At 44.0% G+C, this 57,671-nt stretch carries 48 protein-coding genes (2 of these 48 only partly in view); 40 read left to right on the top strand and 8 right to left on the bottom strand.

Going from position 1 to position 57,671, the window contains the following annotated elements; all coding sequences use genetic code 11:
- The 25 genes from pepB to ureG all read left to right on the top strand — a co-directional run.
- Window positions 1-859 carry the 3' portion of an aminopeptidase PepB gene (gene pepB / locus SJY39_RS27230; protein ID WP_016767136.1) on the top strand. The gene continues 437 nt to the left of window position 1, outside the view, so 859 of the gene's 1,296 nt are visible here — the last part of the coding sequence; its start codon lies off the left edge, out of view; the stop codon is at window positions 857-859.
- A 106-nt stretch (window positions 860-965) separates the two neighbouring features.
- Window positions 966-1,400, top strand: a complete 435-nt coding sequence (ndk, locus tag SJY39_RS27225) for a nucleoside-diphosphate kinase (protein WP_010440533.1) — start codon at window positions 966-968, stop codon at window positions 1,398-1,400.
- A 392-nt stretch (window positions 1,401-1,792) separates the two neighbouring features.
- The gene (locus SJY39_RS27220; protein ID WP_010440536.1) at window positions 1,793-2,935 is read left to right on the top strand and encodes a bifunctional tRNA (adenosine(37)-C2)-methyltransferase TrmG/ribosomal RNA large subunit methyltransferase RlmN; all 1,143 of its coding nucleotides are present in this window, start codon (window positions 1,793-1,795) and stop codon (window positions 2,933-2,935) included.
- 441 nt (window positions 2,936-3,376) lie between these two features.
- Complete coding sequence (gene rodZ / locus SJY39_RS27215; protein WP_010440538.1) at window positions 3,377-4,312, top strand: cytoskeleton protein RodZ; 936 nt, start codon at window positions 3,377-3,379, stop codon at window positions 4,310-4,312.
- A gap of 7 nt (window positions 4,313-4,319) precedes the next feature.
- Window positions 4,320-5,441 carry a flavodoxin-dependent (E)-4-hydroxy-3-methylbut-2-enyl-diphosphate synthase gene (ispG, locus tag SJY39_RS27210; RefSeq protein ID WP_009848294.1) on the top strand — a complete coding sequence of 374 codons (1,122 nt, stop codon included), beginning with the start codon at window positions 4,320-4,322 and terminating at the stop codon, window positions 5,439-5,441.
- Between the two features lie 70 nt (window positions 5,442-5,511).
- On the top strand, window positions 5,512-6,780 hold the full coding sequence (gene hisS / locus SJY39_RS27205) for a histidine--tRNA ligase (RefSeq protein ID WP_016784836.1): 1,269 nt from the start codon (window positions 5,512-5,514) through the stop codon (window positions 6,778-6,780).
- 79 nt (window positions 6,781-6,859) lie between these two features.
- Window positions 6,860-7,474, top strand: coding sequence for a YfgM family protein (locus SJY39_RS27200; RefSeq protein WP_010440549.1), 615 nt, complete (start codon window positions 6,860-6,862; stop codon window positions 7,472-7,474).
- Window positions 7,475-7,484: 10 nt separating this feature from the next.
- Window positions 7,485-8,645 (top strand): outer membrane protein assembly factor BamB, encoded by a 1,161-nt coding sequence (gene bamB, locus SJY39_RS27195; protein WP_010440552.1) that lies wholly within the window; start codon window positions 7,485-7,487, stop codon window positions 8,643-8,645.
- Between the two features lie 158 nt (window positions 8,646-8,803).
- Entirely contained in the window at window positions 8,804-10,285 is a 1,482-nt protein-coding gene (gene der, locus SJY39_RS27190) for a ribosome biogenesis GTPase Der (RefSeq protein WP_010440555.1), read from the top strand.
- A 133-nt stretch (window positions 10,286-10,418) separates the two neighbouring features.
- A complete protein-coding gene (locus SJY39_RS27185; protein ID WP_016796695.1) occupies window positions 10,419-11,321 on the top strand; it encodes a metal-dependent hydrolase in 903 nt (300 codons plus the stop codon).
- A 289-nt stretch (window positions 11,322-11,610) separates the two neighbouring features.
- The gene (locus SJY39_RS27180) at window positions 11,611-12,615 is read left to right on the top strand and encodes a sensor domain-containing diguanylate cyclase (protein WP_010440561.1); all 1,005 of its coding nucleotides are present in this window, start codon (window positions 11,611-11,613) and stop codon (window positions 12,613-12,615) included.
- A gap of 40 nt (window positions 12,616-12,655) precedes the next feature.
- Window positions 12,656-12,883, top strand: a complete 228-nt coding sequence (locus tag SJY39_RS27175; RefSeq protein ID WP_010440564.1) for a zinc ribbon domain-containing protein — start codon at window positions 12,656-12,658, stop codon at window positions 12,881-12,883.
- A gap of 295 nt (window positions 12,884-13,178) precedes the next feature.
- Window positions 13,179-14,465, top strand: a complete 1,287-nt coding sequence (urtA, locus tag SJY39_RS27170; RefSeq protein ID WP_010440568.1) for an urea ABC transporter substrate-binding protein — start codon at window positions 13,179-13,181, stop codon at window positions 14,463-14,465.
- A 235-nt stretch (window positions 14,466-14,700) separates the two neighbouring features.
- A complete protein-coding gene (urtB, locus tag SJY39_RS27165; RefSeq protein WP_016789118.1) occupies window positions 14,701-16,329 on the top strand; it encodes an urea ABC transporter permease subunit UrtB in 1,629 nt (542 codons plus the stop codon).
- Window positions 16,330-16,339: 10 nt separating this feature from the next.
- A complete protein-coding gene (urtC, locus tag SJY39_RS27160; protein ID WP_016767140.1) occupies window positions 16,340-17,521 on the top strand; it encodes an urea ABC transporter permease subunit UrtC in 1,182 nt (393 codons plus the stop codon).
- Window positions 17,518-18,360: an urea ABC transporter ATP-binding protein UrtD gene (gene urtD / locus SJY39_RS27155; RefSeq protein ID WP_016767142.1), complete on the top strand. Its 843-nt coding sequence runs from the start codon at window positions 17,518-17,520 to the stop codon at window positions 18,358-18,360. Before urtC ends, urtD begins: the two co-directional genes overlap by 4 nt.
- A gap of 1 nt (window position 18,361) precedes the next feature.
- A complete protein-coding gene (gene urtE / locus SJY39_RS27150) occupies window positions 18,362-19,057 on the top strand; it encodes an urea ABC transporter ATP-binding subunit UrtE (RefSeq protein WP_010440573.1) in 696 nt (231 codons plus the stop codon).
- Window positions 19,054-20,001: an urease accessory protein UreD gene (locus SJY39_RS27145; protein ID WP_010440575.1), complete on the top strand. Its 948-nt coding sequence runs from the start codon at window positions 19,054-19,056 to the stop codon at window positions 19,999-20,001. The genes urtE and SJY39_RS27145 overlap by 4 nt, the downstream gene beginning before the upstream one ends.
- Window positions 20,002-20,134: 133 nt before the next feature.
- Complete coding sequence (gene ureA / locus SJY39_RS27140; protein ID WP_004735119.1) at window positions 20,135-20,437, top strand: urease subunit gamma; 303 nt, start codon at window positions 20,135-20,137, stop codon at window positions 20,435-20,437.
- A gap of 11 nt (window positions 20,438-20,448) precedes the next feature.
- Complete coding sequence (locus SJY39_RS27135) at window positions 20,449-20,784, top strand: urease subunit beta (protein WP_010440579.1); 336 nt, start codon at window positions 20,449-20,451, stop codon at window positions 20,782-20,784.
- Between the two features lie 41 nt (window positions 20,785-20,825).
- Window positions 20,826-22,529, top strand: a complete 1,704-nt coding sequence (ureC, locus tag SJY39_RS27130; RefSeq protein WP_010440581.1) for an urease subunit alpha — start codon at window positions 20,826-20,828, stop codon at window positions 22,527-22,529.
- Window positions 22,530-22,644: 115 nt separating this feature from the next.
- A complete protein-coding gene (ureE, locus tag SJY39_RS27125; RefSeq protein WP_016767144.1) occupies window positions 22,645-23,097 on the top strand; it encodes an urease accessory protein UreE in 453 nt (150 codons plus the stop codon).
- A 73-nt stretch (window positions 23,098-23,170) separates the two neighbouring features.
- Window positions 23,171-23,767: a HupE/UreJ family protein gene (locus tag SJY39_RS27120; RefSeq protein WP_016788413.1), complete on the top strand. Its 597-nt coding sequence runs from the start codon at window positions 23,171-23,173 to the stop codon at window positions 23,765-23,767.
- Between the two features lie 41 nt (window positions 23,768-23,808).
- Entirely contained in the window at window positions 23,809-24,489 is a 681-nt protein-coding gene (locus SJY39_RS27115) for an urease accessory protein UreF (protein WP_016767146.1), read from the top strand.
- Window positions 24,490-24,535: 46 nt separating this feature from the next.
- Window positions 24,536-25,177: an urease accessory protein UreG gene (gene ureG / locus SJY39_RS27110; protein ID WP_004735125.1), complete on the top strand. Its 642-nt coding sequence runs from the start codon at window positions 24,536-24,538 to the stop codon at window positions 25,175-25,177.
- Between the two features lie 121 nt (window positions 25,178-25,298).
- On the opposite strand, the gene xseA is transcribed toward ureG, so the two are convergent.
- A complete protein-coding gene (gene xseA, locus SJY39_RS27105; protein ID WP_016784822.1) occupies window positions 25,299-26,645 on the bottom strand; it encodes an exodeoxyribonuclease VII large subunit in 1,347 nt (448 codons plus the stop codon).
- 269 nt (window positions 26,646-26,914) lie between these two features.
- On the opposite strand from xseA, the gene guaB reads away from it, so the two are divergent.
- From guaB to SJY39_RS27080, 5 genes are all read left to right on the top strand, one after another.
- A complete protein-coding gene (gene guaB / locus SJY39_RS27100) occupies window positions 26,915-28,378 on the top strand; it encodes an IMP dehydrogenase (protein WP_010440594.1) in 1,464 nt (487 codons plus the stop codon).
- A 378-nt stretch (window positions 28,379-28,756) separates the two neighbouring features.
- Entirely contained in the window at window positions 28,757-30,310 is a 1,554-nt protein-coding gene (gene guaA, locus SJY39_RS27095) for a glutamine-hydrolyzing GMP synthase (RefSeq protein ID WP_010440596.1), read from the top strand.
- A 288-nt stretch (window positions 30,311-30,598) separates the two neighbouring features.
- A complete protein-coding gene (locus tag SJY39_RS27090; protein WP_016767147.1) occupies window positions 30,599-32,281 on the top strand; it encodes a chitinase in 1,683 nt (560 codons plus the stop codon).
- 326 nt (window positions 32,282-32,607) lie between these two features.
- Entirely contained in the window at window positions 32,608-34,158 is a 1,551-nt protein-coding gene (locus tag SJY39_RS27085) for a Na+/H+ antiporter NhaC family protein (protein ID WP_010440609.1), read from the top strand.
- Window positions 34,159-34,737: 579 nt separating this feature from the next.
- On the top strand, window positions 34,738-35,331 hold the full coding sequence (locus tag SJY39_RS27080) for an acetate uptake transporter (RefSeq protein WP_010440610.1): 594 nt from the start codon (window positions 34,738-34,740) through the stop codon (window positions 35,329-35,331).
- A 159-nt stretch (window positions 35,332-35,490) separates the two neighbouring features.
- On the opposite strand, the gene SJY39_RS27075 is transcribed toward SJY39_RS27080, so the two are convergent.
- The 4 genes from SJY39_RS27075 to SJY39_RS27060 form a co-directional block, all read right to left on the bottom strand.
- The gene (locus tag SJY39_RS27075; RefSeq protein WP_016767148.1) at window positions 35,491-37,038 is read right to left on the bottom strand and encodes a sodium:alanine symporter family protein; all 1,548 of its coding nucleotides are present in this window, start codon (window positions 37,036-37,038) and stop codon (window positions 35,491-35,493) included.
- Window positions 37,039-37,508: 470 nt separating this feature from the next.
- A complete protein-coding gene (locus tag SJY39_RS27070; protein ID WP_372264251.1) occupies window positions 37,509-38,879 on the bottom strand; it encodes an MBL fold metallo-hydrolase in 1,371 nt (456 codons plus the stop codon).
- Between the two features lie 178 nt (window positions 38,880-39,057).
- Window positions 39,058-39,825 (bottom strand): 1-acylglycerol-3-phosphate O-acyltransferase, encoded by a 768-nt coding sequence (locus tag SJY39_RS27065; RefSeq protein ID WP_372264252.1) that lies wholly within the window; start codon window positions 39,823-39,825, stop codon window positions 39,058-39,060.
- A 197-nt stretch (window positions 39,826-40,022) separates the two neighbouring features.
- Complete coding sequence (locus SJY39_RS27060) at window positions 40,023-40,961, bottom strand: hypothetical protein (protein ID WP_372264253.1); 939 nt, start codon at window positions 40,959-40,961, stop codon at window positions 40,023-40,025.
- A gap of 264 nt (window positions 40,962-41,225) precedes the next feature.
- Between SJY39_RS27060 and SJY39_RS27055 the strand changes: the two genes are divergently transcribed.
- The 7 genes from SJY39_RS27055 to SJY39_RS27025 all read left to right on the top strand — a co-directional run bounded on the left by SJY39_RS27055 (window position 41,226) and on the right by SJY39_RS27025 (window position 52,239).
- Window positions 41,226-41,801: a class I SAM-dependent methyltransferase gene (locus SJY39_RS27055; RefSeq protein WP_372264254.1), complete on the top strand. Its 576-nt coding sequence runs from the start codon at window positions 41,226-41,228 to the stop codon at window positions 41,799-41,801.
- 7 nt (window positions 41,802-41,808) lie between these two features.
- A complete protein-coding gene (locus SJY39_RS27050; protein ID WP_372264255.1) occupies window positions 41,809-44,703 on the top strand; it encodes a DEAD/DEAH box helicase family protein in 2,895 nt (964 codons plus the stop codon).
- A 232-nt stretch (window positions 44,704-44,935) separates the two neighbouring features.
- Window positions 44,936-45,664, top strand: coding sequence for a DUF429 domain-containing protein (locus SJY39_RS27045; RefSeq protein ID WP_372264260.1), 729 nt, complete (start codon window positions 44,936-44,938; stop codon window positions 45,662-45,664).
- Between the two features lie 82 nt (window positions 45,665-45,746).
- The gene (locus tag SJY39_RS27040; RefSeq protein WP_372264256.1) at window positions 45,747-46,556 is read left to right on the top strand and encodes a M15 family metallopeptidase; all 810 of its coding nucleotides are present in this window, start codon (window positions 45,747-45,749) and stop codon (window positions 46,554-46,556) included.
- Window positions 46,557-46,861: 305 nt separating this feature from the next.
- Entirely contained in the window at window positions 46,862-48,742 is a 1,881-nt protein-coding gene (locus tag SJY39_RS27035) for a RimK/LysX family protein (RefSeq protein ID WP_016793731.1), read from the top strand.
- Window positions 48,743-49,393: 651 nt separating this feature from the next.
- Window positions 49,394-50,395, top strand: coding sequence for a helix-turn-helix transcriptional regulator (locus SJY39_RS27030; protein ID WP_372275492.1), 1,002 nt, complete (start codon window positions 49,394-49,396; stop codon window positions 50,393-50,395).
- A gap of 362 nt (window positions 50,396-50,757) precedes the next feature.
- Entirely contained in the window at window positions 50,758-52,239 is a 1,482-nt protein-coding gene (locus SJY39_RS27025) for a hypothetical protein (protein WP_372275491.1), read from the top strand.
- A gap of 78 nt (window positions 52,240-52,317) precedes the next feature.
- Here SJY39_RS27025 and SJY39_RS27020 read toward each other — a convergent pair whose 3' ends face one another.
- The 3 genes from SJY39_RS27020 to SJY39_RS27010 all read right to left on the bottom strand — a co-directional run bounded on the left by SJY39_RS27020 (window position 52,318) and on the right by SJY39_RS27010 (window position 55,830).
- Window positions 52,318-53,055 (bottom strand): DUF2290 domain-containing protein, encoded by a 738-nt coding sequence (locus SJY39_RS27020; protein ID WP_372275490.1) that lies wholly within the window; start codon window positions 53,053-53,055, stop codon window positions 52,318-52,320.
- Window positions 53,056-55,194 (bottom strand): DEAD/DEAH box helicase, encoded by a 2,139-nt coding sequence (locus SJY39_RS27015; protein ID WP_372275488.1) that lies wholly within the window; start codon window positions 55,192-55,194, stop codon window positions 53,056-53,058.
- A 447-nt stretch (window positions 55,195-55,641) separates the two neighbouring features.
- Window positions 55,642-55,830: an AlpA family transcriptional regulator gene (locus SJY39_RS27010; RefSeq protein ID WP_372275486.1), complete on the bottom strand. Its 189-nt coding sequence runs from the start codon at window positions 55,828-55,830 to the stop codon at window positions 55,642-55,644.
- A 468-nt stretch (window positions 55,831-56,298) separates the two neighbouring features.
- Here SJY39_RS27010 and radC point away from each other — a divergent pair, with 468 nt between their 5' ends.
- The 3 genes in view from radC to SJY39_RS26995 are tightly spaced (at most 22 nt apart) and all read left to right on the top strand, a layout consistent with a single transcriptional unit that may run on beyond the window.
- Window positions 56,299-56,766 (top strand): DNA repair protein RadC, encoded by a 468-nt coding sequence (gene radC, locus SJY39_RS27005; RefSeq protein ID WP_372275484.1) that lies wholly within the window; start codon window positions 56,299-56,301, stop codon window positions 56,764-56,766.
- Window positions 56,763-57,215 carry a DUF2787 domain-containing protein gene (locus SJY39_RS27000; RefSeq protein ID WP_372275482.1) on the top strand — a complete coding sequence of 151 codons (453 nt, stop codon included), beginning with the start codon at window positions 56,763-56,765 and terminating at the stop codon, window positions 57,213-57,215. Before radC ends, SJY39_RS27000 begins: the two co-directional genes overlap by 4 nt.
- A gap of 22 nt (window positions 57,216-57,237) precedes the next feature.
- Window positions 57,238-57,671, top strand: partial view of a DUF2787 family protein gene (locus SJY39_RS26995; RefSeq protein ID WP_098413489.1) — the 5' portion only. 10 nt of this gene lie beyond the right edge of the window; 434 of the gene's 444 nt are visible here — the first part of the coding sequence; the start codon lies at window positions 57,238-57,240; the stop codon falls past the right edge of the window.

Below are 57,671 nucleotides of genomic sequence, written 5' to 3'. Positions count from 1 at the left end.
AATCGTTAAAGATAAAGATCTACTAACTGAAGGTTGGGAAGGCATCTACGCAGTAGGGCGTGGCTCTGAGCGTACATCAGCAATGCTTCAATTGGATTTCAACCCAACAGGCGACGAAAATGCACCTGTATTTGCTTGTCTAGTCGGTAAAGGTATCACTTTCGACTCAGGCGGTTACAGCATCAAGCCAGGTCAATTCATGACAGCAATGAAGGCTGATATGGGCGGCGCTGCAACCATCACTGGTGGCCTTGGTCTTGCAATTGAACGTGGCTTGAACAAGCGTATTAAGCTTATTCTATGTTGTGCAGAGAACATGATCTCTGGTCGTGCATTGAAGCTTGGCGACATCATTACCTACAAAAATGGTAAGACGGTTGAGATCATGAATACTGACGCTGAAGGTCGCTTGGTTCTTGCTGATGGTTTGATGTACGCAAGTGCACAAAATCCAGAATTGATCATTGATTGCGCAACGCTAACTGGCGCAGCGAAAAATGCACTAGGTAACGACTACCATGCACTATTAAGCTTCGATGATGAACTGTCTCACCAAGCGCTAACGGCTGCGAACCAAGAGAAAGAAGGCCTATGGCCACTGCCTCTTGCTGATTTCCACCGTGGTATGCTGCCTTCAAACTTTGCTGATCTTTCAAACATCAGTTCAGGAGATTACACGCCGGGTGCAAGTACCGCTGCTGCATTCCTTTCTTACTTTGTAGACGACTACAAAAAAGGTTGGATTCACCTGGATTGCTCAGGTACTTACCGTAAATCTGCAAGTGATAAATGGTCGGCTGGTGCAACGGGTATGGGTGTTCGTACGCTCGCTCGCCTTCTTATCGATCAAGCAAAATAATAATAAGAATGTGCGGTATTTCGATGCCGCTCATTCAGAAACTAAGATCGAATGATCTCAGTAATTTCAGTATTTAATAACAAAAAAATGAAGTGAAGGAATCCCTATGGCTCTAGAAAGAACGTTCTCAATTGTTAAGCCAGATGCAGTTAAGCGTAACCTTGTTGGTGAAATCTACCACCGCATCGAAAAGGCAGGCCTAGAAATTATTGCTGCTAAAATGGTTCGTCTTACTGAAGAACAAGCAAGTGGCTTCTACGCAGAACACGAAGGCAAAGAATTCTTCCCGGCTCTTAAAGAGTTTATGACTTCTGGTCCTATCATGGTTCAAGTACTTGAAGGCGAAAACGCGATTGCTCGTTACCGCGAATTGATGGGCAAAACAAACCCAGAAGAAGCAGCATGCGGCACTATCCGTGCTGACTACGCTATCAGCATGCGTTACAACTCAGTACATGGCAGTGACAGCCCTGAGTCAGCAGCTCGTGAAATCGAATTCTTCTTCCCAGAATCTGAAATTTGCCCGCGCCCAGCTGAATAAGCAGACAACAGCAAATCATTCTAAAGGCTTCACTTCGGTGAGGCCTTTTTTGTATCTGGTTGATTGTGGGAAAAGAGGTGCAGTTAAAAGAGAGATTCCAGATACCTCGTTCCTCGGTTCTGGAATGACGGGTACTGGTGCTTCTTGATCTCGATGAGGTAAGTGTAAAGATGTCAGGGTTAGTCACGTCATTCCCGAGAGCGACGAAGGAGCTTAATCGGTAATCTTTTCTTCAAATTGGTTAATCTCAGGCCGATAAATTAAATTGTTCAAATTTTAATCATTTAAGTTTGAATGTCTTAGTAAACACAGGGTTTTACAGTGCTTGTTGAAGTTGCGTAAAGCCTGTACAATTCGCGCCCTTAATTATTGTTCCGTCACTGAGAGGCATCATGACCACAGCTAAAGTCAATCTACTCGATTTTGATCGTAAAGGTCTTCGTAAATTTTTCACAGAAGAACTGAATGAGAAAGCGTTTAGAGCAGAGCAAGTGATGAAGTGGATTTATCACTTCGGTGTCGATGACTTCGAACAAATGAACAACATTAACAAAAAGTTACGTGAGAAACTTCAACGTCGTTGTGAGATTGTTGCACCTGTTGTTTCTGAAGCTCAGCACTCTACAGATGGCACAATTAAATGGGCTATGAGCGTTGGCGACCAAGACGTTGAAACCGTATACATCCCAGATGGTGACCGTGCGACGCTATGTGTATCTTCACAAGTTGGTTGTGCACTTGAGTGTAAATTCTGTTCAACAGCTCAACAAGGCTTTAATCGTAACCTAAAAGTTTCAGAGATTGTTGGTCAAATTTGGCGTGCATCTCGTGAGATCGGTCTAGAGAAAGAAACAGGTCGTCGCCCAATTACTAACGTTGTAATGATGGGTATGGGTGAACCTCTATTGAACATGAAGAATCTAATTCCATCATTAGAAATCATGCTTGATGATCTTGGCTTCGCACTGTCTAAGCGTCGTGTAACGGTATCAACTTCTGGTGTTGTATCTGGCCTTGACCAAATGACTGATAACATCGACGTAGCACTTGCGATTTCTCTACATGCACCAAACGATGCACTACGTAGCCAAATCATGCCGATCAACGACCGTTGGGATATCCAAGACTTCCTAGCGTCTGTTCGTCGTTACATTGCTTCTTCAAATGCTAACCGCGGTAAAGTAACCGTTGAGTACGTTCTATTGGATCATGTGAATGACGATATGGACCATGCTCGTGAACTTGCTGAGCTAATGAAAGATACGCCATGTAAGATTAACTTGATTCCATTTAACCCTTACCCAGGGTCACCTTATAAGAAGCCAAGTAATTCTCGTATTGATCGCTTCCAAAAAACGCTGATGGAATACAACTACACAGTAACGGTTCGTAAAACTCGTGGTGATGACATTGATGCCGCATGTGGCCAATTGGTGGGGGATGTTATTGACAGAACCAAGCGTACCAAAATGCTGAAAGCCGCCTCAGAAGCTAACCTCATTGCAGGTGGTGTGATTGAAGTAAAAGCGGTTTAAACGCGATTGGAATTTAAACAAGCCAGAAGTCTAACTTCTGGCTTGTTGCTTTTTGGGAGAGTTAATTTCCAATTTTTAGATTTTTTTCCCATGCTTTCTTACATTTTTCGTCAAATTTTGGACAAAACCATGAGCTGACGGTAAATTTTGTTTAAAGTGTTTTTGCCTTGTAATGGCATTAGCTTATGATTAACTAATCTTAAATTAATTTTAAGTGCTCGCTTGTTACTGATCATCAATATGTCTATTTAGGTTGGCTACTTGATAAACTAGCTTCCTGAGAGCGTCGTTCATAACGGTATGACCGATGTTTGTCTTTAAGGGTTGATGATTTAAGTAACAGGAAAAATTCCACATAAAGTGGGTTGCTAGATTGAGCTTAAACGACAATAAAAACATGCTCTCATCAACCTGCGATAATACTTTAGAAGTTCACTCTCTATGAACACAGAACACGACACAAAAACACCTGAAATAGTTGCACCGACTTTAGAAGCAGGAACACTGCTTAAAAATAAACGTGAATCTCTTGGTTTAACACAAAAGCAGATCTCTGATCGCTTGAAGCTTCGCGTTACTTTGATTCAACAAATCGAAGAAAACCAGTTCGAATCTGACCAAGTGGCAACGTTTATGCGTGGCTACATTCGCTCATATGCGAAGTACGTTAATCTTGATGAGAAAGTGGTTTTAAATGCGCTTCATCATTCTGGTGACGCTCAACATCAAGAACAAGAAATGCTGAGCTTTTCTCGTAAGACCAAAACCGAAAAGCACAATAGCCGTATTATGTTCCTAACTTGGAGTATTTTCGCGGTGATTGTAGGCATGTCTTCATTGTGGTGGTGGCAGAACCAACAGCAAGACACCTTGTCTCAATCTCTGGTTAATACCGAAAGCTCAGAAGAGCTAATGGTCGATGAGTCGCTAGACCCTGAATTAACGTCATTAGAAGTGATTGAAGCTGAACAAAACACAGAGACATCTTTTGTTACTGAAAACTCTGATGATCTGACTTCTACAAATACAGCTGAAACTTCAGAAACTATTGAACCAGTTGAACAGATGGAAGAAGCACAACAAGCTGCAGACGTCGCTTCTGTTACGGCAGAATTAGAAACGGTAGCTCCAGAATCTGTGGTTAACGAGCTAGTGATGCAGTTTTCTGCTGATTGCTGGATCCAAGTGAAAGATGCTTCGGGTAAAACGTTGTCTACTGGCATCAAAAAAGCAGGCCAGACCTTAAATCTTTCTGGAGCTGCACCATATAAAGTGATTCTGGGTGCGCCTGAAGGCGTATCGATGACATTTGCAAGTGAACCTGTCGACCTTTCTGGGTATACTTCAGGCAAAGTAGCTAGAATAACCTTACCTTAGAGTTAATATGCAACACGAATCTCCTATTATTCGTCGCAAATCAACCCGTATTTATGTGGGTGATGTGCCGATCGGTGATGGTGCACCAATTGCTGTGCAATCCATGACCAACACAAGAACAACTGATGTAGCCGCGACCGTTGCTCAAATTCGAGCTTTGGAAAAAGTGGGTGCTGATATCGTTCGCGTATCTGTTCCTACTATGGATGCCGCTGAAGCGTTTAAGTTAATCAAGCAGCAAGTATCTGTTCCTTTGGTTGCTGATATTCATTTCGACTACCGTATCGCCCTTAAAGTGGCTGAATATGGCGTTGACTGTTTGCGTATCAACCCTGGTAACATCGGTAATGAAAGTCGTATCCGCTCCGTTGTTGATTGTGCTCGCGATATGAATATTCCGATTCGTATTGGTGTTAACGGCGGCTCTCTTGAAAAAGAGATCCAAGAGAAATACACAGAACCGACAGCCGAAGCGCTTGTTGAATCCGCAATGCGTCACGTCGATATCCTAGACCGTTTGAACTTTGATCAATTTAAAGTCAGCGTTAAGGCTTCTGATGTCTTCCTCGCCGTCGGCTCTTACCGTTTGCTGGCTAAGCAGATTGACCAACCACTTCACCTTGGTATCACCGAAGCGGGCGGTGCTCGTGCTGGCTCTGTGAAGTCAGCTGTGGGTCTAGGTATGCTTCTTTCTGAAGGTATCGGTGACACGCTGCGTATCTCGCTAGCGGCTGATCCTGTTGAAGAGATCAAAGTTGGCTTTGATATTCTTAAATCTTTGCGCATTCGCTCGCGTGGCATCAACTTCATTGCGTGCCCGAGCTGTTCTCGTCAAGAGTTCGATGTTATTAACACCGTTAACGCCCTTGAAGAGCGCTTAGAAGACGTTATTACCCCAATGGACGTATCAATCATCGGTTGTGTGGTTAACGGCCCTGGTGAAGCTGAAGTGTCTCACTTAGGTTTAGCCGGTAGTGCACGTAAAAGTGCCTTCTACGAAGACGGTAAGCGTCAGAAAGAGCGCTTCGACAACGATGATCTTGTCGACAAACTTGAAGCTAAGATTCGTGCAAAGGCGTCAGTGCTTGATAAAGCAAATCGCATTGATGTAGAAAACTTAGAAGATTAATACAACGCGATGGGGTGTGACTGTCTATTCGCACTAACACCTGGTCGTGAGAAATTACGGAATAAATACTGTGGCTAAAAATATCCAAGCAATTCGAGGCATGAACGACTGCCTTCCAACTCAATCACCACTGTGGCAGAAAGTAGAAAGCGCAGTTAAAAACGTGGTGAGTGCATACGGTTACAACGAAGTACGTATGCCTATCGTTGAAGAAACAAACCTATTTAGCCGTGCCGTTGGTGAAGAGACAGACGTTGTTTCTAAAGAGATGTACACCTTTGACGACCGCAATGGCGATAGCCTAACGCTGCGTCCAGAAGGCACAGCTGGTTGTGTACGTTCATGTATTCAAAATAGCCTTATCAACCGTGATGAACAGCGCCTATGGTACATGGGCCCGATGTTCCGCCACGAGCGTCCTCAAAAAGGTCGTTACCGTCAATTCCACCAATGTGGTGTTGAAGTGTTTGGCTTAGACGGTCCAGACGTTGACGCAGAACTTATCATGATGACAGCTCGTCTATGGCGTGAGCTAGGTATCGATAAGCACGTTCGCCTAGAGCTAAACTCAATCGGTTCTCAAGAAGATCGCGTAAGCTACCGCACTGCGTTAGTGGCTTTCCTTGAGCAACACATTGATGTGCTAGATGATGATTGTAAACGTCGTATGCACACTAACCCTCTACGTGTACTTGATACTAAGAACCCTGATGTTCAAGCTATCTTAGGTGACGCACCTCGACTATCTGAATATCTAGGTGAAGAATCGAAGCAACATTTTGCTGGTTTGTGTGAACTTCTTGACGCTGTTGGTATCGAATACCAAGTTAATGAGCGTCTAGTACGCGGCCTAGATTACTACAACCGTACCGTATTTGAGTGGATCACAGACAGCCTTGGTGCTCAAGGTACAGTATGTGGCGGCGGCCGTTACGATGGTCTTGTTGAGCAACTGGGCGGAAAAGCAACCAATGCAGTTGGCTTCGCAATGGGTCTAGAGCGTCTGGTTCTGATGATGGAAACGCTAGAACTAACAGAAGTTCGCCGTAGCGTTGATGTTTACATGGTTGCGGCTGGCGAAGGCACTATGATCGCAGGCATGCAACTAGCGAATCAATTACGCGACACTGTAGAAGGCGTGCGTGTGATGAACCACTTTGGTGGTGGTAACTTCAAGAAGCAATTCAAACGTGCTGACAAAGTAGGTGCCGTTGTGGCGCTAGTGCTTGGTGAGAACGAAGTTGCTGATAATACCGTTGTACTAAAAGATTTGGTTGGCGGCGAGCAAGAAACCGTGTCTCAAGCGGAAGTTGCAGAGAAAGTTGCTGCGCTAATCTAATTAGCCATTGAGCAAACGCTCATAATGAATATTAACGTCAGCACTATGCTGGCGTTTAAAGAATTAAAGAGGACAGGAAGTGGAACTTTACGATAGCGAAGAGCAACAGGTTGAAGCCATTAAAGATTGGTGGAAAGAGAACGGTAAAGCCGTAATCTTTGGTGCGGTTATTGGTTTAGGTGGTCTATTTGGTTGGCGCTATTACCAAGATTCAGTCCTTGAAGCGCGTGAAGCTGCTTCAGAAAGCTACACCTCTGTCATTTCAGCTCTTGATGCTAAGGGCGTTGATGCTCAATCTGACATTCAAGCTTTCATCGACGCAAATAAAGACGCTGAGTATTCCGTTCTTGCTGCTATGCAACTAGCAAAAGCACAAGTACAAGCGGGCGAACTTGCAGCGGCACTTGAACAGCTTGAGTGGGCAAAATCGGCAACTAAGGATGCGGCTCTAGCGCCACTTCTTACTTACCGTGTTGCACGTATCAAAGCTGAGCAAGGTGAATTTGACGCAGCATTGACTGATCTTGAAGCGATGACTGACGAATCCTGGAAAGGCCGTGTTGCTGAACTACGTGGTGACATTTCACTTCGTAAAGGCGATACAGACGCAGCATACAGTGCTTACACAGAAGCACAGCAAGCTGTTGATGCTAGCCAAACGCTTCAAATCAAACTTGACGACCTAGCTAAATAAGGCGCTTTGAATGAAGAAGATGTTTCCCAAAGCGGCGTTGTGTGCGATTGCTCTTGGCCTGTTAGCAGGCTGTGCGGGTGAAGAAGACACAGTCATTATGGCTCCAGTACCAACAGTAAATAGCGAGTTCACTCCTAAACAGGAATGGTCTACGTCAGTTGGTGATGGTGTTGGTCACTACTTTTCAAAACTATCGCCAGAACTGGCGTACGACAAAGTATTTGTTGCAAGCCGCGAAGGTTTGGTTAAAGCGCTTGATCCTGAAACGGGTAAAGAGCTCTGGAAAGTCGATCTAGAGAAAGACGTACTGGCTCGTTTATCGGGTGGCTTAACTGCGGCTTACGGCAAAGTATTTGTTGGTTCTGAGAATGGCGAAATGATCGCGTTGGACGAATCGACGGGTGAAGAGCTATGGCGTGTTTCAGTGAATGGCGAGGTGCTTGCATCCCCAGCGACTGAAAACAATATGGTACTGGTTCATACTAGTCGCGGCATGATGATTGCTCTAGACCAAGAGACCGGTGAGCAAAAGTGGACAATCAGCACTGAAGTTCCAAGCCTAACACTCCGTGGTGACAGTACGCCTGTTGCTGTTTCTGGTGGTGTTTTCTGGGGTACGGCAAATGGTCGTCTAGCTGCCGCTATTGTTGACCGTGGCCAGCTTATTTGGCAACAGCCAGTAGGTACGCCAAAAGGCGCAACGGAAATTGATCGCTTAGTGGATGTTGATGCATCTCCAGTTGTTCTTGGTGGTACTTTGTATACCGTTGGTATCAATGGTCAATTGATTGCTATCGATCTTCGAGCTGGCAAGCCAATTTGGAAACGTAACTATTCGTCAGCGATTGATCTCGCGAGTGATGGCAGTCGTTTGTTTGTGGTTACCGATAAAGACCATGTGGTTGCAGTTGATGCTCGTAGTGGTACTGAACTTTGGAGCACTCCATTGTTAGAAAACCGCTTACTGACAGCACCTGCTATTATTAATGGATATGTTGTCGTGGGTGACACCGAAGGTTATCTGCACTGGTTAGATCGTTCATCTGGTGAGTTTGTTGCTCAACAGTTAGTCGATGATAGCGGCTTTGCGGTTGCACCAATTGAATTGCCTGAAGGCTACTTAGTGACGACTCGCAATGGCGATGTAAAGAAACTAACGATTAGCCAATAAAAGCGTGATACAATTCACAGTCGGCTCCTGGTTGGTAACAGCCAGGAGCCGTTTTGTTGTTAAAAATTAATAAACCGTGTGGTTATAGGTAAGAGTTTAAACTTGCGAACAAGTGCTTACCTATAACTACATTTAGAGAAGAAATTGTAGAGGTTGTTATGGTACCTGTTGTTGCTCTAGTAGGGCGTCCGAACGTAGGTAAATCTACGTTATTTAACCGATTGACTCGAACTCGTGATGCATTGGTTGCGGATTTTCCTGGCTTAACGCGTGACCGTAAATACGGTCATGCTCATTTTAGCGAGCATGACTTTATTGTTATTGACACTGGTGGTATCGACGGTACCGAAGAAGGTGTTGAAACTAAAATGGCTGAACAGTCGCTAGCGGCGATTGATGAAGCTGATGTCGTTCTATTTATGGTAGATGGCCGTGCTGGTCTAACACCTTCAGACGTAGCGATTGCTAAGCACCTTCGTCAACTAGAAAAGCCTTCAATGCTAGTAGTAAACAAGGTTGATGGTATTGACCCTGATGCGGCAAGTGCTGACTTCTGGCAACTAGGTGTAGAAGACATGTATCAGATCGCTGCTGCGCACGGTCGTGGTGTAACAGCGTTGATTGATCTTGCTCTTAACCCATTTGCGGAAGCGCTTAAAGCTGAGAATGGCGAAGTAAGCGATTTGACTGAGTTTGAAGACGAAGAAGAAGAGCAAGTTGATTTCACTGAAGAAGAAGCGGAAGAAGAATTCAAGCGCCTTCAAGATCAACCGATCAAGCTAGCGATCATTGGCCGTCCTAACGTAGGTAAATCAACATTAACTAACCGTATTCTTGGTGAAGAACGTGTTGTTGTTTACGATATGCCGGGCACAACCCGCGACTCTATCTACATTCCAATGCAGCGTGATGAGCGTGAATACGTTCTAATTGATACTGCGGGTGTTCGTCGTCGTAAAAATATCAACGAAACGGTTGAGAAGTTCTCAGTGGTTAAAACACTGAAAGCGATTGAAGATGCAAACGTTGTATTGCTGCTTATCGATGCTCGCGAAAACATCTCCGATCAAGATCTAAGCTTGTTAGGCTTTGCATTGAACGCGGGTCGTTCAATTGTTATTGCAGTAAACAAATGGGATGGCCTAGATAACGACGTTAAAGATCGCGTTAAGAAAGAATTAGACCGTCGTTTAGGTTTCGTTGATTTCGCACGTATTCACTTTATTTCTGCACTTCATGGTACAGGCGTTGGTCACTTGTTTGAGTCTGTTCAAGAGGCTTACAAGTCAGCAACGACTCGTGTTGGTACTTCTGTGCTAACTCGTATCATGAAAATGGCAACCGATGATCACCAACCGCCTATGGTTCGTGGGCGTCGTGTGAAACTGAAATACGCGCACGCTGGTGGCTACAACCCACCTATTATCGTTATCCACGGTAACCAAGTTCGCAACTTGCCAGATTCATACAAGCGATTCTTGATGAACTACTATCGTCGTTCACTAGAGATTATGGGTACACCTATTCGCATTCAATTCCAGAACAGCGAGAACCCATTTGAAGCGAAAACAAACAAGCTGACAATCTCTCAAGAACGTAAACGTAAGCGCATGATGAGCATGGTTAAAGGTCGTAAGTAAACCTTTCCAATAGATTTGATACCCGAGCCTGTCTCGGGTATTTTTTTAAGCAAAATTCACGTTAATCCACAACGACACATTTTTGTTTCGCTGTGGCTTAACGAATCAGACTCGATTTCAAAAGAAGAACAATATGACCACTAGCGATTTGATTACACAAGCTGAAGCAATCCCACCAACCATTACTCAATTTTGTCATCAAGCGTGGCAACTTACGGCGAAAGCGTTGTATGTAGAAAGCGACAGCAGTAAAACTTACCTGATCACTGATGTGACGCCTTTTCATCCTGTGAGTCATATTTGGCCCGATCACCCAGCAGACCAAGGCTTCGTCAATGTTGGTGACGAGCAATATCCTGTGGAAGACTGCCTTGTTGGTGCAATAGAACAATCTACTGGAAAACTTCACATCGCAGCCGATATTCCTGTTAAGCGTGATACGGAAGGCTGGGCGTTTGTGGTTGTCCACCAGCTACCTGTATTAGTTTCTATGATTAATGTTAACGATGAAGTGCTGTTGTCGGTTGATAAAGAGTACCAAGCCAGTTTGAGCCGAGGTCACAGTGCTGGCCACATTGCTTTCTTAGCGTTGAATAAAGTATTGGCTGAGAGCTACTGGCGGAAAGATGCCGACAGAAAAGATCCGCTCGGCAGTTACGACTTTAATAGCTACGCACAAGTGACTAGCTTTGTGACTCCTGAGTTGTGTACTGATAAGTATCGTTTGGGCAAAACCCTGAAGAAGCGTGGTTTGAACGTAGCAGATATGCTAACCAATCTTGATGGTATCGAAGCTGACATCAATCAGATGATTAAAGGTTGGCTCGCAGATTCGACGCCAGTGGCAATGAGATTGGAAGGCGAGGTATTAACAGACTCTCGCTATTGGGAATGGCAATTGGATAGCGATACTTTAGTGTCGATTCCGTGTGGTGGTACTCACATAGATAATACTTCAGAGCTTGGGGCGTTATCGGTTAAGTTAACTCAGCTAGATGAGCAACATATTGAAATGCTAACGCATGTAATTCGATGATTTCGGTTACAGATCGAAATTACTTATTCTGTTTAACCTGTTTTTATATGTAATTATCAAAATAAATAACCATTTAAAATTGAAATGCAGCACATGTAACTTATGCTTTCGGTGTGTGGTGATATAAATATTCTTTTTGGGGTAGATCGCTGATCAAAATAGATAAAGCAAAAGATCAACCTATGATCTTCGATTGTGTGTTGTGGTTATTTAGTGTGTTATTATTAACCAACAGCAAGCTTGCATAAGAACAGGCTGCACCCGACTACACAATTGAAAGCTTTAGTGAATGGAACAACAATTTTTATTAGAAGGCCACCGAGCAGTGAATCGTTTGCTTCGAAAGCTTGCACTTGGAATGGATCGTAAGGATTTAAACCATAAGATCATTCAGCTTACAGAGCAGCTTTTTGGGCAACGTATGGCCTCAATATTACTGCTTAACTCAAAGTCGAACACTTTACACATCGAATGCGCGCCTAACTTGCCCGATTTTTATAATCAGCAGATAGAAGGTATTGGAATTGGCGTTGGTATTGGTTCTTGTGGAGAGGCTGCTGCGCTTAAGAAAGCTGTTATGGTCTCTGATATTAATACTCACTCAAATTGGGCGCCTTTCTTAACCTTGACCAATCAAGCCAACTTACACGCTTGTTGGTCGGTGCCCATCATCTCTTCGCATGGCCACGTGCTAGGTACATTTGCTATTTACAGCCGATGCATTTCAGAACCTCATGAATTTGAACTCGAGATCTTGGAGCTGCTTGCTTCTTTGTATTCAGTAGCGCTAGAGAAATACGAGCTAGAGAATCAACTCAACTTTTTTGCCAGTCATGATTCGCTGACGCATTGCTTGAACCGCCGAGCACTGTTAAGTGAAGCTAAGAAGGTTTTAGTTAAACGATGTTTTGCGGACAAAGTGATGGCCTGCCTGTTTGTTGATGTTGATAAATTCAAGTCAATCAACGATACGTATGGCCATAGCTTTGGCGATGATGTTCTGTTAGCCGTTGCAAAAGTTCTCGATGAAGCGACTACGGCATGTGCCAAGGTAGGTCGTTACGGCGGTGACGAGTTTGTAGTGTTTTCTTGCTTTGATACCGAACAAAAAGTGTCAGACTTTTATCACAGCTTAGAAAAAGCGTTGGATAAAGCTCTCTATATTAATGGCGTTCAGTTTTCAGTCAGTGTTGGGATTGCTTGTGAAAAGTCGCCTAAAGGGCTCGATCAGTTGATTGCGTCAGCTGACAAAAGCATGTATCAAATCAAGCAAGCCAAGGCGAAGAAAGAGTAGATTACTTATTAGTACTGAAAGTAAAAAGTTAGGATTTCCTATGAGTGAAAATATCTGCCCTAAATGCCAGTCAGAACTTAGCTGGGATGGTAAATACCACTGTGAAAGCTGCCAAGATCACTTTACAAAAGTGGGCTTTTGTCCTGAGTGCAGCAGCCAATTAGAGAAGCTTCAAGCTTGTGGGGCTGCGAGCTATTTCTGCAATGGTGATTGTAACGAGCTTAAATCTAAGTCGAGAGTGAAATTCGAGTTTCAACAAGCCGAATAGTCTTACCTCTCAATGGCAAGACGATAATCTGAGGTGTTTTTTGTAGGTCTAGTATGAAAATATTGGGCCTTTTTTGTATTTAGCGAATATGCGTGTGTCATCTTGGTTCAATCTTATCGTCACTGCACCAGCATGAAACATAGTAACCTTGTCGCTATGCACTGCATTGGTGTTAACTTAGTTAAAGTACTATTAAATACAAAGGCTTAAAACTTTGTTGGTTATGTTTTAAGTTTGGCACTCTTCTTGTAACTCTGTAATTGAATAACAAAAATACAATTATGGAGTAACAATCATGAACAAGGTGTTCAATTTATCGCTAGCTGCACTGTGTACAACACTTTCATTTTCTTCTGCAACAGTGCTTGCGGCTGACGATACCATTAAAGTCGGCGTTCTACATTCATTGTCAGGCACTATGGCGATCAGTGAAACAACGCTAAAAGATACCGTTCTTATGCTCATCGACGAGCAAAACAAAAAAGGTGGCTTACTTGGTAAGAAGCTTGAGCCTGTAGTTGTTGACCCTGCGTCAAACTGGCCGTTGTTTGCTGAGAAAGCACGTGAGCTTATCGAGAAAGAAAAAGTGGATGTGGTATTTGGTGGTTGGACATCGGTATCACGTAAATCCATGCTGCCAGTTTTTGAAGAGCTAAACAGCATCCTTTTCTACCCAGTACAGTATGAAGGCGAAGAGTCCTCTAAAAACGTTTTCTACACCGGCGCTGCGCCAAACCAACAAGCGATTCCTGCCGTTGATTACTTAATGGATGAACTTGAAGTGGAACGTTGGGTGCTTGCAGGTACCGATTACGTTTATCCACGTACCACCAATAAGATCTTAGAGGCCTACCTAAAAAGTAAAGGTGTCGCAGAAGAAGACATCATGATCAACTACACACCGTTTGGTCATTCTGATTGGCAATCTATTGTTTCAGATATCAAGAAGTTTGGTGAAGCTGGTAAGAAAACCGCCGTTGTATCTACTGTGAATGGCGATGCAAACGTACCTTTCTATAAAGAGCTTGGTGCTCAAGGTGTTTCATCTGAAGACATTCCAGTGATTGCATTCTCGGTTGGCGAAGAAGAGCTATCGGGCATGGATACTGAACCTCTAGTGGGTCACTTAGCGGCATGGAACTATTTCATGAGCGTCGATACCGAAGTCAATGAAGAGTTCGTTGAAACATGGCAGTCATTCATTAAGAGTGACAAACGTGTAACGAATGACCCGATGGAAGCACACTATATTGGTTTCAATATGTGGGCTCAAGCTGTGACTAATGCGGGCACAACCGATGCTGAAGCGGTGCAAGATGCATTGATTGGTGTGTCTGTTCCAAACCTATCTGGTGGCTACTCAACCATGCTACCAAACCACCACATAACTAAACCTGTATTGATTGGTGAGATTCAAGATGATGGCCAGTTTGACATCGTTTGGGAAACCACAGGCCTTGTTGCAGGTGATGCTTGGTCTAACTACTTACCTGAATCAGCAAAACTATTCTCTAGTTGGTCTAAGCCATTCTCATGTGGTGCGTTCAACGTTGAAACTAAAAAGTGTTCTGGTGGTAACTAGAGTTATTCGCTCTTAGCTGATAACTAGTTACTGGTTATCAGCTTTCGTTACTGGGTGTTAGCTATTACCGGTAACTACTAGCTATGAATATTGAGCCTTCTCTTTAGGGAAGAGTGCTTCTGCATGGAGGCGCAACGAAAGAGAAGGCTCAAATTAGTTTCAAGTCACAACAACTATCCAAACATCCACCAAGTAAAAAATAACAATATCTAACTTGTTGGTTAAGGAAGCAGGGATGAAGAACGTATTAAACGTATTTAAGGCGCTGTTGCTCATGGCTATCAGTGCTCAGTTGGCTTTTGCTGGAATAACGGATGAAGCTAGCTTTACCAAGGCGCTAGTTGGTAAAAAAACATCGGATAAAGAGCTAGCCATCGATTGGATCATTGAGACACAAACGGAAGACGTGTCGAAGGCTATTTTAGATGGATGGTTAAACGGCAATCTCTATTACTTCAATGATAAAAAAAACGAACATTATAAACAGCTCTATCTCATTCAAAACACCAAAACAGCCACTTCAGCTCAGTCTGTATGGGATGAATCAACTCTCAATATCGACAATGCTAAGCTGTTTAAAAAGGTGCGCGTAAACAACAAACTTCGCGGGATCTTACGGGGTGAAATTGCCTCTATTGGATTAAATAGCAGTAACCCAGATGTGCGTTATCAAGCGGTTCTCGATCTACTGGGAACTAAGGATGCCACTATCATCGATCGTTTATCCGAACTTAGAGAAAATGAGACCGATGGTAAAGTCGCTGAACTAATGGATTTGTCATTAGCTATTTTTACCTCGCTTGATAACAGTGCAACAACTGAAGCTCGAGTAACATCGATTGAACGAGTGGGCGACTTTAAGCATTCAGTCGTTCTAAAAACACTGAACCAACTACTTAACGGTGAGCAAGAACCAAGCATTTTGGCTGCAACAGAGCGTGCGATGGACGATTATCAACAAAGCCAAGCTCTGTACTCAGGTGTTGAAACCGTATTCTTTGGCTTGAGTTTAGGTTCGGTATTGGTACTAGCGGGCATTGGCTTAGCGATCACCTTTGGTGTGATGGGCGTTATCAACATGGCTCATGGTGAGCTGATCATGATTGGCGCTTACACCACCTATGTATTGCAACTTCTGATGCCGAATCATATTGGTTTAGCGCTAATACTTTCTATTCCTGCAGCATTCATCGTTTCGGGCTTAGTGGGTATTGCGATTGAGCGAAGCGTGATTCGTCACCTTTATGGGCGTCCATTAGAGACCTTGCTCGCCACCTTTGGTATCAGCTTAATCTTGCAGCAAGCCGTTCGCTCTATTTTCTCTCCGCTGAACCGATCAGTGAGTACACCTGAATGGATGTCTGGTGCGCTTCAATTGAATCCTATGCTATCGCTGACTTATAACCGTCTTTACATCATCTTGTTCTGTGGCTTGGTGTTTATGGGGTTATTGATGGTTCTGAAAAAGACACCGTTAGGCCTTCAGGTTCGTGCCGTTTCTCAAAACCGTGGTATGGCTCGTGCGATGGGGATTCGATCGGAACGTGTTGATGCGATGACCTTCGGTTTAGGCTCTGGCGTCGCAGGTGTTGCGGGTGTAGCGCTTTCTCAACTGACTAACGTTGGCCCAAATATGGGGCAGGCGTACATCATTGATTCTTTCATGGTGGTGGTGTTTGGCGGGGTTGGCAACTTATGGGGCACACTAGTCGCAGGGCTCAGCCTTGGCTTATTTAATAAGATTTTAGAACCATGGGCTGGTGCGGTTCTCGCCAAGATCCTAGTACTGGTTTTCATCATTCTGTTTATTCAAAAACGTCCACGCGGACTATTCCCGCAACGTGGCCGTGCGGCTGAAGGTTAAGGACAACATCATGCAGTCTAAATCATTTGTACTTTCGGCGATGCGTGGTGACAAAGGTGGTCAACTGACCATCCTTGCCATTCTTGCGGCCGTCATTCTTATTCCGCTGGCTAACACCATGTTGCCAAGTGGACACCCGCTTCATGTTGAGACTTTTACAATCTCATTAATGGGCAAATACCTGAGTTACGCAATGTTGGCGTTGGCGCTCGATCTTGTGTGGGGCTACCTCGGAATCTTGAGTCTAGGCCATGGCGCTTTCTTTGCGCTTGGTGGCTATGCGATGGGCATGTACTTAATGCGCCAGATTGGTGACCGTGGGGTATATGGCGACCCAATCCTACCTGACTTCATGGTGTTTCTTGATTGGTCGGCGTTGCCATGGTTCTGGCAGGGCTTTGATCAGTTCTGGTTCGCCTGCCTAATGGTGGTGTTGGTACCGGGCGCATTGGCTTATTTGTTCGGTTATTTAGCTTTCCGTTCTCGAGTGTCAGGGGTGTATCTTTCTATCATGACTCAAGCGTTAACTTACGCATTGATGCTGGCGTTTTTCCGCAACGAAATGGGCTTTGGTGGTAACAATGGATTGACGGACTTTAAAGACATCATCGGTCTGAGCTTGCAAAGTGATGCAGTCAAGATAGGTCTGTTTGTTGCGACTGGTATTGCGCTAATCCTCAGCTACATCGCGTGTCGCATGGTGGTGACCAGTCGATTAGGGCGAGTGGCTTTAGCGATTCGTGATACTGAATCTCGCACTCGATTCATGGGTTACGACGTCGATGGTATCAAGCTGTGGGTCTTCGTTCTATCTGCGGTTATCGCGGGTATTGCTGGTGCTTTATATGTGCCTCAAGTCGGTATCATCAACCCGGGAGAGTTTGCTCCGCTTAACTCGATTGAGATAGTGGTTTGGGTTGCCTTGGGTGGTCGTGCCACTCTGTTTGGTGCCATCGTTGGTGCCCTGATCATCAACTACGCCAAGAGTTGGTTTACGGTTGAATTCCCAGAGGTGTGGTTATTCGCCCTAGGTGGTCTATTTGTACTTTCAACCATGTACTTCCCACAAGGTGTGATTGGCTTTGTTAGCGAGAAATGGCAACAACTGCGTAAGGCGTCGGGTTCACGAGGCAAGGGACAAGGAAAATCAGATAAGGATGATCAGTCAGAAAACAAGGAGGTGATCGTATGACCACATTTAGTAACGTTAAGGAATCGGTTCAAGCCTTCACTCGCCGAGACGAAGTCTTTGATTACCTCAAGCCTGATGTTCATCCTGCCATCGATACCCGTCATAACGTGTTGTTGTACGTGGAAGGCGTTAACAAAAACTTCGATGGTTTCCAAGCGATCAACGACCTCAATCTTTATATCAAAGAAGGCGAACTGCGCTGCATCATCGGTCCTAATGGCGCGGGTAAAACCACTATGATGGATATCATTACGGGTAAAACAAAGCCAGATACTGGTGATGTGTGGTTAGGCTCGAACATTAACTTATTGAAGATGAATGAAGCAGAAATTGCCAATGCTGGAGTTGGGCGTAAGTTTCAAAAACCGACCGTGATTGAATGTCTAACCGTTTGGCAAAACCTTGAATTAGCCATGGCGGGCGACCGCTCTGTTTGGTCTACTTTCACTGCGGTGATGTCTGGTGAGCAGAAGGACAAGCTCACCTCGGTACTTGAACTTATTCACCTAAAAGACGAAGCCGCCAACTTGGCTGGCAATCTCTCTCACGGACAAAAGCAGTGGTTAGAGATCGGCATGTTATTGATGCAGAACCCCAAGCTGTTGCTGGTGGATGAGCCCGTTGCAGGTATGACTCACCAAGAGATGGATCGTACATCGGAGTTACTTAACTCACTGGCAGGCAAACACTCCGTAGTCGTGGTTGAACACGATATGGATTTCGTTCGTTCAATCGCTAGCCATGTCACCGTACTTCATCAAGGTCACGTGTTGGCCGAAGGCACCATGGATCAAGTGCAAGCTCACCCTGAAGTTAAACAAGTTTATCTCGGAGAATAGGATGCTAGAGGTTAAATCAGTTAATCAATATTACGGTGAGAGCCACACATTGTGGGATTTAGACATGCAGATCCCAGAAGGCAAATGCACGGTATTGATGGGACGCAATGGCGTTGGTAAAACGACTCTTCTGCAATGCATCATGGGGCTAGTTAAAGTCAAAAGTGGTGACATTTCGTTATCGGGTGAATCGCTTTTGAAAACCGATGCCGAAGATCGTGCTCGCCAAGGAATCGGTTATGTGCCGCAGGGACGTCAGATCTTTCCGATGCTTACTGTGCAAGAAAATCTAGAAGTCGGTTTACCGATTCGCGACAAGGGTGACCGTAAGATCCCAGAGTTTATCTTCGATATCTTCCCTGTATTAAAAGAGATGCTGCATCGACGTGGTGGCGACTTATCTGGTGGTCAGCAACAACAGCTCGCGATTGGTCGTGCGTTGGTGGTTAACCCTAAGCTATTGATCTTGGATGAACCGACAGAAGGTATTCAGCCCAATATCGTGCAAGAGATTGGCGACATCATTCGTATGCTTAACGAGAAGATGGGACTCACGGTTCTGCTTGTAGAGCAAAAGCTACCATTTGCGAGAAAGGTTGGTGATCGCTTCTGCATTCTTGACCGTGGACGTCAGGTCGCGGAAGGAGAAATGAAAGGGCTCAATGAATCCTTGATCAAGGAGTACCTGACCGTATGAGTGCTTTATTTTCTTTGAGCGAAGAAAGGGACGCTTCTCTAACCGAGGCTTTGTCTCTGAATGAAACCATTGAACAAGATATTCGAGACGGCTGGCAGGCGAGCTTAAACCTCAACTTTGTCGACCGTGGTGATAAAACCGTTTTAAAGAATCGTCAGCAGTCTGGTCCGCTTGCGGTGCAACGCCCCTTGTATCCTGATGGGGAAACGTGTCACACCTACTTACTCCATCCCCCCGGCGGAGTAGTAGGTGGTGACACTCTCAACATTGAAGCGACCATAGAAAGTGGCGCTCATGCGCTAATTACCACCCCCGGTGCCACTAAGTTTTATCGTTCTAATAATAAGTACGCCAAGCAGAAGCAGACCTTGCGAGTGAAGAAAGATGCGCGCTTGGAATGGATGCCGCAAGAGAACATTTTTTTCCCTAATGCACACGTACGTTTAGACACTGAAATTCGGCTAGAAAAGGGCGCACAGTTTTGGGGTTGGGAGATGCACTGTTTTGGGCGACCTGCACAGAATGAGGGATTTGAGCATGGTCACCTTGTAGGGAAAACAGAAATCTATCTTGATAATCAAAGGCTTCTCACTGAAGGTTTTAATTTTCATGGTGGCGATAAGTTAATGATAAATATGGGGTTACTTGATTTCTCAATGATGGGAACCTTTTATCTTACGTCAAATGAGAAGCAAGATTTAGAGTTGGTACAGAGCTTGCTCTTATCTATTACACAGCAAGCTTCACAGCAATCAGTCACATCGAAAGTGCCGAATGAGCCCACATTAATAATGGGTGCGACGCAAATAGAGGGATTGATTGTGGTGCGAGCCTTGGGTAATTGGAGTGAAGACATCCTCCAAGCCTTTGGTCAGATATGGCAAGCAACTCGCTCTCATTTGTGTGGTACGACTCCTGATTTACCAAGGATTTGGGCGACTTAGCGATTAGCCCTTTTTGTACCGAGGGCGACTTCCGGCCCTCGGTACATTTTTTAAAGCTTGCTATGTTTGAATCCCACTTACTGCTCATGCGTTTTTGAGCACTAAGAAAACAACACTAACAGCGGGCGGCTAAATGGAATTAACACCAAGAGAAAAAGATAAGCTACTTATCTTCTGCGCAGGAATGCTGGCACAGCAGCGCAAACAAAAAGGCTTAAAACTCAACTATCCAGAATCTATTGCACTGATCAGCAGTGCCATTCTTGAAGGTGCCCGCGAGGGTAAAACCGTTTCAGAGTTGATGGATTTTGGACGCACACTTCTTACTGTCGATGACGTTATGGAGGGGATCCCTTCCATGATCCCTGATGTACAAGTCGAAGCCACTTTTCCTGATGGCACCAAGTTGGTGACCGTTCATGAACCTATTGTGTAGGGAGAAGCAAGATGGCTGGTTCCACAAAAAAATACTCAGGTTTCGTTCCCGGCAAAGTAGAAACCGCTCCCGGTGACATCACCTTAAATGAAGGTCGCGAGACAACGTCAGTTAAAGTTCAAAACATTGGCGATCGTCCTATTCAAATTGGCTCTCATTACCACTTCTATGAAGCAAATCCTTCGCTGATCTTTGATAGAGAAACCACTAAAGGCTTTCGGCTCAATATCCCTGCGGGCACTGCAACTCGATTCGAGCCGGGTCAGTCGCGTAGCGTCGAGTTAGTACGTTATGCCGGTAAGTTAGAAATTTACGGCTTCCAAGGAAAGGTGATGGGCAAGCTTTAAGAGCTCCTCACGGAAATAATTAAAACAACAAAGGATTGATCATGGCGACGATATCCAGACAGGCTTACGCCGAAATGTTCGGGCCAACAGTTGGAGACCGAGTGCGTCTTGCTGACACCGATTTATGGTTAGAAGTTGAAAAAGATTACACCGTTTACGGCGACGAAGTGAAATTCGGCGGTGGCAAAGTCATCCGTGATGGACAAGGGCAAAGCCAACGTCCAAGTGCTGAGACACCGGATTTGGTGATTACCAACGCCATCGTATTAGACTACTGGGGCATCGTGAAAGCCGATGTCGCAATTAAAGATGGCCGAGTTCAGGCATTAGGTAAAGCGGGCAACCCAGATGTTCAACCGGGTGTTGATATTGTGATTGGCCCAGGCACCGAAATTTTAGCCGGTGAAGGCTCTATTCTGACGGCTGGTGGCATTGATTCACACATCCACTTTATCTGCCCGCAACAAATTGAAGAAGCGCTAGCTTCAGGTGTTACCACCATGATTGGCGGTGGCACTGGGCCAAATACGGGTACTAACGCAACCACATGTACGCCAGGGCCTTGGAACATGCACCGCATGTTGGAATCACTCGATCAATTCCCAATGAACTTTGGTTTGTTAGGTAAAGGCAATGCAAGTCAGCCAGAAGCTCTACGCGAACAAGTCGCAGCAGGTGCAGTCGGTTTGAAGTTGCACGAAGACTGGGGAACAACCCCCGCTTCAATCGATACCTGCTTAAGTGTTGCTGACGAGATGGACGTACAAGTTGCGATTCATACCGACACTCTGAATGAATCTGGTTTTGTTGAATCGACACTTGGCGCAATCGGCGACCGCGTGATTCATACCTATCACACCGAAGGTGCGGGTGGTGGTCATGCTCCTGATATTATTCGTGCTGCAGGTGAACCGAACGTTCTGCCTTCTTCGACTAACCCTACACGACCTTACACCATAAACACCGTCGATGAGCATTTGGACATGTTGATGGTATGTCACCACCTTTCCCCGTCTATTGCTGAAGATGTGGCGTTCGCCGAGTCGCGTATTCGTCGTGAAACCATTGCCGCTGAAGACATTCTTCATGATTTAGGTGCGTTTTCTATGATCGCTTCGGATTCTCAAGCGATGGGGCGAGTGGGTGAAGTAATAACTCGAACTTGGCAAACCGCGCACAAGATGAAAGTTCAGCGCGGTAGCCTAAAAGAAGATTCAGACTACAGCGATAACTTCCGTCTAAGACGTTATGTCGCTAAGTACACCATCAACCCTGCGATTACTCATGGTATGTCTCATGAAATCGGTTCTATCGAAGCCGGAAAATTAGCAGACTTAGTGTTGTGGAAGCCCGCTTTCTTTGGTGTGAAACCAAGCGTGATTTTGAAAGGCGGCATGATCGCCATGGCACCAATGGGTGATCCCAATGCTTCTATCCCAACCCCTCAGCCAGTTCACTATCGCTCTATGTTTGGTAGCTATGGCAAGGCGTGTCAGAACACATCGATGTTGTTTGTTTCCAAGGAAGCCAAGGCGCAGAACATCGATAAGCAGTTGGGGCTGCAGAGTTTGATTGGCGTAGTGAGCAACTGCCGAAACATCAGTAAAGCTGACATGAAGCTTAACGATTGGATGCCGAAGATTGAGGTCGACTCTCAGACTTATCAAGTGCGCGCTGATGGCGAGCTGCTTACGTGTGAACCTGCTGAAGAACTGCCAATGGCTCAAAGATATTTTCTATTTTAATAGCTCGGCTGAAGGCTCTTATCTTAGACCTTTAGCTGAAGCTCGTGTTTTAGCTCTTGGCTGAGGGCTCTTATTTTGAACGTTATAAATCTCACAAGGAGATTGAGGTAATAGCATGATTGAACTAACTCATATTCAAGAGGAGTTAAACACGACTCCTGATGGCTTTCTAAGTCTACCGATCGATAGTCGTATTAAGAGTCGTCTTAAAGTCACACTCGATGACGGGCGCAATGCAGGGCTGTTTCTACCACGAGGTCATATCTTGCGTGGCGGTGAACAACTCTCAAGTGAATGTGGCTTGGTCGTGGAAGTGAAAGCGGCACCTGAAACCGTTTCGACTGTTTACTGTGAAGATCTGCTCCTACTAACGCGAGTGGCTTACCACCTTGGCAATCGACATGTTCCGTTGCAAGTGGAAGCTGGCTGGGTTCGTTATCAACACGACCATGTTTTGGATGAAATGGTTGAAGGCTTAGGCGCTAAAGTGACCACCGAGACACAACCGTTTGAACCTGAAGGCGGCGCTTATGGTGGTCGCTCGGGTGGTCATCACCACCATCATTAATCGAGTCATTTGAGACTCACCCATTTATAGATACAACCACGATATTAATAACTATAAACGCAAGGAACTCGCGATGAACTTTAAAACAGCTGCAGGCTTATGTACTTTCACAATAGCTTCTCTAACAACATCGACATTGGCATTGGCTCATCCAGGTCATGGATCTCACTCGGTTCATGAGTCTCACTCATTTATGTCTGGCTTAACTCACCCTGTGACAGGCATGGATCACCTGATCATGCTGATCGCTTTTGGTCTATTAATTGGCGCACTGTCATTTTCAACCAAGATCAAAGCAGCTTTGATTGGGGGTGGATTAGTATCGTTAATGCTTGGTCTTATCGCAGGCCAAGCTTTGGGTTTCTCTGTGATTGTTGAACCAGCGATCATCGCTTCTCTGTTTGTAGTTAGTTTATGTTTATGGCATGTATTCTCACCATCAACTAAGCGTGTAAACAGTGTATTAGCGGCTTCGATTGGTATGTTGTTTTTCCATGGTTACGCACACGGTGTTGAGGCGGCAAGTAATCTGACTCAGTTTGCAGCAGGCATGGGCATCAGTGCTGTGGCATTAATGGTTATCGGTACTTTGGTTGGCCGTGCGGTTTACTCTAAATGGCTGTCGGTTGGCGTGGCTTCAGCAAGCGCACTATTGATTTTAGGCGCGTAAGCTCTCGAACTTTTTGATTCTAGAAGGCAGAGAGCAAGAGTATGACCAAAACAGAAAATATCGCTATTTATCGTCTCTTTCAATTGATCAGTCCATCGTTGCCGATTGGTGGTTTCACTTATTCGCAAGGGCTAGAGCTTGCTGTAGAAGCGGGGTGGGTGACCGATCGCAACAGCATGGAACAGTGGCTCAATACCATCGTCAGTTCCAGTGTCGCGACTTTGGAATTGCCCATCTTAGAGCGCCTTTATCACGCGCTAGAAAAAGGTGAGCTCGATGAGATTGAGCACTGGTGTAACTATTTGTACTCAAGTCGTGAAACCAGTGAATTGCGAGCGGAAGAGAAACAGCGTGGACAAGCCTTGAATACTCTGTTGAAGCGTTTAGACATCGATATTTCGTTGGTGGACTCTGTTGATAGTCATCCTAACCAACTGTTGGGCATGTGTATGGCTGCTCAACATTGGGGCATTGATTTAGAAAGTCTCAAGCAAGGTTATTTATGGAGTTGGCTTGAAAACATCGTTACCGCAGGGGTCAAGTTAGTGCCTTTAGGTCAAACCGATGGTCAGTTGGCACTGATTAATATCACCAACACGTTTCCCGAGATCATTGAGAAAGCACGCACGATAGAAGATTGGATGATAGGCAGCTTTTCGCCATCAATGGCATTAGCAAGTTCACTGCACGAAACACAATACACGAGACTATTTCGTTCGTAGCGGTTAGCACGAACTATGTAGTAAAAAGAATATAAGGAAGTAGACAATGGAAAGTTATAAGCAACCCCTTCGAATTGGTATTGGCGGCCCGGTAGGCTCTGGTAAAACAGCATTGTTAGAGGTGTTGTGTAAGGCGATTCGCGACAAGCTAAACATTGCTGTGGTAACCAACGACATTTACACCCAAGAAGATGCAAAGATACTCACACGTGCTGAAGCTCTCGAACCTGACCGCATCATTGGCGTAGAAACCGGTGGTTGTCCGCACACGGCTATCCGTGAAGATGCTTCGATGAACTTAGCTGCCGTAGAGGAGCTTGCTAAGCTACATAAGAACCTTGATGTGGTGTTTGTTGAAAGTGGTGGCGATAACCTGAGTGCGACGTTCAGCCCTGAGTTAGCCGACCTTACTATCTACGTGATTGATGTTGCTGAAGGGGAGAAGATCCCACGTAAAGGTGGCCCAGGTATTACACGATCTGATCTGTTGGTTATCAATAAAATCGATTTAGCACCGTATGTTGGCGCGTCACTTGAGGTGATGGAGCAAGATACGCAGCGCATGCGTCCAACCAAACCATACGTGTTCACCAACCTAAAAGAGAGCCAAGGTTTGGACTTCATCATCAACTTTATTGTGACGGAAGGTATGCTGACTATGAAGGAGCCTTCTACGACTGAGTCGTGAATCATGAATAGGGAGTAGAGTTTAAATCCGTTCGCTTTCTAATTTATTAGACACAAAAAAGCCCTGTCGATTATCGATAGGGCTTTCTGATTTTAAAGGGCTTTTAACGTTCGAGTCGAATCTAAAGCCCGCTCTTAGCGACTCTTGTTGTCACTTGTGACTCAATCACGCCATCTTCAACTTGAGTGGTGATCACTTCACCTGGTTCGACATCGTTAATTGATGACACGGTATTGCCCGATGTTGAATGGGTAATGCTGTAGCCTCGCTTCAAGGTTGCCAGTGGGCTCACTGTCTCTAACTTCTCTGCAGCCATGGCTAGCTGGTGGCGAGTGGTTAGCAGTGTTTTATCCATCGCATCCAATAGCTTCTGTTCTGAGCGTTGTAGATGCAACTTCTGTTCGCCAAGGCGCTTCACTGGCGAGTTCAACTGAAGCTGATGTTGTTTACGTTCAACACGCTGTGCATGCTGCTTTAGGTATTGAGCCATACCACGACGTAAGCGCATGTCTAAGTCATCAAGCTGCTGACTCTGTTTTTGCAGTTGGTAGCTAGGGTGTTGTTTCTCTAAGCGGTATTTCAACGTTTGAGTTGATTGCGCTTGTTTGATTAGTACATGACGAATTGCACTGACTAAGCGAGCGCGTTTAGAGACAAAAGCTTGTTCTTTATGACTGTTATCACGGCTAACCAGTTCGGCTGCTGCTGACGGTGTTGGTGCACGCATATCTGCGACGAAATCAGCTATAGTGACGTCAATTTCGTGGCCAACTGCGCTGATAATCGGGATCTGGCTTGCTGCAATTGTGCGAGCAACGATCTCGTTATTAAAGCACCATAAGTCTTCTAATGAACCGCCGCCACGACCCACGATCAACACATCACATTCATTGCGTTCGTTAGCTCGTCCAATCGCTTGAGCTATCTGAATTGCAGCCTCTTCGCCTTGAACCATGGTTGGGTAAACCACAACCGGTAATGAAGGATCGCGTCTTTTCAGTACATCAAGGATGTCAAACAGTGCAGCACCGGTTTTTGAGGTGATCACGCCAACGCGCTTTGGGTGTTCAGGAAGCGGTTGCTTGCTTGATTGAGCAAATAATCCTTCTGCGGCGAGGTTCATCTTAAGCTTTTCAAACTCTTGTTGAAGCTTACCATCACCTTCTGGCTGCATGCTTTCGATGATTAGCTGATAGTCACCACGCGGCTCATAAAGAGACAGACGTGCTTTGACTAAAACTTGATTACCGTTCTGAGGCTTAAAAGTCACACGACGGTTATTGCCACGAAACATAGCGCACTTAACTTGAGCGCGAGAGTCTTTAAGGGTGAGGTACCAGTGACCAGAGACAGGTGCAGAGAAGTTTGAGATTTCACCAACGAGCCAGACTATCCCCATTTCGTTTTCTAATAGGAGACGAACCTCTGAGTTGAGGCGAGAAACAGTAAAGATGTTTGGATTAGTCATAGAAGCACTATCTTTCCTTGAAGGAAGGTCTTTCTTGGAATCTCACAGGGCGTGAGTATGGAAGATAGCGGCAATATAATACATAGCAAGGGGGTAAATGCAAATTAAAAATACAAAAATGTGTAGCCAAGCGATTTCGTTGGCCGTATAATCCGTCCGCAATATCTAATCCAAATGCAGTTTAATTTTCCTTAATTGGCTGCCCTCATTAGGCGAAACGATGAGATTGGATTGTTTCTTTTTACTCCTATTATTGTGAGATATTGCAAATGCTAAGAATTGCCAAAGAAGCGCTGACATTCGACGACGTACTGCTAGTGCCAGCACACTCCACCGTTCTCCCTAATACAGCTGATCTTCGCACTCAGCTGACGAAGAATATTTCCCTAAACATCCCAATGATCTCTGCATCGATGGATACTGTGACAGAAGCTCGCCTAGCGATTGCACTGGCACAAGAAGGCGGAATCGGCTTCATTCATAAGAACATGTCTATTGAACAGCAAGCTGAAATGGTTCGCCAGGTTAAAATTTACGAAGCAGGTGTGGTTTCTCACCCTGTTACTGTAAACCCTGACGCGACAATCGCTGATGTTGTAGCTCTTACTCAAAAACACGGCTTCGCTGGTTTCCCTGTTGTTACTGAAACAAACGAACTTGTTGGTATTATTACTGGCCGTGACGTTCGCTTTGTGACTGACCTTTCTAAGAAAGTTGACGTAGTAATGACACCTAAAGCTCGCCTTGCTTCTGTTAAAGAAGGTGCAACTCGTGAAGAAGTTCAAGAGAAAATGCACGAAGCGCGTGTTGAGAAAGTTCTTGTTGTAAATGATGACTTCCAACTTACTGGAATGATCACTGCAAAAGATTTCCACAAAGCAGAACGTAAACCAAACGCTTGTAAAGATGAGCGCGGCAGCCTACGTGTAGGTGCAGCTGTTGGTGCTGGTGCTGGTAACGAAGAGCGCGTTGCTGCTCTTGTTGAAGCTGGCGTAGACGTTCTACTTATCGACTCTTCACACGGTCACTCTGAAGGCGTACTTAACCGTATCCGCGAAACTCGTGCTGCCTACCCTGATCTACAAATCATCGGTGGTAACGTAGCAACTGGCGCTGGCGCTCGTGCTCTTATCGAAGCTGGTGTAAGTGCAGTTAAAGTGGGTATCGGCCCGGGTTCAATCTGTACGACTCGTATCGTTACTGGTGTTGGTGTTCCTCAAGTAACAGCAATCGCAGACGCAGCTGAAGTAGCAAACGAATACGGTATTCCAGTAATCGCAGATGGCGGTATCCGCTTCTCTGGTGATATCTGTAAAGCGATCGTTGCTGGCGCATCTTGTGTGATGGTTGGTTCAATGTTCGCGGGTACTGAAGAAGCACCGGGTGAAGTTATCCTTTACAACGGTCGTTCTTACAAGTCTTACCGTGGTATGGGTTCTCTTGGCGCTATGTCTCAAGGTTCTTCTGACCGTTACTTCCAATCTGACAACGCTGCAGACAAGCTTGTTCCAGAAGGGATTGAAGGTCGTATCGCATACAAAGGTCGTCTAAAAGAGATCGTTCACCAACAGATGGGCGGTTTACGCTCAAGCATGGGCCTAACGGGTTCTGCAACTGTTGAAGATATGCGTACTAAAGCTGAGTTTGTTCGTATCTCTGGTGCGGGCATGAAAGAATCTCACGTACACGATGTTCAAATCACGAAAGAAGCACCTAACTACCGTTTAGGTTAATAATACGTCCAAACGTTTGAATAATGTGCTGATTTAGTCGGCACATTAATATACCAATCGTAGTAAATAACGGGTCATCCTAGCTTGTTAAAAAGCTCGATAACTTCGTTAGAATTTTTGATTGTAGAATAACTACTTATCAGAACTCTTTGTCGAATAGAGCAGCCTTGTTCTCAAGCTTTTTTCCTGCGCTATTCCTGAACACTTACTTACTGTGATTGGTATTATATCTACCGCTTGTTTTGTTTAGAGAGTGATTCTCACAAAACATCGCCTTACAGATAACCTACGAAAACGTTTGCTTTATTTCTTGAAGAGTTAATCAGAGGTGAGTAAACTCGCCTCCGTTTTATCACATAGCCAATAAGACTACTTACAATGACTAAAAATATTCATGACCAACGTATTCTAATTCTGGACTTCGGTTCTCAATACACACAGCTAGTTGCTCGTCGTATTCGTGAGATCGGTGTTTACTGTGAACTTTGGAGCTGGGACGTAGAAGAAGCGGATATTCGTGAATTCAATCCAGACGGCATTATCCTATCTGGCGGCCCTGAAAGTGTAACGGAAGAGAATTCTCCACGTGCACCTCAGTACGTATTTGATTCAGGTGTTCCTGTCTTCGGTATTTGCTACGGAATGCAAACTATGGCTGAGCAACTTGGCGGTAAAGTAGCGACGTCTACTGAACGCGAGTTCGGCTACGCAGCTGTACAAGTGACTGGCGAATCAGCACTTTTCGCTGACCTTGAGACGACTCAAGATGTTTGGATGAGCCACGGTGACAAAGTGGTTGAGATCCCTGCTGATTTCACAAAGATCGCTGAAACAGACACTTGCCCATACGCTGCAATGGCAAATGAAGATAAGAAGTACTACGGCGTACAATTCCACCCAGAAGTAACACACACTAAGAACGGCCTAAAAATGCTTGAGAACTTTGTTCTTAATGCATGTGGTTGTGAAGGTCTGTGGACTCCAGCTTCAATCATTGAAGATGCAGTTGCACGTATTAAAGAACAAGTAGGTGACGACGAAGTTATCCTTGGTCTTTCTGGTGGTGTTGATTCATCAGTAGTAGCAATGCTTGCTCACCGAGCGATCGGCGACAAACTAACATGTGTATTTGTAGATAACGGCCTTCTTCGTTTAAACGAAGGTGAGCAGGTTATGGAGATGTTCGGCAATAAGTTTGGCCTAAACATCATCAAAGTAGATGCTGAAGAGCGTTTCCTTAACGCTCTGGAAGGCGAAGCTGAACCAGAAGCGAAACGTAAGATCATCGGCCACGTATTCGTAGATATCTTCGATGAAGAATCTAAGAAACTGAAGAATGCTAAGTGGCTTGCTCAGGGTACTATCTACCCAGACGTAATCGAGTCTGCTGCATCTAAGACAGGTAAAGCACACGTAATCAAATCTCACCACAACGTTGGCGGCCTTCCTGATGATATGGAAATGGGCCTTGTTGAGCCTCTACGTGAGCTGTTTAAAGATGAAGTACGTAAGATCGGCTTAGAGCTTGGTCTTCCATACAACATGCTTTACCGCCACCCATTCCCGGGTCCAGGTCTAGGTGTTCGTGTACTTGGCGAAGTGAAGAAAGAGTACTGTGATTTACTGCGTCGTGCTGATGCTATCTTCATTGAAGAGCTTCACGCTGCTGACCTTTACCACAAAGTATCTCAAGCATTCACGGTATTCCTACCAGTACGTTCAGTTGGCGTAATGGGTGATGGCCGTAAGTACGATTGGGTTGTATCTCTACGCGCAGTAGAAACTATCGACTTCATGACTGCTCACTGGGCACACCTACCATACGACTTCCTAGGTAAGGTTTCTAACCGTATTATCAACGAAGTTAACGGCATTTCACGTGTTGTTTACGATATTTCTGGTAAGCCACCAGCAACTATCGAGTGGGAATAATCTTTTAGAGATTTAACCAGCTTTGATTAAGATCTTAAGCCTCGAACTCAGTTCGGGGCTTTTTTCTTTTTGATTCAGGGTATTAAAGAGCCATATCTAACCTCTAGAAACCAAATGGGTTGGAAATTAGATATCAGCTCAAGAAACCATGAGACGCTTTGTTGTATGAGCTATATATCAAAAATATCACTCGCAATTTTTATAAATTCATACAGCAACGGCTATGGTATTTCGCGTGTGAAGCATACTCTTTGATGGACTTATTAAGGACAGATAAGAGAATCCATCATGTTAAAAATCAAATATTTGGCGACAGTGCTCGGCTGCACATTGGCTGCGCAAAGTCATGCGTCTTTGAATATCCAACCTGATCCGCAAAACCCGAATGGTTACCTTGTTGAAAAGTCGGCATTACAAGCTGCTGAACAAGCGAAAACATCCGATCCTATGTATGCGATCTGGTCACAGGCATTACAAACTCGTCCCAATAGTGTTGTTGAAGCTATAGAGCCGGGCTTAGCCTCGAATCCTGAAAACGTAAAACGAGTCGAACGTGTATTCCCTCAATCTGAATGGAACTTCCTCACTCAGATGGCTGCACCAGAATACACCTACACTCGTTTCTTACGTGCGATTGGTAAATTCCCCGCTTTCTGTGGAGAGTACACCGATGGTCGTGACTCCGACGCTATCTGTAAAAAATCCATTATCACGGCCTTTGCTCATTTCTCACAAGAGACGGGTGGCCACATCGCGATAGACAACACCTCTGATAACCCATTAGCGCTAGAAGAGTGGCAGCAAGCGTTGGTACATGTTCGTGAAATGGGCTGGTCTGAAGGCCAAGAGGGCTACACTACGGGTTGTGGTCAGAACGATTGGCAAAATGCTCGCTGGCCATGTGCCGCGGGGCAGGGTTACTTTGGGCGAGGTGCCAAGCAGCTTTCTTACCATTTTAATTACGGTGCGTTCTCTGAAGTGATGTTCGATGGTGATGCAACGGTGTTACTGAATAATCCGGGCTTAGTCGCTGATTCTTGGCTGAACTTGGCTTCTGCTATCTGGTTCTTCCTTACTCCTCAAGCACCTAAACCAGCAATGCTGCACGTTATCGACCGCACTTGGACGCCATCTCAGCGCGAATTAGATGCGGGCATTGGTTATGGGTTTGGTACCACGATCAATGTGATTAATGGTGGTATTGAATGTGGGGAGCAGAACAAAGATAAAGGCCAACCGGTTAACCGTATTCGTTATTGGGAAGGGTTAGCAGCACACTATGAAATCCCTGTAGAAGCGGATGAAGCTAATACTTGTTGGCAACAAACGCCTTACGGAAGCTTGAACCTCAATGGAGCAACCGATGTGTTGTACACCAACTGGGATGGCAACTGGAAATACTACGCAGACCGCCCAGAAGGTTATTCATTTGAATGTGAGCTTGTTGGTTTCCAAACTGCATACTCTGCCTTGGTTGCTGGAGATTACGAGAAGTGTGTGACCAATTTTTATGGTTCTCATGCGAGCTGGCCTGAAGTGAAGGTGGTCGAAAAGCTTGATCCGGTAGACCCTGGTACTGATCCGGGTGGTAATGGTTGGAGTGCGACTAAGGTTTACAACGCGGGTGACCAAGTGACTCACTATGGTGCGACTTACGAAGCGAAATGGTGGACACAAGGGGATGACCCTGCCAATGGCGGCCCTTGGAAGTTGCTTACTGGAGATCCGACACCACCCGTCGTCACAGACCCGTCGCCAGTCGATCCAGTTCCGGTAGAACCAACACCGGTTGAGCCGCCTGTCGTCGTTGACCCATCGGTATTTATTACATGGCAAGCAGGTGTCAGCCAGGTGAGTAATGGTGACAAGGTGACACATAACGGCAAGTGCTTCGTAGCTAAAAACGGTCCGGGTGTTTGGGAAAGCCCCGTACAGTCGAATTGGTTCTGGGATGAAATTAGTTGTCAGTGATCTGTCATTATTAATCAACCTCTGCTTTAGATTGGCTTACTAAGCTGACCCGTGTTGTTCAAAAGCCGAAAGTTATGACTTTCGGCTTTTTTATTGCGCCTTCTCACCATGAGAGTTGAGAAGCCACACTATCAAACACTGAGTTGAATAATGACTCCTACTTTCTTTCATTAAGGAAATCGTTTCAGGTAGGTTGCTCTGCACTCTCGTTAATAAGAGGATTATTTAACTAGTTATGAAATAAAGTTCTGTACAAATGACTCTTGTGAATTTATATTCATTTTTTAATTATATTTATTCTTTTATTTTAGGGTTAAGGTGTACCTATGGAACAGACAGATATCACGTCACTCATCCCCATTGTGATTACTTTGGTGTTGTCATTGGCGACAAGGAATGTAGTGATCGGCCTTTTTGCTGGCGTATTGAGTGGTGTAGCAATGCTCACCGGTATGTTTAGTGAACTTAATCCTCTTGATACGTTTGGCACTATGGTGAAAGGCTATCTGGTACCTCAACTGACCGATAGCTATAATGCAGGTGTGATTATGCTTTTGATTTTCATCGGCGGTTTTGTTGCTTTGATGGAAAAGTCCGGTGGTGGTGTCGCATTCGCAAAGCGGGTGACTCAGTGGGTAAGCAATAAATGCCAAGCTCAAGTGTCTGCTTGGTTAGGTGGAATTGTTATATTTTTCTCAGACTTAGGCACTCCTTTAATTGTCGGCCCTGTTTTTCGTCCCCTTTTCGATAAACTGAAACTTTCAAGACAGAAGCTAGCATTCATTATTGACTCAACCTCCTCTCCCGTCGCGATTCTTATCCCTTTTATTGGCTGGGGTGTTTATATCATGGGGTTGATTCAAAAAGAGTTTACCGCTTTGAATGTCAACATGTCGGATTGGGATGCTTTCATCGGCGCGATTCCTTTTCAGTTCTACGCTTTCTTAGCGATCTTTATTGTTCCTTTAGTTTCTTTTAAAGGTTTAGACTTCGGACCAATGGCAAAGGCAGAGCGTGATTGCCAAGCGGGTCTTTGTTCTGGTGCGAATAATGAGTCCTTGAATCCTTTCTCGCATAAAAATGCAAAAGCATCTTTTGTTTGGGCACCGCTACTCGTGATGGTCGTTGTATTGTTCACCATGTTGGTTCCGCAAGGCTTCCCGTTCCAAAAGGTTGCAGGTTCGTCATTCAGAGCGGCTTTATCATCGGCTTATTTTTTTGCTGCGATTACCTTGATCTCGCTAATGGCTTATTACGGTGTAAGAAAATTGTCTGATGGTGTTTCGGTGTATTTAAAGGGCATGGGAAATATGATGCCTGTAGCGATCATTCTTGTATTGGCATGGGCGTTAAGCACCGTCGGTAAAGAGTTAGGCGCCGCGGCTTATATTGCAGAACAAGCACAAAGTGGCTTTCCTTACTGGTTAGTGCCTGCCGTCGCTTTTTTGTTGTCGGCGATTATTTCATTCGCAACGGGATCGTCGTGGGGAACCTTCGCGATTATGATGCCATTGGTTATTCCAACCGCTTTTGCGATTGATGCGCCTTTACTAGTGGCAATCGGTGCTGTGTTGTCGGGAGGTTTGTTTGGGGATCACTGTTCACCGATCTCTGAAACAACCATTCTTTCTTCAACTGGCGCAGGGTGTGATCAATTTGAACACTTTAAGACTCAACTTCCTTATGCGTTGATGAATGGCTCTATCGCATTGGTGAGCTTTGTTGTGGCAGGCTTTACGGGAAGTACATGGGTTGTGCTAGGAGCTCTGATTGCTCAGCTTATCCTTGTGACTCTGTTAGCCAAGTACGATGCGAGTAAAAACACTTCTTCAGAAGTTCAACCTCAAGTGTCTGAATCTAAAACACAACAAGCGTAATTTAAGATTACAGAAGAGGGCGAGATTCCAGATATCTCGTCCCTCGATTCTGGAATGACGATCCAATGAGTAGATACGGGATGCGAGTAAACGAGTAACGAAAAGCTCGCCATCTGTTGCCTACGTTTGCTATTAAGGGTGCGCTTACTCAAATCTAAAGACTCTTTTCGCATCCCCATCTCGTTTATCGTACCTAAAAAAACCTCGTCATTCCCCACAGTAAGTAACGAACGTGACAGAGGGCTTTTGTGTGCCGCAAGTGCTCATATCGAAGAGTAGATTCCAGATATCCCGTCCCTCGATTCTAGAGTGACGTAGCACCAGGCTTTGTCTCATTGCCTCAACACTTACCTCACTCGTCATTCCTTACAGTGAGGAACGAACGTGATAGGGAATCTGTTTATTGATAGTTTCGGTGAATTGAATAGGTTCATTATGAAACCTATTTTCCATAAGATCATTTGTACAATCTTAGTTTTCGATAACTGGATTACCTAGTTGTACGGTTTATAGATTAAAATTTTCTGATAATTTTTATCGTTTTTTTTTAATCAACCACTTTAATAAGGTAAATTCGTAATGTCGACCAAACTAGCTAACCCAGCGCCACTAGGCTTAATGGGTTTCGGTATGACCACCATTCTTCTTAATATCCACAACGCAGGTTTCTTCCCAATCGATTCTATGATTCTTGCAATGGGTATTTTTTACGGTGGTTTGAGCCAAGTTATCGTGGGCACTATGTGTTTCAAACGTGGTGACACGTTCGGTACAACTGCGTTTACTTCTTACGGCCTATTCTGGTTGTCTTTGGTTGGTTTGATTGTAATGCCTTACATGGGCCTTCCAGCAAGCCCTGCTGCATTCATGGGTTGGTACCTATTACTATGGGGTATTTTCACAGGCTTCATGTTCATCGGTTCTCTATGTTACCCAGTTGCGAAGCAAGTAGTATTCGGTTCACTAACTATCTTGTTCTTCCTGCTAGCCGCTCGTGATTTCACTGGCAGCGAACTAATCGGCACTATCGCTGGTTTTGAAGGTATTTTCTGTGGCGCTTCAGCTATCTACTTTGCAATGGCACAAGTAATCAACAACGAATACGGCCGCACAGTACTGCCTATCGGTGAGAAGAAAGCACCTCAAATGGCAACACAAGAAATTGCTGCTTAATGCTCTAACTCGGGAACAGTTAGTTTGTTATAAGCTGTTTATTGGTTATGAACAAAACAAAAGGGGTTAGCCGAAATGGCTAACCCCTTTTTTATGCGTTATTAATAGAGCCAGTTAAAGAGGTCTATTTGTTAAAGCAATCTATTTGTTAAGGCGAGTTTAAGCTGAAGGTTGCTCTACAGGTTTAGTGTCTGCAGTTTCAGCTTCAGGAGATTTTCCTGTTTTACGCTTGTACTTCTCTTCCCAGTAGGTAGCACCTTTAATGCCTAGTTTTACAGGGTTGAACGTGTACTCAGTGACGCCTTGTTTCTGCTGTTCTTCGTAGTCTGCAAGAGCTTTAAGCGCAGGCTTAGACATGAAGAAGATGATCAGAATACCGACAATGTTTAACCACGCCATCAAACCAACACCAACATCACCCATTGCCCATGCAAGGTTCGCTGTTTTAACTGTGCCATAGAAAACGGCAGTAATAAGAACAAGCTTAAGTACGAACATCATGCCAGGAATTTTGATAGTACGACGTAGGTAAGCAATATTCGTTTCTGCGATGTAGTAGTAAGCAAGAATTGTTGTAAATGCGAAGAAGAACAGAGCAAATGCGATGAACGGCTTACCAATGCCTGGTAGTGCACTTTCAATAGCAAGCTGTGTAAATACAGGACCGTTGGCACCAATGTTTGCTGCTAGGTTCTGAACAAGGAACACACCTTCAGCGCCGCCGTGAACGTTGTAAGCACCAGTGATGATGATCATGAACGCTGTAGCTGAACATACTAGAAGTGTATCGATGTAGATAGAGAACGCTTGTACCAAACCTTGCTGAGCTGGGTGATCAACACTTGCAGCCGCAGCCGCGTGAGGACCTGTACCTTGACCCGCTTCGTTTGAGTAAACACCACGCTTAACACCCCAACCAATTGCAGCACCGAAGCCTGCCATAGGTGTGAATGCATCGCCAATGATCATTGCGAAAACCGTTGGCACTTGGCCGATGTTTAGCAGAATGATAACGAACGCGATGATGATGTAAGCCAGTGCCATGAATGGAACAACGATTTGTGTGAAGTTCGCAATACGTTTAACACCACCAAAGATGATGAACGCTAGGATAATAGCAACTACAGTACCAGTGAAAATTTTAGCGAAACTGAATGTACCGATAGCTGTTTCAATCATGTCACCTGAGCCAAATGCAGCTTCTACAGCATTACCAATACTGTTTGACTGAACACCTGGAAGCAAAATACCACATGCAAAAATAGTCGCGATAGCAAAGATCCAAGCGTACCATTTTTGACCCATCGCTTTTTCGATGTAGTAAGCCGGACCACCACGGAACTGGCCTTCATCTTCTTCTTTGTAGATTTGCGCTAGCGTTGATTCTGCGTAAGCTGTTGCAGCGCCAAAGAAAGCCACTACCCACATCCAGAATACTGCACCTGGGCCGCCGAAACCGATAGCGGCAGCAACACCAGCAATGTTACCTGTACCGACACGGCCAGATAGAGAAACGGCCAGAGCTTGGAAAGACGAGATGCCTTTTGACGAGCTTTTACCCGATAGTAGCAAGCGCCACATTTCAAAGAAGTGACGGATTTGAACAAATCGAGTCATGATGGAGTAGAACAAACCTGCACCTAAACATAGGTAGATAAGTACTGGACTCCAGATTATTCCATTCAAAAAATCAACGAATGACTGCATGAGTATTTTCCCTGTTAGTTTTGCTTATGATTGTTTTTCGAACAACACAATACTTCACTTGTAACCCGAGTGTTAAATCATTTAACTGCCTATTAGGATTACTGTGACATAAAGCATGTTACAGGGGGTGTTTGTTAACGCTTAGTGCTAATTTGATAATCGTTTCATTAAAATTGATATGCAATTAGTTGTTTTTAGTGTCGGTTTGTAAAGTGAATAAATAGTGATTAATACAAATTTTCGAAACTCACAATATGTGTCAGAAGGGAAAATAGAAGAAAAATGAGAGGAAACGTTGTTCAGTACTAATGACTGTTAACACATTGCGACGGTAAAGACGCAAGAATATATCACCGATATAGTGAAATTAGGCAGGTTTAAGGGGAGGTATTAATTAAAATATCAGTAGTGATTTTTAGAACTTTCCGTAAGGATTACCGCAATCAGAAATCGTGAATCAATCGCCTGTTTTAAACGACTTTAAATCCTTTTCCAACCAAAGCTTGAGCGAACTCAGACTGAGTGTTTGGATCTCCGTGAATCAAATGTACCTCTTTGGGTGGCACGGTTATTTCTTCTATAAATCGATTGAGATCCTCTTTATCGGCATGAGCAGAATAGCCAGACATGCCATGGATCTGAGCGTTAACCTCAACGTCTTTATTATCTATCGAAACCTGCATTTCGCCTTGTTGCAGCTCTCGGCCTAGTGTTCCGTGCGCTTGATAGCCTGCTAAAATCACATCGGTCCGTTTATCGGGAAGCAAAGCGGATAAATAGTTCATTATCCTGCCCCCCTGACACATTCCAGAAGCTGCAACCACAATCGCGGGTTCACCTGTCGACTTGAGGCGATTAACGATTTTCTTGTGCATCCTATGCCCATCAATGGTAATGCATTGCTCAAAAGCGAGTGGGTGACGTTTCAGTTCGAGACGTTGCTTTGCTTCTTGCCCCCATAACTCTTTAAAGCGTCGGTAGGATCGCGTCACCTTTTCTGCCATAGGCGAATCGAGGATGATAGGAATATCGCTACTGAGTTGATGTTCAAAGATCAGGTGCTCGATATCAAATAGCAGTTCTTGTGTTCGACCGATGCTAAAAGCCGGAATGAGAATAACGCCGCCATCGAGTAACGAACGGTCAATGATTGCTTTGAGGCGTTCAGATCGAGAAGCAATATCATCATGTGTACTGGTGCCGTAAGTTGATTCGATAAACAGATAGTCGGCTTGTTGTGGTGGTTTAGGATCGGGCAGTAGTAGAGTGTTACTTGGGCCCAAGTCGCCAGAAAAAACAACTACTTCTTGGTTGGGGAATTTAATCTCGATATAGGCAGAACCTAAGATATGTCCTGCAGGTTGAAAGCGAGCGTACAGAGTATTTGGCCTATGATGATCCTTTCCGTTGTTTTGCTGTTTAGACGTAATTGGAAACCATTCCCCGTAAGGCTTAGGAACAATCAACGAATGAATTTTTTTAAGGATGAGTTTGGATTGTTTATGACTGAGCCCTTGCAGCTTTAAGCCATCTTCAATCATTAAAGGGGCGAGTTCAGCGGTGGCTTGCGTGCAATAAATCGGTTGGTTAAAGCCACTGGCGAGTAACCAAGGTAACCGGCCAATATGATCAATGTGAGTATGGGTCAGCAAAAGAGCATTGAGGTGGGACGTTTCAAATTCAATATCAAGAGGGTGTGCGTCCGAACCTTGAAGCTTTTTACCTTGAAGATCTAAACCTTGAAAAAGGCCACAATCGATCAGCACCGCTTGGCCTGAATCTCTTAGTTCGTGACAAGATCCTGTGACCGTATGTTTGCCGCCATGGTGAATCACTTCCATCGTTTACTCCCATTGCTCTATAAAGCCATTAACGCCTGTTTTTATTTTGCGGATAAGCGCCAGCATGTAAAACAAGAACAATGAGAGTTGCGATCGTTGAGTGTCTTTTTAAGTAACTGAGCGATAACTCAGTGTATTCGTTGCGAGTTAGCTCCTGTTCCCTTTGTGGCTAACTTATTTAACGCGCAGAAGAACGGTCAGAATCTAGCTTCGGTGTTTGCTGCGCCTCTAAACGAGCCACTTCGTCATCTAACTGTGCAATTTTTTCAGCCATCAAGGCATGACATCGATTGGCCAGTTCTCTTGCATCGCTGAGCTTGTATCCAGTCACATCAATAGGTTCAAGCATCTCGGTGATCACAATGCCATTATTAACTCGGTTGAGGTTAATCTTATTGTGCGTGGTACTGGTACACATCGGGGTGATAGGCACACCGGCCTCAATCGCCATTCGAAAAGCGCCCGTTTTGAATGGCAGTAATCCACGCCCTTTGCTACGAGTTCCTTCAGGGTAAACCCAAACAGACAGATCTCTGTGATGGATCGCTTCTGCCACTTGCTTGATGGTATCGCGTGCTTTGGATTTATCTTCACGATTAATCAGAATGTTACCTGTGATCCAATACAGCAAGCCAAAGAAAGGCACATACAGCAAGTCGCGTTTACCCAGCGAAACAGTACGCGGCCTTAACATCCCTGGTGCGGTCACAAAGTCCAACACGCTTTGATGGTTTGAGATATACACGCTTTTTTCTGGTGTCGGTGCATTGTCTAGGCCACGCTGCACCAATTTAACACCAACGAGCTTTTGTAATTGGTTGAACCAACGGCAAAAAACGTACACATGCTTCGGGTTTTTGGGGCTAAACAAGCAGTAAACAAAAGCACATAGAGTGGTGAAAATAATAAACACAGTAGCCAAGATAATACGAAGAACAGCAAGCACAACTCACTCCTTACTCACCACAATATTGCAGTGATTAAATAGTTTTAGATGCTTGAAGTTTTCACTCTATTTAACCGAATTGCAACAATTAACTGTTTTAGGGGGCTGTTTTTAGATCTTTATATAAAACAAGGACTAACAATGGGTATTTGACACGATCATCGAGCTTACACGTGTTCACCAGTAGGGATGCATGTTCACCAATACTGTTTATTTGGATCCGACTTTTCTACCCATTCTGGATCTTGACGTGATTCTAAATAGAGCTGTAGGCCGTTATAGGACATGAAAGCCGCTGGGCCACCAAGATGCTCAAAATAGTCAAAATAATCATCTTCGAGTGAACAAAGGTGAGCTAAATCTTTAACGTTATTCATCATTGCCCATTGAATAGCGAAAACCGGAGCCGTCGAACCTGAAATGCTGACCTCTTCGACATTTGGGTTGAACTGTGAATTGGCTTGCTCAAGCTGTATCTCTTTTTGTTCAGACTCTTGCTGTAACACTTCTTCGATGATCTCTGAGCGTTTGGTATTAGAGACATTCTTGTTTAGCTTAGCGATTCGAAGCGCGTAGCTAAAACGGTCTGTTGAAACGATATCGACAAGTTGCGATAGCAGCTCTTTGTCTACGCCCGCAGCCTTGGTGAAATAGTCGATACACGAATTGATTGAGGCATAACGAGTACCGTCAAATTCAAAGCCACTGGTTTCGTCGTATACCTCAAGTGGGATGTCATCAACCGACAAAGGCCAGCCTTTATAATCGACGCGTTGTTTGGCTATTTGATACATCTTCCAAGCGCTGCGCCCAAACCCACCGAGCGTCGAGCCCGAGAAATCAGAATCAATAAGCTCCTGCTCCGTCCAGTTCTCACCAATGCCAAGGTGCTTAGCGTACTTGTCTATCAGAGTGTGTTTTATCTGATCGCGAACCGACCAAATTGAGGTCAGATTCTTTGAATAGTTAATTCTCGCACACTCATTACAAGCCGGCAGTGTGATTGGTGAATGACCAATCTTTGCAACAGCCTGCGCTGTCTTTGGGAATTCAACAATATCATTGGAAGGTTCACCACAAAACCAACAGGTGTGACGCAGGTTGAATGGGGTATCTATGTGTGAGTATGTGTTCATTAGTCTTTATCGGCTAGGTGCTTGAGGCGAGTTAATCATCTTCAAACAATTATCTCTGTTCGCACGTCACCTTGCACCTTGTTTGTTTCATTTTTCTGCGGAGTTTAGTTTGTAGTGGTCATTGATAGGGTGAGGTGAGAGACGGTCAATATGCTATTTGGGCTTAGGTTGTTAAGGATGAATATCGAGCTGATACACAACAACACTTCCTCTTTTTCAATATGTTAGAATGGGTGAATTAAATGACACACTGAGAGTGGACTCGTGACTTATTACGATCAGAATGCTGAACTATTTTTTTCAGGAACGGTTGAGGTTGACATGGCACCTGTTTATCAAAGGTTTATACCGTTACTCAATGACGGCGCAAGCATTCTTGATGCGGGCTGCGGATCTGGTCGTGACACTTTGTATTTTCACAAAGCAGGGTTTGCAGTCACAGCCTTTGATCTCAGCGAGCAACTTGTGGAGCTCGCGAGGCAACATACATCGCTTCCGATTCAGCAATGTGCGTTTACTCGCTTTGAAAGTACTACGCAATATGATGGTATCTGGGCGTGTGCTTCTCTGCTGCATGTTTCATTATCTGAGCTACCTGAAACTCTGGATCACTTATCCTCCTACCTTAAACCCAAAGCCGTGTTTTATTGTTCTTTTAAGTATGGAGACAAGGAAGTCGTAAAAGGGGGGCGCCGGTTTACCAATTTGACGGAAAGCAGTTTGCTGACCGTTTTAGAAGGAACTCAGTTGGAGGTTAAGGAAGTTTGGCAGACCGGTGATCAGCGGCCAGATAGGGTCGAAGAACGTTGGCTAAATGCGTTGCTGATTAAGAAAGGGTAATATTTTTATGCCAAAGCAATCATTAACCATAAAACAGGATCTTTTAACTGTAGGGGATGACGATCCGTTGCTTCCCCAGTTGGTTCATGCCATCAACTATGCCACTGAGATTGAAATCGCGGTTTCCTTTATACAACCATCAGGGTTAGATTTACTGCTTCCAAGTATTTATGAAGCTATTGAAAGGCATCGCAGCGCAGGAACCACGCTTAAGCTACGAATTCTAACCTCCGATTACCTTCATATTACTCATCCAATCGCTTTACGGTCGCTCGCATCACTAAATAATGACGGTGTTGAGGTTAAGATTTTTGAGTCCAATAATCGTAGTTTTCACCTCAAATCTTATATTTTTGTGAGAAGTGATGAGGAGCAGAGCTTCTATAATGGCACTGCATTTATTGGCTCAAATAATATCAGTAGAACTGCATTAACTAATGCCTATGAATGGTGCTTAAGGTTAGATTATCAACCTCCTTTCGATTCAGAACCCGCTCAACAATTTTTCAAAATTAGAGAACAATTTGGCAAGCTGTTTCACCACCCTTCTGCTATTCGAATCTCAGATGAGTGGATTAGTGATTATATTAAACGCCGCCAACCTCCAGAATTAAAAGCCGTGGGAGATCGCTCTTTAACTGATGAAGAAACATATTCGCCTAACTCGGCACAGGTTGAGGCATTACTAGCACTTAGTGCTAGTCGCAACAAAGGGAACGTTCGCGGCCTTGTGGTTATGGGAACCGGAATGGGCAAGACGTGGTTATCAGCATTTGATGCTCAACAGATGAACGCCAAAAGAGTTCTGTTTGTTGCACATCGGGAAGAGATTCTGAGACAAGCTTTTCATACCTATTCTAAGCTTTGGCCAGAAAAGTCTGCGGGCTACTATCATGGTAAAGTCAAAGAACAGGACAAAGAGATGCTTTTTGCGTCAGTACAAAGCCTTGGCCGAGAGCATCACTTAGAGAAGTTTGCATCAAATTACTTTGATTATATTGTTGTAGATGAATTTCACCATGCCAGCGCTAAAACTTACTTAAATATACTGAATCACTTCGAACCTAAGTTTTTGCTCGGGTTGACTGCAACGCCAGAGCGTCCTGACCAAGCCAATATATTATCTCTTTGCCATGATAATCTCGTTTTCGAAAGAAACCTCGTTCATGGCATAGATAGCCAAATTTTGGTGCCATTTCACTATTACGGAATTTGGGATGATTCTGTTGATTATCAAGAGATTCCTTGGCGAAACGGTAAGTTTGATCCTTCTGCACTCGATGCACAATTTGCCACGACTCGTCGTGCGAAGCACGTTTTTGAACACTGGAAGCTGCGACGTCAATCTAGAACTCTCGCTTTTTGTGTATCCATCACTCACGCTAATTATATGGCTGAGCAATTTAATTTAACGTTTGAGAAAGAAGGATTTAGAGCACTCTCTGTCCACAGTCAATCCCCTGTACGCCGCAATGAAGCGTTGCGGTTACTTGACCAAGGTGAAGTACAAGTTCTGTTTACGGTTGATCTTTTTAATGAGGGTACGGATCTACCGTCAATTGATACTGTGTTAATGATACGGCCAACCGAGTCAAACATTATCTTTATTCAGCAGCTTGGGAGAGGATTGAGGAGGCACGTTAACAAGACTCATTTAGTGGTCATTGATTTCATTGGTAACCATCGTTCATTCTTGAATAAGCAAGAAGTCTTAGGCTTGCAGGACTTGACCTCATCGCCAAGCAAGCTCTCAACATCAACGCGATCTCCTGAACTCGGTGAGGGGTGTTATATCACTATAGACCCTGAAGTGACTGAATTCTGGCAAGAGCTATCGAAGCAGTTGCGGCACTCCTCGTCCCAAGAGTTTGTTCATTTAATGAATCATTTAGGGCATAGACCTAGAGCCGTTGAGTTTTATCGTGCAGGTTACGATTTTAACAAAGTGAATAAGCAACATGGAAGTTGGTTTGAATTAGTCTCTGAGCAGATTAGTGAACCTGCCATTCAAGCTGTGACTCATGAACATAAAACGTTCCTGCTGAATGCGATACAAAAAATGAGTATGACGAAAAGCTTTAAAGCGATTCTGTTAGAGGCATTTTTGGAACTAGACGGTTTTCAAATTCCACCAACATTACAAGATCTTGCAACTAAAAGTGGTCAAGTCTTGGCGCGTTACCCTTCGATTAGAGACGCTGATTTACCGAGTAAACAACAGATGCTTGATGTTGAGTCGACAACTTGGTTGCAGTATTGGAAAAGTAATCCTATCAATGCATTTATTGGAGGAAACCGAAAAAATGCTACTCAATGGTTTGTCGTTGAAGATGGGCGTTTTAAAAATAACTTTCCAATTGAGCCGAATCACATCAGTGCATTAGGAGATTTAGTTAAAGAGTTAGTGGATTTGCAGTTAGCAAAATATGCAGACAGAAGGAAAAATACAGAGACAGTATTAGAAAGCGATCAATCTTCCGCGCAACTTATTCAACTGCCTTATTATCCCAATCTAAAGATTGCCTGTGGCCACTTTAAAACGGGAACACATGATGATTTGGAGTTGATGGAAGTTGATCTACATAACGTAGATCCTCAAAAACACTTTTTAGCTCGTGCATCTGGTAACTCAATGAATGGTGGAAAATCGCCTATTTTGGATGGACAGTTATTACTTTTAGAGTTGGTTAGTCCGGTTTCTGCCGGCTCTATAACAGGCAATACAATGGCTATAGAGATCCAAGATCAGAGTGGTGACAATCAATATCTACTGCGGGTGATTCAAAAAGATTCTCAAGGAAATTATTATCTGAAAGCAAATAACCCAGATTACGAAGTTATTGAAGCAAATGAGAGCATGAAAACTTTTGCGAGATTAAAACGCGTTATTGATGTTGGGTAATGGGTAATGGGTAACTGTGCTTTAGTCGTTGCCATCTATTGTGACGTTTGTATTTGTTCGGCCATTACACAATATAAAATTCAGGGTAGTGAAGAATGATAAGCGGAACTCTTTCTTAAACAGCGTAACGAGGTTCCAGTTTTTGTTGACCACTACACTAAAGGCTTTTGCAATTGCGGGAATGAGTTGAGTGGAAATATTCGAAGGTGGACTGAAGGCATCTCTACAAACAATGAAATACATCGGAATTGATGGCTGTAAGGCGGGTTGGATCGCTTGGATTGTCTCTGGCAATGAGCCACCTACGTTCAAAGTAGTAAACACGCTCGATGAGTTGGTTGATGATCTTACGGGATCAACAACATTAATCGATATGCCGATTGGTTTTAGCGATTCACAGAATCCGGATAGATTATGCGATAAAGCAGCAAGGCGCTTTCTAACCAGCAAGCGTGGGTCTTCAGTGTTTCCTGTTCCGTGCCGAGAGGCGGTTTACCAAACCGATTACATTGCAGCGTGCGGTGCCAATGTGGAGCAGCTTGATAAGAAGTTTTCTAAACAGACTTGGGGGATTGTTCCCAAGATCCGCGAGCTTGATAAGCTCATTGAAACTCATCCCAATCTTTCTATCAGGGAATCACATCCTGAAGTTGTGTTTGCAGCATTGAAAGACGAACCGCTGATATTTTCCAAACGAACACAAGAAGGCAAAGAGGAACGACTTTCTATTATTCAGCAACTTGCTCCTCAATGGTGTGAAGGCTTGTCGTTGGCCATTTCAAACACCAAGCGTAAAGACGTGGCGATAGACGATATTTACGATGCGTTCGTACTTATGTTGGTTGCCTATTACGCTCCGCAATTATCGACCTTGCCTGAGTTTTCTGATGTTGGTGGAGAAGCGGATGTCGACCAGAACGGACGAGTTAGAGAGATTGTCTATTGGAATAAACCGCGCTAACAAAGCGTGCGCTCAACTTGGCTTAATATGCTATTTTCCAACTTCTGTTACTTTTCACTCTTACTATTTTTGAGTCTTTGATATGAAACGTTTTATTGTCGGCTGTCTGGCCATTGTGCTCAGTGCAGCGAGTTATGCCCAAGTAGCCCCTATATCTCAATGGCAATGCGACATGATGAAAAAGAACAATGTCTTGAGTAATGGTGCGCCTGTTGGCTGTGAGCGATTATCCAAAGTGGATTTCGATTTCATTAATTTCAAAGGGGAAACGCAACAGGGCAATATGATCGTGCTTGATGTTGTTGCACCTGCTGTTGAACAAATCTTTTCAGAGCTTAAACAGCGCAATTTTCCTCTTCATTCCGCTCGCCTTATGCGTGAATTCAGAGGTGACGATAACGCCTCAATGGACGCGAACAACAGCAGTGCGTTTAACGCTCGTCCTATTACAGGTGGGGGAGGTTGGTCGAAGCATGCCTATGGTGTGGCGATAGACATCAACCCAGTTCAAAACCCTTTCTTAGAGTTCGATAACAACGGAAGAATCACAGTAAAGCCTTCACAATCTGCGACAAGCTATGTGAACCGTACGCGCTTTCGCGCGCGTGATGAAATAGAGCGCCAAGGCATGGCGGAAGATGTGGTTGAGCTGTTTGCTCATCATGGATTTATGATCTGGGGAGGCGATTGGAATAGCCCCATCGATACTCAGCATTTTGAGGTCGGCTCAAGAAAATTCGTTAACCAACTGCTTTCTAAACCACAACCTGAAGCCAAGGTGTTATTTGAGCGCTACGTCGAATCGTATCGACAGTGCTATCTCAAAAATAAAGGTGAGAACGCAGAAAAAGCTCGAGCTATCTGTGCAAAGAAAACAGTCGGGACTTTTTAGTGCTATGTTTATCTAGAACCGTTTGTGTTTTAGCAAGTTAAGCCTGCTTAAGGTGTGTTTTGAATCGCTAAGGTCAACGTATGTCGTTGGCCTTTTTTATATTCATTTCTTCAATATAACACTGAGCATTAAAAAGGTTATTGGGTATCCATTAGTCAATAATCGATAAGGTATTGCTCTGCAAAGTCATCGGTTTGTCATTGAAAAACTCATAGCGTTAACGTTATGTGAGAACCTGTGCTGGTAGGGGAACTCTTCGCTGAAACGCCAGTATTATTAGTGAACTGATCACAACGGACCAACTAATGAAAAAGATACCTTTGGCTCTAACTCTTTTAAGCACTCTACTTTTTTCACAATATACTTTGGCTACTGATACTTCACCTACCACTCAAAACCCTACTTACGAACTCGATGGTAAGGCGGTATTAGGCCGTACTGAGAATGTATACCTCTCTAGCGTTCAAGGGCTAAAAGACGTTCCTTTCATTGGCAAAATCGACACTGGTGCAGAAACTACCTCTATGCATGCTGAAGATATTCATGTGAAGAGCACGAATGCCGATTACAAGAATCTTAAAGACAAAGAGTTGATGGCGGCGTTAACCGAAGACTTGTTGAATAATTCCGATGTTGATTACGATGATTGGAATGGCAGTGCCTTTGCGAAATATGAGGCTGTGGTGTCTTTTAAAGTTCAAAACCCGCGCACGGGAGATATGGTATTAATCGAAGCGCCTTTAGAGCGTGTCAGCATGATACGCAGCCGCACCAGCAGCACGCCTTTACTTCGTCCTACCGTAAAAATGTCGCTCACCATTGCAGACCAAGAGCTAAAAACCGATGTTAACCTGACCGACAGAAGCCATTTCTCTGCGCCAGTGCTGATTGGTAAAACCTTCCTTGCGGATAACGCGCTAGTGTTCGCAGGCTATGACTACTTGCAAGAGCAGGAAAAAGCGACAGTGGTAGGTCGAAAAGAGGTGGTGTCTATTTCAGGAATGGCGATGAATGCGACCTTCTCTTTAAAGAATCGATACAGTATTTTGCATTCAAAAAATATCGATGTAGACAAGAAAAACAATGAAGTCACGTTTGATATGGTCGATAACGACGGTAAGCAAAAAGGAATGACACTGCCATTAGTTCGTATGTTGAGCGTGAGTGGTAAGAAGAGACCTTTGGTGTATGTACCTGTTCAACTCGATGAAAACATCACTAAAGATGTTCTAGTGTACTTACGTGACCGTTCAAGTAGTGAGTCACAGTTGAGGTTTGGAACCAGCACCGCTAGCGAACTTTTCATGATTGATACCAACGCTGAAAATATTCTCTCTGAAGGCTCCGAGAGTTTCAGCGATGTCGCGAAAAAAAGTGAGCCACTGATCATCTCACCGGAAGAAGATATCACTTTAGATGGGTTTCCTATGAAGGCAGTTGCTTCATTCACCGTAAATACCCCTTTACTCAAAGTCGATAGTTTTGAAATGACAGGGAAGGGCAAAGACGCGTCCGTTGAATTCTTCCTTATTGATGCGAATGGTGAGCAACAGAAAGTCATTAAGAAAATAATCAAAAAGCTTCGAGTTGGGGATGACGTTCGCCCAGTTGTAAGTGGTGAATTTTTAGGTGCTGGTAAAGTTCGCCAACAAGAATTTGCTATCGACGTACTTAATAGCAACGAGAAAGAGTCCTACTTCGTGTTAGGCAAAAAGATGGCGAAAGATGGGGTGTATGTGAATACTCGATCTGACTACCTTTTGAAATCGGAGCCTTTATTTAAAGTTGGGCACATCGAAGTTGTTGAAGTCAACGGCATGACGTTCCCTGCCAAGTTGGATACTGGCGCGGATGTCAGCTCAATGAATGCAGTCAACATCAAACGATTCAAGAAAGATGGCCAAGACATGGTGAGTTTTACCTACCAAAACAACCAAGGCGATAAGCAAGATTTCACTAAGCCAGTGATTGATGTGATGCGTATTAAAGCCAAGAAAGGCGAGAAGGTGAACATTCGCCCTGTGGTAGAAATGAAGGTTAAGTTAGGTGACTTAGAGAAAGAGGTAAGGGTAAACCTTCAAGATCGCTCTCGCTTTGAATACAGCATGATCCTAGGTAAGAACTTCTTAAAGCACGGCGCAGTAGTGAGCAGTAATGAAGATTACTTGCTGGGCGAGATGGATTAACGCCTGAACTTATCTAAGTTCGTAAGATAACAGTTCTAGACGGCCACACATTTCAGCAACGGGATGTGTGGTTTTTTATTGTTGACGTGCTAAAGGTAAGTCACTGTTAAAAAGAAACTTTCCTTGTTATGGCTAGTAAAATAAAGATAAAAAAAGGGCCAACTCTTTCGAGTTGGCCCTTTCCAAACGTTTGGGCTGGCGTCATCGTAATTTGAATCTTAAATATTTGATTTTTATATCTAAACCTAGGTTCATCTTTGTAAAAGGTGCTAACTGGGTGTTTATTTTTATTTGTTATCGATTGATGGCTGCTACTAGCTTCTTGAGGAGTTGAACTCCCGTCCATTTCTTATTAAATGATTATCATTAGTATTTATTGCTTGGGTCAATCAATCTAATATATTTCACATACATATCACTCCTATGTATCCACCAGCACAGGAGTTCATTATGCCCACCTCGATTATTCAATTAATTTCAATTGTACGCTTTCATCCGACACCAGATGCCCAAGCTACTCATACAATCAACTCACCTTAAAGCCTAGCGTGTAGAGCTTCGTCTCTTGCTATCAACCGAGTGAGAGTGACTTGTTCCAACATCGTTATACCGTCACCTCTATTTTGATCCGCTTCGCTAAAGGTGCACACGATGAGTAAAACCACTCATGTGAGCACTCGCCAGCATATGGTGCTCGCGCTTGAACTCTACAAGCGCATACCGTATTGGCATAAAGTCACGGCTTCTGAGCTCAAAGCACAGCTTCAGGAGATAGGTATTGATAGAGATATTCGAACGATTCAACGTAACCTTGATGTGTTACTTGAATATTTTGATATTGACCGAGATACTCGTGACAAACCTTATGGATACCAACGAAAGCAAACTAAATCTCTTGTTGGCTCCAGTACTCAAGAAGCACTATTGTTGTGTCTGGTTGAGTCTCACATACATTATTTAATCCCTTCTCATATATCCCATACTCTTCAGTCGTTATTTGAAGATGCTAACTACCGATTAAAATCCTTAGCTCAGGACTCAAAAGAATCTCAATGGTTACGAAAAATAGATTTATTCGGCACTTATGAACTAAGGCGTAATATCAGCCTTGATGCTTACGCAGCTATCAGTCAAGGGCTTTACCACAACCGTTGGTTAAACTTGCACTATTACTCTGAAGAGGGGCAACACAGAAAAGATGTCATGCCATTAGGTCTTGTACAACAAAGTAATACATTGATATTGGTGTACCGCCAGAAGGGAAATAAAGACGCTACTTTTGTTGATGTCAGCCATATTCACAAGGTCACACTATCAACCTTCACGTTTGCTTACCCACAAGATTTTGACTTACAACACTCAGCATCGGGATACACCAATACAGAGCATGAGCGTTATACACTCGAATTCACTATTACTAAACAAGCTGGTGAACATCTCTACCAAACACCACTTTCCAACGACCAACGTATCTCTGAGTTCGATACGTATTTACACATCACTGTTACGGTTTCTAATACACCCCCGTTAGTGGCGTGGCTAGAAGCACATAAAACCCACATCACCTTTGTAGAACAACAACCTATACAGCCGTCAGTCAAAAGCCCCCAACTTCAAACCACTTCTCTAAATAGCGATAGCGGTCTCACTTAGTACAGTCCTATGCGACACCAGATGCCCAACCTATTGATAACCTGACAACAAACAGGGATGTCACATAGGGTTGCCGTCTTTCTATGTGAACCACTACGACATAGACGGGGGAGAGAAGTTCATGACCATTAAAGCGATTCGACCATTACTTAACAAGCACCGTTGCCTAGCTTCATTCAGCTGTGAATATTGCGGGGGTAGCCACAGTTCAACCTGTGACATTTGCGATATGCCTCCATGCCGATGTGCTTGCTAGTACCACACGTTTAACACCCACCATTAGCGGTTTACGAAAGTAAGCCGCTTTTGCTTTCTATGCATTTATCCCTACAAACCAATTTATGAATAAAAAGGAATTTCCTATGAAAAAGACGTTAGTTTCTGCGCTTATTGTTAGTGCAACCCTTGCTGGTTGCGGCGGTGGTGGCTCATCTGAGCCTTCACAACCATCCAACTCTACGTTGTTATCCGGGCGTGCTATTGACGGCTATATCGTTGGTGCCACTGTTCATTATGATTTTAATTCAAATGTTGTTGTCGATCCTGATGAGCCATCAGCTATCACCGAGGCTGGTGGTGTGTTCACTATTGAAGGTGACATAACCGAAGAGCAGCAAGCCTGCCTTGAATACGTTCCAGTGATCGTAGATGTACCTGTCGGAGCTATTGATGAAGACTTAGGGGAAGTGACTCAAGCATATGTACTTAATCTTCCACCAGCGTTCACGTTACCTGAAGAGGTGGTGAGTAGCTCCGTTAACATTACGCCACTCACCACAATGTTGTGGGAGTCAGCGAAACAGACGGTTGAAAGAGAGCAAGGAGAAGCGTACAGCTGTGAATTAGTGAAAGACAATGAGCCAGTCCGCAATGCCATAAAAGACGCCATGCGTAACGTAGCGGGTGATTTAGTTTGGCATTTCAATATCTCAGAGGAAGAGCTGTGGAGTGATTACATAGCGGATGGTAACAGTGCGGTCTACGATATTGCTGAGCAGCTTATGACATCCATTCAACTTTCATTTGAAGAGACTTATGAATTGTCGCTTCAGTACCCATATGCACATATCAACGTGGCTCACTACCTTAACGATCCAACGGACTGGCAACGCCAAGATGATGAACAATTGTGGTACAAATCGATTTCCATACGTCAAGGTAGCTTCTGGTCTGAATCCGTCTATGCGGTAGATGATAACTGGCTACCCGAACGTTTGATTCGAAACTACCTACAAGAAGACAGTGTCACTGATTTTGGTACGGTGGGTTATGTGAATGAATACCGTAACATGAGCTCAGATCCAATCTTTGACGACTACATTTGCAGTAAGTCAGAAACCTTACTTTCAAAGGTGGCTGACACTGACAACCAATACGGCATGGATAACAAGTCATCGTTCTATGATCTTAGTGAATTGGAGTGTAATGAGGTTAGTTTGACTGATACAGCTGATAGCCAAAACATGACGCTTTCGACTACGAGAGTGAGTGGTGTGTACGATGAAGACGGAAGCCGTTACAAGTGGAATACAGTACCAAGTGAGTACGCGCATTGGTTAGGCTTCAGTACAAATGTAGAGAGTATCGACATTGATGCATTAAATGCTGATATCGCAGCACTACCACAAGTCTATGGAGCTCAAGATTCTGTTGGGGCAGACTGGTGGGAGCATACTAAACGCTATAAAGAAGGTGAGAACAACGTATCTGAGCACAGGACTAATACTGCGGCTGAAATGCCCAATGGCGATATGGCAATGCACCATCGATTTGTTTCTTATCCTAATGGGAAGTTCAAGTATGAATGTAACAGTGATGATGGCTGGTATAACTGTACTAAATAGCCACGTTTAAACTGGCAGCATAGAGGGGAGCAACGGCTCCCTTCTTATGTATGAGCTAGAACATGCCGACAAAACCTCTCAAATAATGTTTAAGGCTCCGCGCTGCACATCACAATAGAAATCTGACTTAATAGTTGTACAGTTCATTTTTGCTCTTTTGTACTCTTGATCCAGTTTCAAATCGCTACCACTCAATAACTCCCAATTTGTTCGATAAAAATTACTCAACACGAACGTTGTGAATAGTTCTGGAGTAAACACTTTATTGGTTGCAATTCTAGAGCTGTTATTAACTCCTAAATGGAGATGAGCAATAGGATGGTTGACCCTTTTATGCTGCTGCTCACTAAGATCGTAACGTAATATAGGAGTTGTAATATTCGCTCTCAACTCACAAAGGGCTTGAGTATATTCTTCGAATGACCATTCATCCTCTAGATAATACTGATGGTAGGTTTGTAGCAAGTCCGTCGGAGAGTCTGGCTCATCAGAATATGTACTCGAATTCATAGGGTTTGGATAAAAAGCCATTCGAAGTTCATATGGATAGGATAACTTAGGCTTCTTCGGGTCAGGTTTGATCTCTCGAAATGAAAACTGAAAGTACGAAAAATCACTTAGAATAAAGTTATAATATCCTTCGTTTAATCCCGCAAAGTAAATATCTTCGTGTGTCGAACCACTCATTAGGGCTACCTTATTGAAGCCCTTGCTAACCTTTAGACATACGGGAGAGACCATCTTAGGCTCTAAACCTAGCTTAGTACATATGGCCATGGCACGAACAATCCCACTATCGAAGTTTTTCTGCTTCATTTAGATCCCCTTTAGGAAGTCTACTTTTTCTTCTTCACTAACACCTAAAAGTTCAAGCTGATCACGATAGTTTCGTTGGAGTTCTTTTAATTTTTGGCTCTTTTCAGATAAGTCTCGTTGAAGCGTCTCGATGTGCTCAGGGTCTGGCTGCACAAATTTTAACTGGGGTGCCTCCATGAGTGACTTTCGTAGTTCATCAAAAAACAATTCAGCTCTAGAACCGATGCCGCTGACTCTTAGCCAAGCTTTTGCTCTAGTAAATGCTGTAAATATTCTGTTTCTTGAGTAATGACTACCTTCGGTCAAGTACAGAGAATCGATACCGATAACAAGCACAGCAGGGGCTTCATTTCCCTTAGCTCGATGAATTGTCGACATCGTCACTTGCCCTTTTTCGATAAACGACTTCGAGCTATAAGGATTTAGCAATACGTTATTCGACGAAATATCGTGTGTGAACAATCGACTTTGAATAGCTTTAAAATAGCTACGAGCATTGCGGTCATCCAATGCGATGATCATTATATCTTCAGCCTTCAATCCATCAGCTAGTAAAGAGCGAATATTACCAACAACCCAGTCTGACTCTTGGTTAAGATTCTGAAAAGATTCGTATTTAACGAGTTCTTCTACTGGCTCATAAGCTGATATCGACAGAGGACTATTTTGACTTGGACGCTCTAGAATAATCTCACTACCGACCTCGAAGTCCCCTTTAAGAACATCATAACCGACATCCTCCCAGTGAGCCTTATCTTCTAAGTTCTGAACCGGGCATCCATCTTTTCGATACAAACCAAAGCCCAATGCGTGAGCGGCGATAAGAATTTCGCGAGGATTGCGGTAACACTTAGTAAGTACAATATCGTTATCTAAATACTCAGGTAAATGACGCCCTGCTCTTTGAAGGTCAATGTAATCTTCACCATCACTGTCTTGACCAAATAGTTCTTTAGGTGATCTAGTTTTTACCTTAAAGATATTTTGTAGCTCATCGTATCCCCAGATAATATTTTTTGTATCTCTATCCCCTTTAGTGATTTGGTAAACCAGGCGGAAAAATGATGGCGTCATATCCTGAGCCTCATCCATTAGTACGTAGTCATACTCAGCTCTAAGCTTATTACTAGCTATAGCATCCGAACAAACATACCCAAAAGGGTTGCTCGGTAACTGCGCTTTAGCTTGAGGAAAACTCACTATTGGAATGCCATTATCATTACATGCTGAGTAGTAAACTCCATCTATACCAGTACCACCCCAAGCATGCTTAATTTGTAAGTTATCCCAATTGGGATCAACCTTTTTATAATGCCTATAAAAACGTGTAATTAGGTTTTTTACATGTACATAAAGGCTTTTAGTGAAAAACGTGAAAAGAATTTTCTTCTCAGGATACTCCATGTGAATATGAGCAGCTTTCATAGCCAACACAACCGTTTTCCCTGAACCAGCTAGCCCACGAATCCGTTGAGGACCATCAATAATAGTGACCGCACTGTTTCTTTGACGAATATCGAAGGTTTTAATTTCGTCTTCAAGCTTCATCAAAGTAAACGCTTTAGTTGTTTTGGCCCCCTCATCAACACTTCTTTGTTGATCCGAAGACAGGGCTTTAGTGCCCTCCAATATAGCTCGGCACTCATTGAACGTCTCTTCCGAGAGAGGTGCAACAAGATCTTCTCTCATAACGGCAAGAGTATCAGCAAGCTCTGTAATAGAAGTAATAAAAAGGTCTTCATCACAGTCTAAGTCTGCTATCGACTCTGCATAAAAAAAGGCGTCGAAGCCAATACTGAGTTCTTGTGCTCTCTTTTTCTTAGTACGAAGAAGTTTACTTTCGTATAGATTTGAAAATATTAGACTTCTGTATTCGTCCCACTCTTCATCTATCTTTTCCGAGGAAACAGTACCGTTAAACTCACTGAAGCGCAGCGCTAACACACCATGTTGCTCACTTAGTATTACTAAGTCAGATGTTTTCATTACATCAGATTCGTATCCATAAAACTTCGGAAAGCCAAAGTAAACAATAGCGGTCTCTAACCCCAGAGCTTCACTATTGTCTTTTAGGTGACCAACTACTAACTTTGCCAGCGGTACACTTTCAAAGTGTTTCGAAGTAATTACTGTTTCCATCGCCATTAAGACCTTGTTGTGTACGGTTTTTAACAATAATACAGACCAGTTTAGCTCTCGGCTACTGCAAATAGCTTAACTAGAGATCCGTATTAGATTATTGAAGACATATAAAGGTGATATGACAGGGTAGGTGCAAAAATTGACATCCTGCACACACTTGTCCAGCTTACGATTTGTTGAGGGACCTGTCTCTCTAATACTCAACGAGCAATATTTTTAACTACCGCTTTAATCTATTCATCTACTTAGTAAGATGGCGCCTTCGTTTTATCAGTCAACACGCTAACAGGGTCAGGTCTTTCCTTTTGCCATTTATTATTATTTGTATATCAAAGTTACCAAATCATCTATGCATACTTTGGATATATAACTCACAATAGAGCAAAAGCTTGTTAGATAATACGGCATAGAAGGAAGCCATTACAGCCTCCTTCTATTGTTCTCTTACTTTGCGTTATCGCGCTCACCAATCCTATCCAATATCCAATCCGTTACCTCTTCTTCTACCCACCCTACCGAACGACAACCTAGTGGCACTGCTTTCGGAAACTGCCCTTCGCTCATGTACTTGTAGATGGTAGAACGTGCGAGGCTAGTTAAGGTCATTACTTCTTTTAGTTTGATTAATCTCATGATGAATTCCGGTTAGTTCAACTCATGAGATAACGAGAATGTGCATTTAATTACTCCACTGCGTAAATCACCACACTCCAACTTTTTTCAATCACACATTACCTTTGTGAAGCCAGTGAATCGCAGGCTTCCATTTATGCACTTTTCTTAAATCAAACAGAGCAGGAGGCGCTTATGCCGTTTGTTTTCATTGCTGGCTTTATCGTTGGCGCAGGCTTGTACCACATCAACAAGGAGGCGAATGGTGAATCCCCACCAACCTACTAAGACCTTAATCGAATTGTTCATCTATGGCGTAGTGAGTGGTTACAACTGGGCTAAACGACAAGATAAACAACAAGATAAACAACAACCATAACTTAAAGCAGCCCAGCATGATTGGGCTGCTTCTATGGGGAAGGATTCCATTATTTTTTAGCTACATATTACTTGGATGCACATACCTTTAACGCACAAGAAGGAAAGTACATGCATTCAAATCATTACACGCCAAACGAGCCCACAGAGCTTCGTCAAATCCTAGAGACCGCAGCGACTATGCTCGCAGCGAAGTATGCCCGTTCAGGCTCATTCACCAGCCCTGAAAACACTATGCAATATCTACAGATGAAACTGGCGCATTACGACAGAGAAGTGTTTGCCGTGATGTTTCTTGATAATCAAAACCAACTGATTGAATACAAGGAGATGTTCTTTGGCACTATCGATGCTGCTAGCGTTTACCCAAGGGAAGTAGTCAAAGAAGGATTACTACTCAACTCGGCGGCAGTGATCTTTGGTCATAATCATCCATCCGGCTTACCTGAGCCATCACAAGCTGACCGGAGGATCACTCAACGTCTTTCTGATGCATTGGCACTGATTGATATCCGAGTATTAGATCATGTCGTCGTAGGTGAGCAATGCGTGTCCTTTGCTGAGCGAGGTTTGTTATGAACCTAACCACCCCCCATCGACTACTGGTGGAATACCTCAATGCTCTTGTTGAACAATTAGATATTCCTACCTTTGCATCACGGATCGCCCTTAACTTTCGAGTATCGAGTTACTACCAAGATCGTAGTGGTTTTCATCCTGTAGAGATCCAACTCAATAGATCGACAAACCAACCAAACGACAATCACTGGAGCATCGTCTTTGTGACTAGCTTTGCTTATCCAGACGAACAAACCGAAAAGATGGAGGTCGAGCTTTACTTCAATTTTCTGCGTGGATGGTTCTATCAACCAGACATTGAACGTTGCGAGCTCCACCAGCCACAAGTAACCAGTCTGTATCAAAGCTATGAACGGTCTTTCCTCAAGCAAATTCAACAAGGCTCCTTTGACGGTATCCAAGCAACACTTGTCAATATCGATATGCCCACTAAATCATCTATCGCATAACCATCTACCAAGGAGGCATACCATGCCAGCCGCAACCAAAATTCAAACGATGCAGTTTCACCCTTGTGTGCTGCCTATCTCTACTCGTTTTCATAACGCAATCACTAAGCAGGTTCAGGAGGCGAGTCTTGATTACTATTCAGATACGTTAACCATTAACTTTCGTGACACAAGCTATAACGCTGAAGCTGGTGGGTATCATCCAGTAGAAATCATGATTCGCAATGAAGGTGATAAGTGGCGACTCTGTTACATCACCGACTTTGCCTATTCTGGAGGTGTCTATCCAGAGCTAGCCATCGAGCTTGATTTCAATATTGAGAGCAACATATTCAGGCAGATGTTTTTAGCGCCTTGCGCTCTAGCACATCGAGAAGTGAAATCTTTCTATCGAACGTGGGAAAGTAACTTTTTGGAGTATTTATCTGATGGTGTGTTTGACCAAATCAAAGTCAC

Source organism: Vibrio sp. R78045, assembly GCF_042466085.1.
GTDB classification, from domain to species: Bacteria; Pseudomonadota; Gammaproteobacteria; order Enterobacterales; family Vibrionaceae; genus Vibrio; species Vibrio cyclitrophicus.
Note: the sequence above shows the minus strand (reverse complement) of the source record. Positions and strands in the feature narration are given on the sequence as shown.

Excerpts from the sequence above, each read along its gene's own strand:
- guaA (WP_010440596.1), top strand. The coding sequence starts at position 28,757 with ATGACTAAAAATATTCATGACCAACGTATTCTAATTCTGGACTTCGGT.
- SJY39_RS27035 (WP_016793731.1), top strand. The coding sequence starts at position 46,862 with ATGAAAAAGATACCTTTGGCTCTAACTCTTTTAAGCACTCTACTTTTT.
- ureC (WP_010440581.1), top strand. The coding sequence starts at position 20,826 with ATGGCGACGATATCCAGACAGGCTTACGCCGAAATGTTCGGGCCAACA.
- SJY39_RS27080 (WP_010440610.1), top strand. The coding sequence starts at position 34,738 with ATGTCGACCAAACTAGCTAACCCAGCGCCACTAGGCTTAATGGGTTTC.
- ureE (WP_016767144.1), top strand. The coding sequence starts at position 22,645 with ATGATTGAACTAACTCATATTCAAGAGGAGTTAAACACGACTCCTGAT.
- SJY39_RS27090 (WP_016767147.1), top strand. The coding sequence starts at position 30,599 with ATGTTAAAAATCAAATATTTGGCGACAGTGCTCGGCTGCACATTGGCT.
- ureA (WP_004735119.1), top strand. The coding sequence starts at position 20,135 with ATGGAATTAACACCAAGAGAAAAAGATAAGCTACTTATCTTCTGCGCA.
- SJY39_RS27070 (WP_372264251.1), bottom strand. The coding sequence starts at position 38,879 with ATGGAAGTGATTCACCATGGCGGCAAACATACGGTCACAGGATCTTGT.
- SJY39_RS27075 (WP_016767148.1), bottom strand. The coding sequence starts at position 37,038 with ATGCAGTCATTCGTTGATTTTTTGAATGGAATAATCTGGAGTCCAGTA.
- SJY39_RS27015 (WP_372275488.1), bottom strand. The coding sequence starts at position 55,194 with ATGGAAACAGTAATTACTTCGAAACACTTTGAAAGTGTACCGCTGGCA.
- SJY39_RS27185 (WP_016796695.1), top strand. The coding sequence starts at position 10,419 with ATGACCACTAGCGATTTGATTACACAAGCTGAAGCAATCCCACCAACC.
- SJY39_RS27025 (WP_372275491.1), top strand. The coding sequence starts at position 50,758 with ATGAAAAAGACGTTAGTTTCTGCGCTTATTGTTAGTGCAACCCTTGCT.
- urtA (WP_010440568.1), top strand. The coding sequence starts at position 13,179 with ATGAACAAGGTGTTCAATTTATCGCTAGCTGCACTGTGTACAACACTT.
- SJY39_RS27000 (WP_372275482.1), top strand. The coding sequence starts at position 56,763 with ATGAACCTAACCACCCCCCATCGACTACTGGTGGAATACCTCAATGCT.
- guaB (WP_010440594.1), top strand. The coding sequence starts at position 26,915 with ATGCTAAGAATTGCCAAAGAAGCGCTGACATTCGACGACGTACTGCTA.
- SJY39_RS27060 (WP_372264253.1), bottom strand. The coding sequence starts at position 40,961 with ATGAACACATACTCACACATAGATACCCCATTCAACCTGCGTCACACC.
- SJY39_RS27135 (WP_010440579.1), top strand. The coding sequence starts at position 20,449 with ATGGCTGGTTCCACAAAAAAATACTCAGGTTTCGTTCCCGGCAAAGTA.
- SJY39_RS27010 (WP_372275486.1), bottom strand. The coding sequence starts at position 55,830 with ATGAGATTAATCAAACTAAAAGAAGTAATGACCTTAACTAGCCTCGCA.
- urtE (WP_010440573.1), top strand. The coding sequence starts at position 18,362 with ATGCTAGAGGTTAAATCAGTTAATCAATATTACGGTGAGAGCCACACA.
- radC (WP_372275484.1), top strand. The coding sequence starts at position 56,299 with ATGCATTCAAATCATTACACGCCAAACGAGCCCACAGAGCTTCGTCAA.
- urtD (WP_016767142.1), top strand. The coding sequence starts at position 17,518 with ATGACCACATTTAGTAACGTTAAGGAATCGGTTCAAGCCTTCACTCGC.
- ureG (WP_004735125.1), top strand. The coding sequence starts at position 24,536 with ATGGAAAGTTATAAGCAACCCCTTCGAATTGGTATTGGCGGCCCGGTA.
- SJY39_RS27045 (WP_372264260.1), top strand. The coding sequence starts at position 44,936 with ATGAAATACATCGGAATTGATGGCTGTAAGGCGGGTTGGATCGCTTGG.
- ispG (WP_009848294.1), top strand. The coding sequence starts at position 4,320 with ATGCAACACGAATCTCCTATTATTCGTCGCAAATCAACCCGTATTTAT.
- urtC (WP_016767140.1), top strand. The coding sequence starts at position 16,340 with ATGCAGTCTAAATCATTTGTACTTTCGGCGATGCGTGGTGACAAAGGT.
- bamB (WP_010440552.1), top strand. The coding sequence starts at position 7,485 with ATGAAGAAGATGTTTCCCAAAGCGGCGTTGTGTGCGATTGCTCTTGGC.
- SJY39_RS27020 (WP_372275490.1), bottom strand. The coding sequence starts at position 53,055 with ATGAAGCAGAAAAACTTCGATAGTGGGATTGTTCGTGCCATGGCCATA.
- SJY39_RS27180 (WP_010440561.1), top strand. The coding sequence starts at position 11,611 with ATGGAACAACAATTTTTATTAGAAGGCCACCGAGCAGTGAATCGTTTG.
- urtB (WP_016789118.1), top strand. The coding sequence starts at position 14,701 with ATGAAGAACGTATTAAACGTATTTAAGGCGCTGTTGCTCATGGCTATC.
- rodZ (WP_010440538.1), top strand. The coding sequence starts at position 3,377 with ATGAACACAGAACACGACACAAAAACACCTGAAATAGTTGCACCGACT.
- SJY39_RS27145 (WP_010440575.1), top strand. The coding sequence starts at position 19,054 with ATGAGTGCTTTATTTTCTTTGAGCGAAGAAAGGGACGCTTCTCTAACC.
- SJY39_RS27115 (WP_016767146.1), top strand. The coding sequence starts at position 23,809 with ATGACCAAAACAGAAAATATCGCTATTTATCGTCTCTTTCAATTGATC.
- xseA (WP_016784822.1), bottom strand. The coding sequence starts at position 26,645 with ATGACTAATCCAAACATCTTTACTGTTTCTCGCCTCAACTCAGAGGTT.
- SJY39_RS27175 (WP_010440564.1), top strand. The coding sequence starts at position 12,656 with ATGAGTGAAAATATCTGCCCTAAATGCCAGTCAGAACTTAGCTGGGAT.
- SJY39_RS27085 (WP_010440609.1), top strand. The coding sequence starts at position 32,608 with ATGGAACAGACAGATATCACGTCACTCATCCCCATTGTGATTACTTTG.
- SJY39_RS27050 (WP_372264255.1), top strand. The coding sequence starts at position 41,809 with ATGCCAAAGCAATCATTAACCATAAAACAGGATCTTTTAACTGTAGGG.
- SJY39_RS27040 (WP_372264256.1), top strand. The coding sequence starts at position 45,747 with ATGAAACGTTTTATTGTCGGCTGTCTGGCCATTGTGCTCAGTGCAGCG.
- der (WP_010440555.1), top strand. The coding sequence starts at position 8,804 with ATGGTACCTGTTGTTGCTCTAGTAGGGCGTCCGAACGTAGGTAAATCT.
- SJY39_RS27120 (WP_016788413.1), top strand. The coding sequence starts at position 23,171 with ATGAACTTTAAAACAGCTGCAGGCTTATGTACTTTCACAATAGCTTCT.
- ndk (WP_010440533.1), top strand. The coding sequence starts at position 966 with ATGGCTCTAGAAAGAACGTTCTCAATTGTTAAGCCAGATGCAGTTAAG.
- SJY39_RS27220 (WP_010440536.1), top strand. The coding sequence starts at position 1,793 with ATGACCACAGCTAAAGTCAATCTACTCGATTTTGATCGTAAAGGTCTT.
- SJY39_RS27030 (WP_372275492.1), top strand. The coding sequence starts at position 49,394 with ATGAGTAAAACCACTCATGTGAGCACTCGCCAGCATATGGTGCTCGCG.